The following is a 55,542-nucleotide window of genomic DNA, read 5'->3' as shown; positions in this document are numbered from 1 at the left end:
CCCGGTGCAGACTGCCACCGGACTCGTCCGCGAACAGCACCGGTGAGTCGGGGAACTTCCCGCGGACGTCGTCGAGGAACCAGCGCAGGACAAGGTCGAGCCCGTCCAGCATCGGCACCCAACGCGGCCGCGGCCCGGACGTGCGAGCCCCTTTGCCGAACCGGATATGGAGTTTCCCGAACGGTCCCCGCGTGAAGTGGAGGTCCGGGCGATCCAGAAGCGACGCCTCTTCCGAGCGCAGGCCGGCGTGATAGAGCGTTCGGAACATCGCATAGTCACGGGCGGCGGGCGCGTACTTGCGGGCCGTGGCAATCCGGGCCTTGAGGAATTCGAAGAACTCCGCGACCCGCTCTGGGGTCGGCGGAGGCAGCTGGGCCGGGGAGTCATCGCCGACATGCCGGGACGCGTTGAACTCATCGACCGGGCAGACCAGACGGACGCCGAAACCGGCTTCGATCTCGACGGCCTTGCGGACCTGCAGAAACCGGTGGAAGCCCTTGAAGATCTGCACGTACTCGCGGCGGGTCGAGGCGGCCCGCCCGGCAAGGGCCAGGTCACCGACGACACGGTCGATGTCTTCGGGAGTGACGTCCCAGGCGGGCCGGCCCAGCGCGGTGAGCGTCCGTTCCAGCAGTCCGATGTCGTTATCGACCGTCACTGGACTGAACCCGCGGGCCCGCCACGAGGCGACGAACGCCTCAACGCAGTCGGCCTGAAACTCCCACGGATCGGCGGTCACCGGCTCCAGCAGGACGGCACCACCCTGGACCACCCTCAACTGGGATGCCACCGGCACACCTTCCTCGCACCTGACCGATCAAGGCAGCACCTGGAGAATCCGGGCACCACCACGAAGACCAACGAGGACAGCAGAAGATGGATACGGGCCGGTGGCAGCGGCGATCCACGAAAAGGAACATGTGCCAGCCCCAGATGGCTGGACCAAGACGTTCACGGATCCCCGACTTTGCGCGGCCATCGTCGACCGTCTCACCTTCAACGGCACCATCATCGAGACCGGCACAGACTCCTACCGCCTCGCCAGTACCCGAGCACGAGCTGAGCAGCCCGCCAAGGCCGGCTGACCGCAGCCTACGTTCCTCGGCGGCCAGCCGTCCTGGCGGACGGCTGGCCGTCCCGCGTTCGCGGTGTCCTTGGAAAAGGTCTCAAGAATCGAGCACGGCGGCGACGCCCTCGATCTCGACGAGTTGGTCCTTGTAGCCGAGCACGGTGACGCCCATCAAGGTGCTGGGGACGTCATGGTCAGCGAACAAGTCCCGGACTACCTGCCAGGCAGCCACCAGGTCCTCCCGCCGGGCCGATGCGACGAGGACCCGGGTACTGATGACGTCCTGCAGTGACGCACCTGAGGCAGAGAGAGCGGCCTGCATGTTCTCCATGGCTTTCGCTGCCTGGCCTGCGTAATCCCCGATCGCTGCTGTGGAGCCGTCATCGTTCAGCGGACACGCCCCAGCGAGGAAGATCAGGCGTGACTCGGCGGGCGCAGTGGCCGCGTAGGCGTACTCGGCGACGTCGGACAGGGAGGCGGAGCGGATCAAAGTGATGGCACGAGCCACGGTTGTCGGGTCCTTTCCCATCGGATGTTGAGCGCGGACATCCTGCCAACGACCAGTTGGCTCCCGCCTTCCCTTTTTCTCGCCGCCCCACGGCAACGCCGTCATTTCTGCTCGACATTCCCGCACCGGATGATCACCGACTGACTCCGGAATCCATCAAGAAACGCTGTTCCTAGAGATCAACGTAGCCATGGTGACGCATCGTCTTCGAGGATCAGGCGCGCGGCTTGCGCGTATCGGATGGCGCTGGCGGTGCTGATGCCAAAGACGGCGGCAAGGTGCAGGGGGCGGGGCTGCGGTTGAGCGCTTCCTCCAGCCAGCGGTCCACGCGGAGCCGGTCGAGGGTGGCATTGTGGCCGCGGAACAGGTTGTCGATGTAGTAGCTGGTGACTGGCCGGGTGTTGTAGGCGGTGCGTCCGGAGACGAGCAGGTGGGATGTCGTCCAGATCGAGTCGCCGGCACTCAGTGATGCGTGGGCCGACCTGCGTCATAAGCCGTGCCGCCGTGAAGTTGCGCGCGCCGGTGGCGAACTTGCGGCAGGTCTCCAGCACGTCAGCCCACCCTGGAACAGATCACTGATCTCTCGTTCGGATGGCGGAACCCGGATCAGCAGCTGTGTCGTTCCTCGCTGCCGATTCATCTCGTCTAGCGGGCAGCGCACCGCGATGCCGGTCAGGCTGTAGAGCTCGACCGAGTGACGCAATTCCAGGTACTGGAAGAAAACGGACAGCGCATCGGCCTTGCCTCGCCGAGTGGTTGGCGCGAGATGCCGGATCACTTGCCCGAAGTACGCATCGGCGTCCTTGGGTTCCATCTCCCATCACGGTCGGCTGAACCAGTCCCGGATCTGCTGAAGATCGATGAGATCGTTACTGATCGTCGTGTCCGCGGTGCCAGCGGCGGCCCGCGCCAGGACGAACCCCGACAGCACACCGGTCTCGAACTCCGCCAACTCCTCGGGTCCGGCAGGGCTTCGCGCATCGCGGAGATCTCGTACAGCGGACAGTCCCACGAGCCCTCCAGGTGACTTCAGGAGGAAGTCACCAGGGGTGAACTTTCATCAGAACGAAAAGAGTTGATGCTGGCGGACGTGTCTGGTCCCCGAACCGCTGGCCAGCCGTTGGCGAACCGAGCCACGCTGGTTGCCTGCACGTGGGAAACTCCGGGCAACTGACTCAACGGATGAACGGGCTCTGTCGCTGATCACGTGACGGGGTCGCGTCCCGCTGCGTGGTGCAGGCCGTGAGGACCTGCGTCGGGTCTGGCATTGGAGCGCACCGCACGTCTCGATAACCGATCGACACCCTGATCTTGATCGCGTTAGCTGGGTGGCATGCCCGAACTGCGTACCGACCGTCTCCTGCTCCGCCGGTGGCGGGAGTCCGATCTCGAGCCGTGGGCGGCGATGAACGCCGATCCTGAAGTCCGAGAACACCTCGGGGGGTTGCTGACGCGGGAGCAAAGCGATGGCGTGGTGGCATTCATGCAGGCCGAGTTCGACAATCGAGGTTTTGGGTGGTGGGCGCTGGAAGCACGGGAGACCGGTGAGTTCATCGGCCGCGTCGGCTTGGACGAGGTGGACGAGGACATGCCGTTCGCGGGGGTGGATATCGGGTGGCGGTTGATGCGTTCGGCGTGGGGTCATGGCTACGCCACCGAGGCAGCCCTGGCCTGCCTGGCCTTCGGTTTCGAGGACCTCGGGCTGCCGGAGGTCGTTGCGTCGACGACCGTCAACAACGTTCGTTCCCAGGCAGTGATGCGCCGGATCGGCATGACCCGAGACGCGGCTGACGATTTCGAGGATACGAGCGTGCCCGAAGGGCCGCTTCGCCAGTGTGTGCTGTACCGCACCCCCGCAGAGATGCTCACGTCCTACACCACCCGGCGGGACGCCATCGCCTCGTCGTGAGGACGGCTCGGTCTGTTTGAAAGTGGATCTAGGGCGTGTTGTGAAAGTGCTGGTCACAGCCACTCGTTGATGGCTGCGACGAGGACGGTGGCCTCGTAGCGGACGGCGAGTTTGTCGTACCTCGTCGCCACGGCCCGGTGGCGCTTGAGGCGATTGATCCCGCACTCGACCGCGTGGCGCTCGCGGTAGTCGACCTTGTCGAACTTCGGTGGCCGACCGCCGCGGGAGCCGAGCTTCTTGCGGTTGCGGATCTGGTCCTTCTTCTCCGGAATGGTGCAGCGGATGCCGCGCCTGCTCAGGTAGGCGTGGTTCCTCCGGGAGCCGTACGCCTTGTCGGCACGCACCTTGTCCGGCCGCCTGCGCGGACGTCCGGGCCCCTTACGGGGCACCTGGATCCGCTCAAGCACCGGCTCGAACTGCGGTGAGTCCCCACGCTGCCCGGCCGTGATCACGATCGACATGGGCTTCTGCCCCTGCTCGACCGCGAGATGCACCTTGGTGGTCAGGCCGCCCCGGGAGCGTCCGAGGCCATGGTCGTCCGGTTCGGTCTCCATGCCGCCGGGCGGCTCCTTCTGGAGATCCCCCTTTTCGCCGCCCCAGCGGCGTGCTGGTGGGCCCGGCACACTGTCGAGTCGACGCTCACGTCCCAGGTGATCAGCTCCTTCGCATCCGCCTGGGCCTGCAGTTCGGTGAGGATGCGCTTCCAGGTGCCGTCCCGCTGCCAGTGCCGGAACAAGTCGTAGACCCGGTCCCACGGCCCGTACCGCTCCGCCACATCCCGCCAGGGCGTCCCGGCACGGGTCCGCCACCGTATGCCGTTGATCAACTGCCGCTTGGGCCATATCGGCGGACGGCCGGACTTCTTGCCCATCGGCAAGAGCGGCTCCAGCCGGGCCCACTGGTCGTCCGTCAGATCTCCACGTGCCACGACGCGTGATCATCCCACGATCATGATCCACTTTCACAACACGCCCTGGAAGACGAACGGCGGACGGGCGGATTCGACAACCGCACCGAAAAGTCTTCGACGGCCGCCGGCCGAGGCGTCCCGCCTGCTTGAATTGCGGCCCACCCAGCCGTCCGCCACCAGGAGATCCGTATGCGCCGAACGCTCGCCGTGCCCGCCTTCGCCATGGTCCTGCTGCTTGCCGGGTGTTCCGAGGAGTCGGAGCCGATCACCGGGGAGTGGGTCGCAGACGGGCCGCAGCCGCCGGGGTTCTCCGACTTCGCGGACCGGGCGATGATCCGCGTCGACAAGGACGGCGAGGCCCTGCTCGGTACCTCGCCGATGAGTCTGTGCGGGGACGCCAAGGTGACGGCCAAGGATGAAGACGGGGGCGGCGGGAAGGAGTACCGCATCGCGTTCAGTTCCGCGTGCATCACCGTCAACGTTCCGGTGAGCCTAGAGGTCGTGGTCGACGGGGACACCTTGGAGGCCACTCCTACAGGCCTGCAGGGCGGGAAGCCCTTCCGTTTCCGGCGCGCCGACTAGGCGTGCTGCGAAAGTCTCACCTGCCCCGCGGCGCCCGGCGGGCCCGCCCTTCGGGCGGACGACGCGACTTTCGCAACACGCTTTAGAGGCAAGCGTGGCGAGCCCTGCGGCGCCTCCGCACCGTCCGGGGCGTGCAGCACAGTGCGGCCGGGACCGCCGCCGCCCTGGTTCTGCACGCCCCAGCCCGAGGGCCGGCGCGACCAGAGGGCCTCGCGCACCGGGGACGGTGGCGCCAGGCGCTCGGTCGACGGCGTTGCAGGAAACGCGCCGTCCGACCGGCCGGACGTGCTCGGGGCGCGCGCACCCACCCCCGGTACCGCGGCCTGGACGTCGCCCTCCAACCGGTGAAGAAGCAGTGTTCCTACCTTGCGCTGTTCCCCAGTCGGCAGCCCAGCGTGCCGCGGCGGAGTCGCCTGTATCCAGAAGTGGGCCACGCTGCTCTCCTTCGCTGTCGGCCAGCAGCCCGTAGTCGTCCCGGAAGGCGTCCCTATCCCCGCAGCGGCGTCACCAGCCCCAGCTCGTACGCAATGATGACCAACTGCACCCGGTCCCGTGCGTCCAGCTTTGTCAGCAGCCTGCCCACATGGGCTTTCGCCGTGGCCATGCTGATATGCAACTGCGAGGCGATCTCCGCGTTGGACAGTCCACGGCCGACCAGGGTGAGCACCTCCCGTTCGCGGGCCGTGATGCCCTCCACCGGTCGCGGGGGCGGCGGGGTGGCAGCGGGGCGGGCCGCGAACTCCGCGATCAGGCGGCGTGTCACGCTCGGCGCGATGAGGGCGTCGCCCGCGGCGACGATCTCGACCGCGGTGAGGATCTGGTCCATGTCCATGTCCTTGACGAGGAAGCCGCTCGCCCCGGCACGGAGCGCGCCGTAGACGTACTCGTCATCGTCGAACGTGGTGAGGATGAGGACCTTCGGTGGCGTGCCGGAGCCGGCGGTGATCCGCCGGGTGGCCTCGATGCCGTCCATGCCGGGCATCCGGATGTCCATCATCACCACATCCGGCGCCAGCTGGTCCGCGAGCCGTACCGCCTCCTCGCCGTTCGCCGCCTCGCCCGCTACCTCCAGCCCGGGGTGGTCGGTGATCAGCACCCGCAGCCCGTGCCGGACCAGCGGCTGGTCGTCGGTGAGCAGCACCCGGATCATGTGACCGCCGCCGGCACAGGGAGCCGCGCCGCCACGCGGAAGCCGCCCTCGATGCGCGGTCCTGCGGTGAACTCGCCGTGCAGCAGTGCTGCCCGCTCCCGCATGCCCGTCAGTCCGTAGCCAGCCGCGCCGGGCAGACCGGACAGGCCGCGGCCCTCGTCGGTGATCTCGATGGACAGGTCGTCCTCCCCACAGTCGACGGATACCCGGCAGGCGTTGGCGTTTGAGTGGCGGACCACGTTGGTGATCGCCTCCTGGATGATGCGGTACGCGGACAGCTCGATCTCCGCCGGCAGCGGCCGCCGTTCCCCCCGCCACTCGATGTCCACCCGCACGCCCGCGTCCCGGATCCGCTCCACCAGCCCATCGAGATCGGCGAGCACCGGTGCCGGGCCGAGCGGTGCACCGTCGCCCGGATCCGCCTGCCGCAGCGCGCCGAGCATCCGCCGCAGGCCCGCCAGGGTGTCGCGGCTGGTGCCCTCAATGGCGGCGAGGGCGTTGCGGGCCTCCGACGGCTGGGTGTCGATGACGCGCCGACCCACCCCGGCCTGGATGGCGATGACGCCGATGCTGTGCGCCACCATGTCGTGCAGCTCCCGGGCAATCCGCAGCCGCTCCGCGGTGACGGCCTGCTCAGCGGCCCGGGCCCGCAACGCAGCCGTGTGCTGGCGGCGTTCGCGGACCGAGTAGCCAACCGTCCAGGCGGTGACCGTCATCAGCGCCAGGAAGGCCGAGGCGGCGAGGAACGACGAGGAGCCCTCACGGTAGTAGCTGGCGCCCCCGATCTGTACGCCGAGCGCCACCAGTGCGGCGACGGCCGCCGTCAGCCGCGGCCGGGTGGCGGCGATCCATCCGACGGTGAGATCGGTGAGCAATGCCTGCAGATACGCGATCTGCCACGCCTGCGTCTCCGCGATCGGCATGCTGCTGGTCAAGCCGTGCCCCGCGGCCATCGCCGAATACGCCCGCACGGTCGCCGCGAAGGAGGCGGTGAGCAGCAGCACCAGGGCGGGCAACGGCCGACGCAGCACCAGGGGCAGCAGCAGTACGGCGAGCATTGCAGCCAGCAGCAGGCGCATGCCGGTCAGTTCGCGGCCGGTGTTCAGCACGACGACGTACAGCAGGACGACGTATGCGATACCTGAGCACCAGGCCAGGGACTCGGCGAGGAGCGACTGCGGAGTCTCCTGCGGGGCCTTCATGGGCCGATCATAGGCATGCGGCCTGCACCTCGGCATTGGCCTACGGGCGTACTCCCGGGGGCTAGCCCGGACGCTCCGATTGCGGTCGGCGGTCCGATGCCCGAGGGGGGTCCACACCGGCACCGTGGACACCATGATCGAAGCAACCGAACTCACCAAGCGCTACGGCAAGACCACCGCCGTCGACCGGCTGTCCTTCACCGTGCGCCCGGGCGTGGTCACCGGGTTCCTGGGCCCGAACGGTGCCGGGAAGACCACCACGCTGCGGATGGTCCTCGGCTTGAACCAGCCCACTGGCGGCACCGTCACCGTCGACGGGCAGCCATTCGGCGACCGTCCCCGCGGCCTGCAACACCTCGGTGCCCTGCTCGACGCCCACGACGTGCACGGCGGCCGCACTGCCCGCGCCCATCTGACGGCGCTGGCGGTCGGCAACGGGCTGCCACGCCGGCGGGTCGCGGAGGTACTGGCAGAGGTAGGCATGGCAGACGCGGCCGGCCGTAGGATCGAGGGGTTCTCCCTGGGGATGAAACAGCGGCTCGGTATCGCCGCCGCCCTGCTCGGCGACCCACCCGTACTGCTCTTCGACGAGCCGCTCAACGGCCTCGACCCGGAGGGAGTGCGCTGGGTGCGGAGCCTCTTCAAGCAGCTGGCGAGCGAGGGCCGCACAGTGCTCGTCTCCAGCCATCTGATGCGGGAGATGGAGCAGACCGCCGAGGAGCTGATCGTCGTCGGCCGCGGCAGGCTGATCGCGGCGGAGAGCCTGCGGGACTTCGCGGGCCGCAGCACACAGCGGCGGGTGAGCGTCCGTACCCCCGACGCGGACGTCCTCCCAAGGCTGTTGGCGGACGAGGGCGCTGCGGTACGGGCGGAGCTCGACGGGTCGTACACGGTGACCGGTCTGCCCGCGGACCGCATCGGCGAGCTCGCCTTCGCGCACGGGGTGCGGCTGCACGAACTCAGCCCGCACTCGGCCTCCCTGGAGGAGGCATTCATGGAACTCACCGCTGACAGCGTCGAATACGCAGGAGCCGCCCGATGACCCCCGTCCTGGACAAGGCCCCCGTCCGCCACCCGGTCCGGTCGCCCGCCCTCTTCCGCCATCTCCTCGCCGCCGAGTGGATCAAGCTTTGGTCGCTGCGCTCCACGTACTGGGTGCTCGGCGTCGGCGCGCTGACCGTGATCGGCATCAATGTGAACTCCGCGGCGTCCAACGCGGACCGGCTGGCGCATCAGGCACAGCGGCCGCCGGAGCCGGCTGGGATTCCGCACCGCCCTGAGTTCTTGTTCGATCCGCTGCACACGGCGTTCGTCGATCCCGCCTGGCAGCTGTTCATGATCATCGCTGCGACGGTGGGGGCGATCGCGCTCTTCGGCGAGTACTCCAGTGGGCTGATCCGTACGACCTTCGCCGCCGTCCCCGACCGGCGAGCGGTGGTCGCCGCCAAGGTCACTGTGGTGTCGGTGGTCATGCTGGCGCTCGGCACGCTCGTCTCCGGCACCTCCTTCGGCGTCACCCAGATGCTGCTGCGGGAACACGGCGGCCTGTCGCTGGGTGACCCGGGCGCACTGCGCGCCGTCGCCGCGTCCGCTCTGGTGGCACCGCTGTGTGCGCTGGTCGGTATGTCGGTGGCCGCCGCCGTCCGACACGCCGCCGGCTCCATCGTCGCGGTCATCGCCCTGCTGTTGCTGGTACCGGCGCTCTTCGAGGGCGAGCGCTACCGCTGGGTCAAGGAGATCGGCAACGCCATGCCGCTCAGCGCCTGGGAGCGGCTGGTGACGAACCCGGAGCGGGCGCACGACCTGGGCAAGTACCCGCTGACAGTGACTGAGGCGTGGATCGTGTACGGCGCGTGGGCCACTGCGGCGGCGGCCATCGCGGTGCTCGTGGTGCGACGCCGGGACGTGTGAGTGAGGGCTCACCGCCCCGGGATTCGGCGCCCCCTGAACGATCCTCATCGGCGCGGTGCACTCGACGACCCCGGCGACCGTCGGCTCACGGCTCACGGCTCACGGCTCACGGGCTCGTTCGCGAACCACCGGAGCCGCACCGGAGCGGGCCATTCCGCGTGGCCGAGGTCCTGCAGCATCGCATCGAGCCGTGCCGTCTCTGCCTCGTACGGAGCGGCCCACCCGGGCACCGGAATCCGCGCGGGCCGCCGGCCGAGGCAGCCCTCCAGGACCCGGTTGCGCAGCCTCGGATCGAGGGATGGTCCCTCAGTGCTTCGAGGTCCAGCACCGCGGGATCGTCGGTAGGAGCGGGCGGACACGGTGGGGGTGGGTCGCGGAGGCCGGGGCGGCGGGAACGTCGGCGGGGTGACCTTACGGGCGGCCTGGCCCGCGCCATCCTGGTTACTCATGCCACTCACCTTCCGCCTGCTTCGCTTTCGTTCTCCACCGGTAGAGCACTCCCGGCGCGGACCGACGGCAACTCTAGGATCCGCTGGATCTCCGCATGCGTATAGCCTTCGAAGTTCATGGCACTTACGGCCCGGCTCCGTGCGTCGCAGGTGTCGTTGAGGTCGCCCAACACGCGCCCGGCGAGAGTGGTGCCCGTGTCGCGGCCGTCGTCATGGCAGGACCGATCAGTGCGCTGTCCGCGGCTGGGCATCGGACCGGTACCGGGGGAGCAGTTTCCGAACTTCTCTGTCGTTCGGCTGACGCATCCGGGTCGCGGAATCCGGAGTGTGCCAGTGACTGCTCCTCCACAGGGGCCAGGACTCTCCGGTCTCGATCTGACCAGCGCCGTCGACCACCTCCTGGACGAGCTGCCCGCCACATCCCGCCGGCCGATGAGCACCGTCGAACTCGAGTTAGGGACTGCGCACCGCTCCCCTCCTACTCCGTTCCAACCTCATCCGCAGTTGCGCGCTGTTCTCGGGCGGGTGACGTCTGGGGCAGTGAGGTCCTGGGATCACGGCTGCCGCCGTACGCTCCCCGTACGACATGAAGGACCCGGGGGAGGGGCAGCGGTGAAGCAGGAACGGGCTACGGCCATGGTCAGCGAAATGCTCCAGCGTCTGGCCGAGGGCGGCGGCTGGCCTTTGGACCTGGTCGACGCGGTGTATGTGTTCGGCTCCTACGCCCGCGGGGCTCTGGAGCCCGGCGACGTCGACGTGGCTGTGGACTTCCGCCAGGACGAACGGATGCAGCAGCGCACTGTCCCTACCTCGTCTCGGGGGGCCGGGATCCGCGCATCGACCTGCGCCAGGCACTAATCGGCCGACAGCGCGGCATGCAATTCCAGTTCGGCGCCACCGAGCGGCAGCAGCTGGAGAAGGACGATGTGGCCATGCTGCGCCTGTGGTGCCGCAGCGACACCTTGGCCCAGGCCCTGGCCGTGCCGCACGGCATCAAGGAGGACGCTGCGGCCGGCCGGGCCCAACGCGATGACATGACCGAGGAGTTCGAGGGCGTGGACCGGTACATCCCCCGCCCGGTCCGCGCCGAGTTGATTGCCTGGCGCGACGCCGGGCTGGTCACTTTCACCCGGCTCAACCTCCCCGAAACCCAGACCGTGTCCGCGGGCAAGACCATGGCCTGGGTCATCAACACCCGCTGGAAACCCGACAGCCGCTGTGCGCCACCCCGACCGCCTCTGCCGGTCCTGTACCTGCTGCTCAGTCCCGGCGGGCGCCCTGAACAATCCGGCCGATGACGGCCGCGGCCTGCTCCGGATGCCCCTTCAGCCACCTGCCGAGGTGTTCCCGGACGGCCTCACCGACGCAGGCACGCACTGCGGCGCCGCCCAGCACGCCGTTCGTGGAGCCGAGGAACTCGGGACGGTCCAGCTTCACCGACACGACCGCCGTCAGGCCGTCACCGATCCGGTCGACACCGAGATCGGGGTCCGCCGCTGTCAGCAGTCGCCGCTCCCGCGCGTACGCGTTGAACGCGGCCGCCACCCCGTCGCGGAAGCCCGCCGCGTGCGTGCCGCCCCCAGGGGTGGGACGGCTGTTGGCGAAGGTCCGGACCCGCTCCTCACGGGAGCCGCACCAACGGAGGGCCACCTCCACCGTCCCCGCTATCCGCGGGTCCTCCCGCTCGAAACCGATGACGTCCGGGTGAACGGGCGCGCCCGCCCTCGCGTCGAGGAAGGCGACGAAGTCCCGCGCCCCGCCCGGGTACTGGAACCGCTCCGACCGGAACCCGCCCGGGGGTCGTTCCTCGGTCAGTGAGATGTCCAGGTCCCCGTTCAGGAAAGCCAGTTCCCTGAAGCGTTCCGCCAGCACGTCGAACGAGAACTCCGCCGTTCCGAAGATGTCTGGGTCGGGTAGGAAGGCGATGGTGCTCCCGCCTCCGGTCGCCGGTCCCGCGGCGGTGGGCGGGGTGAGCGCGATGCCTCGGGCGTACTCCTGGACCCAGCGCACCCCCTCGCGCCGCACTTCGGCCGTCAGGCGGCTCGACAGCGCGTTGGTGACACAGGGCCCGATGCCGAAGAGACCCAACGACGCGGCGTTGCGGCCGCGGGGCTCCGCCCCTGCGTGCATGCGGGTCAGCAGGGCTTCGAGGCCGGGACCGCGGGTGTCCCCGGCCGCCTCGACGGGGACGCCCGGCCCGTCGTCGTCGACACGCACCCAGCCATCAGGCGTGAGGGTGACGTCGACGGAGCCGGCGCGGCCGGCCAGGACCTCGTTGACCGCCCGGCCGGAGACCTCGAACACCAGCTGGTGCAGGCCGCGTTCGCCGGTCGAGCCGACGTACATCCCAGGCCGCTTCCGAACGGCCTCCAACCCCTCCAGTACCTGGATGTGGGCAGCGTCGTACCTGATCGCGTCGTCACTCACGAAGTCCCCCTTCGATGGTGTCCAGCAGACCTCCCCAGCCTAGGCGGATCCCCGAAGAACACCAGGTCAGAGCCGGTTTGTCGAGGACGTGGGCGGGCGGGTGAGCGCCTGTCCGGAGGTGGTCGACCCAGGGATTGTGAGCCGCTGCCAAAGTGCGGCCGGGGGCCCGCCGAGGCCGCGTACGAGCCCGCTCCCGGCGGCCCCGAGGCCACCGATTCCGGTACGCGGCACGCCCCGCCCGGAATACCGCGTCTGGCTTCGTTCACTTCTAGCAGGATCAGGCACAAATTCCGTAAGAGAGCAGTGCCTGGGGTTCTTCTGATCGGCAGACTGGAGCCATGCGGGTCGGAAATGTTGCCGGGAGTCATGCTGTCCGGTTCGGTGTGACGGTTGGGGCGGTGGCCGTGGCGCCGCTTTTGTTGGTTGCTGGGGGTCCGGTGCGCTATCGCTTGCTGCGTCATCTCTATCGCGAGGATGGGCCAGGGCTCGTGGACAAAGAGCCCTGTTGGGTGAGTCCCTGGTACTTCGTGGTCAATAACGCGCTCGTCTTGGCGCTCTGTTGGCCGTCGAAGTATGTACTCCAGCGAGCGCCGTCCTGCCTGAGCAGGTCCGTCATCGGACGGCGGTAAGAAGTACCCGTTTGCGGAGGTAGGGGAAGCTTGGCACGGCCGAACACAGAGGCCCGGATACAGGAACGCGCACGCATCGCCAGGGAGATGCACGACATCGTCTCGCACCGGGTCAGCTTGATGGTCGTGCACGCCGTTGCCCTTGAAGCCGGAGCGGCCGGCGACAACCAAGTGGCCACCGACACAGGGAAGTTGATGGGTCAGATGGGCCGCCAAGCACTCAACGAACTGCGCCAGGTACTGGGCGTACTCAGGGAGAGCGACGGCAGCGACGAGGCCCCGTGACACCACAACCGACGCTCGACGAAGTGGCCGTGGTCGTGGAGGAGTCACGGGCAGCCGGTGCGCCAATCACCTTCGAGATCGCGGGCGACGCGGCGCGCGTGGCCCCCTCGGTGCAGGCCGCGGTGTACCGGCTGGTGCAGGAAGGCCTGACCCAATGCCCGTAAGCACGCGGCTCACGCCCCCGTACGCGTCACACTGCGGCACCTGCCCGGCATACTCAAGGTCGTCATCGACAACGATCCGCCCACCCAACCCGCTCCGGCACCTCTGCCCAGCGGCGGTCATGGGCTGACCGGACTGAGCGAGCGCGTGTCCATGCTGGGCGGCACCGTCGACTGGACAGCCCGCCAGGACGGCGGATTCCGCGTCACAGCGACCTTCCCCGTGCCTGACGAACCACAATGCTAGGCACTGAACGAACTGCAGATCCACGGGCGATGAGGTGGGCATGGGCATATGGGGCTCTCCCTCGAACCGTCGCCGCCCTGCGCACGCTCACATAACATCGCTTTGCCTGTCGGTCAGCCTGCGCCGGGAAGCGCGCGTGGCCGGCAGAGTTGAGATTGCGATCGCCCCAGCAACGGCGGCTGCACCGAGCAGTAGCAGCATTCCCGGGGATGGAGGCTGGGCTATGCCCGCGCCGAGCCCGCTGGATCGGCCCTGCAGGTCGATCAGCCAAGTCGATGCGAGCACCCCCAGGATGGTCCCTGTCAGGGCTGCTGCGGCCGCAATGAACCCTGTGCTTGTGACAATCACTGCCGCGATCTGACGAGGCGTCAGTCCGATGGCTTTGAGGGCGAGAAGGTCACGGCCATGTTCGCGAAGTCCCGCGGCGATGACCGTGAAGAGTTCAGCCAGGCCGATGAAGGCGAGCACTCCGACGAGTCCGATGATCACCCCGCGGGCGGCGGAGAGTTGGTCGGCGGGGTTGGTGTTCTTTCGGAGCTCGAGACCGCCGTGGGAGGACTCGGCCAGTGAGGTGCTCACTGTGTCGGGGTCAGCTGCACGCGCGAGGACCAGGTTGTAGAACTCGGGCCGCAGCGCGGGGTCCCCCTCGCGAAGTGTGGCGACGGTAGTAGAGATCACTCGACCGTTGTCCTGCGGCTCGATACTGCGGCCCACGATATGGAGGACTATCGGGCTTCCTCCGACGGTCATCCGGACCCAGTCGCCGACCTTCGCTCCCACGAGGTCAAGAAGTCCCTGGCCCGCCACTGCTTCGTCCGAGCCCTGGATGGTACGGCCCTCTGCGATCGTGAATGGGTAAGGGTGTTCAGAGGTGCCCAGCCCTCGGAGCGTGATCGTCCTCGTCTGGCCGGGGACCAGCGCCGCGACTTCGACGCCCGGGTAGACCGCAGTCACGCCCGGTTGATCGGACAGCAGCTTGCGCGCCGTCGCGTCGTCGATGCCCTCCGGCTTGGCGCGAAGTTCCGCGGCGAGTCCCACGTCTTCGGGTCGGCTTTCAAAGCGGTCCAGGGTCGACCAGGCCCCCAGGGCAATCGTGATCATCAGCAGCGGGAGCGCGAGCCGCCCCACGGCCGCTGCGGCGCGCGCCGGGCGGTGGAATGCCCCGCGCCAGCCGAGTACGAGTGCGGGCGGTGTCCTCAGCTGCAGAGCGAATCTGGCAGTTCTGGAGAGCCGCCGGCCGCTCTTGACGGCTCCCCGGGCAATGGGAATGGGTGACACGCGGCCGGCCCGCCATGCAGCCAGGCCGGTGGCCGCTGCGATCACGAGAACCGCTCCGAGTGCCGTGGCAAGGGGGGCCCAGGCATGCTGGGGCAGCTCGCGCCACAGCACCATCGCGTCCCCGATGCGGCCGGGAATCCGGGGGCCCAGTGTCTCCGTGACGACCGCCCCGATGGCAACGCCTATGACCGCGAAAGCTGCATGCTCGACGAGGAACGCGCGTACGACCTGACCGGGGGTGAAGCCGACGGCTTTCAGGATGGAGATGTCAGGCAGATGGCCGCGAACGCGGGTACTGATTGCTCCGGTTACCGCGATGGCGGCGGCCAGCAGCGCCCCCAGACCGAAGGAGCCAAGCATCAGCCCCAGGAGGCGGTTGTCGCCCTCGGTTTCGGCTCGCGCCTCTTCCCACGTGGAGACTCTGGCAACCTGGTCGGCACCGATCAAGGTGACCGCCTGCTGCGCGGCGAAGTCGGTGTCCTGGGGATCGGCCAGCCGAAGTCCGACCGTCTGTCCGACACGACGGGTGTCGGGTTCGACCCGGTGAAGTTGTGAGGGCAGCAGCCAGGCGATGCCCGGCCTCACCCCATGGACGAAGCGCGGTTCTGCCGTGTCCGCGAGCCCCACGACACGAAGAGTCGTGTATTCGCCGTCGCTGCCCCGAACTCGAAGAGCGTCGCCGGGCTTGGCCCACAGCGCATCGGCGACCGATCGCTCGAGCACGATGCCATTGGGGACGCTATTGTCCAGCCAGTGTCCGGAATCAACCAGTGGGCGAGCCGCGTGGGGAGGCTCGGTTTCGGCGCCGCGCAGCTCCAGTGACACGCTCGCACCCCGGATTTCGGCGGTGGCCGGGGCAGTCGGGAACGGCCCGGAGAAGGCTTTGACACCGTCAATGTCAGTCAGTTTCGATGTGCGTTCGTCGGCTCGGGTATGGATCCATACGTGTGCGCCGGAGGACTCGGTGAAGACGCGCTGCCACGGGTTGGCCGCATATTGCAGGAGCCCGCCCGCCAGCAGCAGGGAGGCGGTGATCCCTGCGATCGCCAGGACGATGAACAGTGCCTCGCCGCGGTTGGCCCGAAGGTCGGCGTGCGCCCAACGCACGATGGCCCGCATCGGTCAATCCTTGAGTCTCAGGATGTCGGCGACAGTGCTCGGCACGTGCTCAGGCCCGCCGAGGACCGCATCGTCGACGACTTGGCCGTCGAAGAAATAGATCACTCGGTCCGCCGTGCTGGCAGCCCTGGCGTCGTGCGTGACCAGCAGAATGGTTTGGCCACGCTGATGGAAGCGGGCCAGCAGTCGCAGGACATCGCGGCCGCCCTTGCTGTCCAGGCTGCCGGTCGGCTCGTCGGCGAGGAGCAGGCGCGGGTGGTTGACGAGGGCCCGGGCCAGCGCGACCCGCTGCTGCTCGCCCCCGGACAGCTCGGCGGGCATGCTGCGCCGCTTGCTCTCCAGGCTCAGCTCGGCGAGCAGTTCCTCGCAGCTCTCCCTCGCCTGCCGTGGACTCTTGCCGGCCAGCAGTGCCGGGAGTTCGATGTTGTCGGCCACGGTCATGTTGGAGATCAGGTTGAAGAACTGGAAGACGATTCCGATGCTGCGTCGGCGTAGCACTGCCCAGCGAGCCTCGCTCAGCGAGTCGACCTGGCGACCGTCCAGCCAGAGTTCCCCGCTGTCCGGGCGGTCCAAGCCACCCAGCAGATGCAGCAGCGTGGATTTCCCGGCGCCCGAGGGTCCGGTGACGGCAACGAATTCGCCGGGCTCCACCTGCAGATCGACGCCACGCACGGCTCTGGCCTCGGCGCCTTCCGCACGGTATGTCTTGACCAGGCCCTGCGCCCTGACCATTGGCTGCGGAGCACCGGCAGCAGAGGAGGCGTCCCGGCTCATTCAAGCTCCTCCTGACAGCGTTCCAGCCAGTCGAGGTCGGCCTGTAGGTGCAGCATGGCACCCTCGATCAGCAATTGCGAGATTCGCTTGTCACGGTCTTCCGAGGCTGCGAGCTTGGAGAGGTCACGCATGGCATTCAGGCAGTAACGACGCTGCTTGTTGATCAAACTGATCCGGTCGGCCGCGCCCGTCTCGTGGGCGAGCGCCAGCTTCATGAAGAAGTCGTCCCGCACCTTCGGCGCGGCCGGCTCCTCAAACCAGTCAGCCGCCACCTCGCGCCCGGCTTCGGTGAGCTCGTAGATGCGTTTGTTCGGCCGATTGGATTGGGCGACGTCTTCCCCTTTGATCAGACCTGCGTTCTCGAGGCGACCGAGAGTGACATAAATCTGACCGATGTTGGGCTGAGGGTAAGCTGCACCCATGAGCTTCTCAAGAGCCTGCTTGAGCTCATATCCATGAGCCGGCCCGTTGAACAAAAGCACCAGTAGGGCGAGACGCACTGCGCATCTTCCCCTCGCCGCAGATCACGGAGGCAATCGTGACTTCCTCCGGCTTTGCTTCCTTCTTCTGCCAGCCCTGGTTTCCGTAATGGCTAACAGGTATGCATAGAGCATACGCCGGGAGGGCGACGTACGCGCCACACGAAGGAGGCATCCATGCGGTGGGCGCGAGCCGCTGCTGGAGGGCTCATCGTCGGAGCCTTGCTCCTCGGGGGCTGCACTGGGGATGGCGGCAGCGCGCAACGGCCTTCTGAGACCGGCCCGATGACGTTCGTGACTGGCGGTGACCTGACGGATTACCTGCGCAACGTGCTGAGCGAGTGGAACCGCTCGCATCCCGCCGAAAAGGTAAAGGTCATCGAACTGCCCGAAGCTGCGGACGAGGTGCGCGCACAAATGGAAACCGGCCTGCGTTCGGGCAGCGGCCGTTTCGACGTGCTCAACATCGATGTCGCATGGACTTCGGAATTCGCCGCCTCTGGTTGGATCACCCCGCTGGATGCCGACCGGTTCCCGCTCGACGATTTTCTGGCTCCCCTCGTGGACACCGCCACCTTCCGGGGAGAGCTCTACGCAGTCCCCTACGTCACCAACGCGGGACTGCTCTACTACCGCAAGGACCTGATCAAGCGAGAGGGCCGGCAGCCACCACGCACCTGGCACGAACTCGAGAGCATGGCGAAATCGATCGCGCCGAAGTACGGCCTGGACGGCTATGCCGGCCAATACCTTCCCTATGAGGGGCTCACGGTCAATATCGCCGAGGTCATCCAGTCTGCCGGGGGCCAGATACTCAGCGACGAGGGAGCACGGGTCACCGTCGATTCCCCCGCCGCCCGCGAGGGGCTGGACTTCCTCGCCCGCGGCGTTCGCGACGGCTGGATACCCAGAGGCGCCCTTGCCTTCAAGGAAGAAGAATCGCGGCGCGCATTCCAGAATGGCGACCTGCTCTTCCTGCGCAACTGGCCATACGTGTATGACCTGGCCAACGAGAAGGGCTCCGAGATCGCCGGGAAGGTCGGCGCCGTCCCGCTCCCCGGCCCGAACGGCCAAGGTTCGAGCATCCTCGGAGGCTCCAACCTTGCTGTCAGCGCCAACTCGCGGCATCAGAAATCGGCAACCGAGCTGATCGCCTACCTCACCAGCGAGCACGTCCAGCGACAGGTGCTCACCCAAGGGTCACTGCCACCCGTACGGGCGGCCCTGTACTCAGATCCCGCCCTGGTGCGCAGGTTCCCCTACCTGCCGACGCTCAAGCAGAGCGTCCTGACAGCCAAACCTCGCCCCAAAAGCCCAAGCTACGAGCAGGTGAGCCTGGCTGTCCAGGCAGTCGCACACGACGCCCTCGCAGGTCGGCAGAGCTCGGATGAAGCTGTCATCCGACTGGCACGAGAGTTGCAGGCAATCGTTCACCGTGACTGAGCCCCCACAAGGGCGTCAGCCGGCACACGTCTTCCTGTCGCCAGCGGCCGTCAGCGCAGGCCGGTCGTGGTGTCCGACATTGCTGGACATAACATCTTGATCCTTTCCCTGAAGCCATTGACCCCCCCGTCACCCCTACTTAACATGTATGCATAACTTCAGTTCTCGGCGAAGGAGGTGCCTCCTCCACCGTCGAAGCCCACGACCGGAGAATCGATCCTCGGCGGAACATCAGGTCGATCGCACCATCACTCCAGTCCGACACGAGTCAGGACGGTCACTGGACATGTATGCAACCCAGGTTCAAAGTCGCCGCGCAGATGGGATGGTGGCGCCCGAGTCCCTGATGCAGAACGTGAGCGCTCCCCGGTTCCGCTGTGAAGTGACTTTCCAGACCGACGCCCATTCGGTCCCCGCTACCCGACGCGCGGCAAAAGCCATCCTCGCAGGGGGCACTCCGGACATGGAGGAGGACTGCCTGGACCGTGCACTGCTGATCATCACCGAGCTGGTGGCGAATACCGTCAAGCACGCCGCCCGGTTGTCCCCCCTCGCCGAGCTCACCCTGGTGACCGGGGACCACTCTCTGACGATCGCCGTCCACGACCGCGACCCGGGCCTCCCGCGTGTGCTGCCTCCCTCGCGCCCCGACGACATCGGCGGGCGGGGTCTACGGCTGGTCCACGACCTCGCTGCCGAGGTCGATGGCACCCTCGAAGTCCGCTACGACCCTGATCGACGGGGCAAGGCTGTGCGAGTCTCCCTGCCCATGTGACCCTTCTCCTGTCAGCCTCGGGCGTGTCCACTCCCCCCGAGCACCGCCCTTGCGCCACGGGTCCGTCACGGACTGACCTGGTGAAAGAGCGACGGTGAGACCGACTAACGAACGGTCTGGATGCGCGCGGTCGTGGTCGCCACAGCCACAGTCCTGCCATCGGGGTCGATGAGCTCACCGGCGAGAAAACACACATCCCGGCCGCGTTGCACTATTCGCCCCCGCCCCAGAAGCCGTCCGGGACGGGCGGGACGCAGGAACTGAACATGAAGATCGAGAGTCGGCGCGAACTGGTTTTCCGGAAGCGTCGCGACCAGCGCCGGACCCAACGTGTCGTCGAGCATCGCGGCCAAGAAGCCTCCCTGGATCACACCGACGGGGTTCGCGAACTGATCGCCCGCCTCAAAGGCCACCTCGATGGTCCCCTGCTCCGGATCGACCCCGACCAGTTCCCATCCCAGCAGCACCGCGGCGGGCGGTGGCGGAACCCGACCCTCCAACACATCCCAGAACATCCCGCGTCTTTGCGCATCCATCTCCATGAGCCACATTGAACAGGTCCCCTCTGACAGCCGGGGCCAACATGGAGTGTGACCGGCCGGTAAGTCCGGGCTCAGTGACCGACGTTGTGGTCGCCGGCCTCGATGAGTCCGCTCTCGTAGGCGAAGATCACGATCTGGATGCGGTCACGCAGACCGAGTTTGGTGAGGATGCTCGACACGTGTGACTTGACGGTGGCGGCTCCGATGCAGAGGTGCTCGGCGATCTCCGCGTTGCTCGCGCCCCGAGCGACCGCGACCCCGACCTCGCGCTCCCGGTCGGTGAGTCGCTTCAGGCGGCCCGCTACGGCGGTGGTGACGCTACGGCGCTCCGCGAACTGGTCAATGAAGCGCCGAGTGATCGATGGCGCCAATAGTGCCCCGCCCTCGGCCACGGTGCGCACAGCGGGGGCCAGTTGTTCAGGGGGGATGTCCTTGAGCACGAATGCGCTGGCACCGGCCCGCAGTGCCTTGTAGACGTACTCGTCCGGGTCGAAGGTGGTCAGGATCAGTACCCGGACGACCCAGTCGGCCTCCTGCAGGATCCGGGAGGTCGCCTCGATGCCGTCCATGCCAGGCATGCGGATGTCCATGAGGATCACATCCGGACGATGTCTACGTGCTGCCTCGACCGCCTCGAGCCCGGTCCCGGCCTCGGCCACGACCTCGATGTCGTCGTGGACCCGCAGAATCATGGCGAAGCCCCGGCGGACCAGCGCCTGGTCGTCGACGACGACGACGCTGAAGGTCATGCGGGATCGCCTCCGGTCGGCAGATGGGCGGCAAGCCGGAAGCCGCCGCCGGGACGCGGCCCCGCATCGAGGCTGCCACCGAGCAGGAGTGCTCTCTCCCGCATGCCGACGATCCCGTGGCCGGCCCCACCCCCGTCGGTGGCCGACACGGCCTGGACGGCGGCACCACGACCATCGTCGAGCACCTCAATGGTGATGCCGCCGCCTTCACTGCGCAGGTGCACCTCGGTGTGTGTCTGCGGCCCGCTGTGCTTGAGCACGTTGGTCAGTGCCTCCTGAACGATGCGGTACACCGACAGCTCCACGCGGGCCGGGAGAGGCGCCTGGATACCGTTGGTGAACGAGAGGTCGAGACCCGCCTCCCGGACCTCCTCTATGAGCCGGGGAATATCGTCGAGACCGGGCTGGGGTCCCAGCCCGTCCCGCTCCGCATCCGGCCGCAGCACTCCCAGCAGGTGCCGCAGCTCATCCAGCGCCTGGCGCCCCGCTTCCTCCACCGCGGCCATCGCTTCCAGGGAGCCCTGGGGATCGTCGGCGGCCACCATCCGGGCCGCGCCCGCCTGGACCGTCATCATGCTCACCCGGTGGGCGACCACGTCGTGCAGTTCACGTGCGATGTGGGTGCGCTCCTCGGCGACGATCCGGGCTGCCTCTGCAGCCTGCTCCTGGCGGAGCTGGGCGGCACGCTGCTGGCGAAGCCGCAGGCGCCGCCCTATGTACCAAGCCCCGAACATGATCAGGGCGCCGAAGCCGATGGCTCCCCAGGGGACAGGATCCATGAGGCCTTCGACCGTGACCATGGCGACGGCGGCGACGACGCCGAGTCGGCCCCACCGGGCGTCAGCGGCGTACCGCCCAGCGCCGTACAGCGCGATGATCGCGACTACCCCTGTGTTGGACTGGCTGGTTCCCAGCGTCAGAGCCCAGGCGGCCAACGCCACACCCAGGACCCCGACAGGCTCGCGTCGCCGCCAGTAGAGCGCACCACCGGCTACCGCGAAGAGCAGCAGGGCAGGGACCGGGACGTCGCTGATCGCGCGGACAGCGATCGCATCGCCCGGTGCTTCTTCCAGGAACACCATCGCCAGGAGTGTGGTGATCGCAAGGACGGCGTCAGCGGCCCTCGGCCAGCGGGCGAACGGGCCGCGGAACCGGCCTGGCACGCTGCCGCCCGGCGTCTCGGAAGGCGGCGCCGTGCGGTTCATCATCGCTCCAGGGGTGGCGTCCGGTGCCCTGGCGTCGGTCAGCAGGCTGCACCAGGCAAGCCATCGTAATTCCAGGTCGACGCGTAGTCACCCGCCCGCAGGCGGATCCCGCCCTCCCCCGCGAGGGGGAAGTGCGGCCTCGTTGCCCCTGCCACGCAGGGGAGCACCAAACCCCTCTGGCGGCGGGGGACATCCTCGGTGCCCGCCCCGGACGATGGAACCGCTCACGACTCCTGCCTCCGGCCTGCCAGAGACGGACGGACGGCAGCCATCTCACAGGAGCACAGACAATGGTGAACCGATTCATCCGCCGCATCGGCGGCGCGAGCGCGCGCCGACCGTGGGTCACGATCGCCGCATGGGCGGTTGCCCTCCTCCTCGTGCTCCCCCTCGCCGGCACGGTCGGCGGCTCGTTCGTGGACGACCTTGTCGCTCCGGGCAGCCAGAGCGAGGAGGCGATGGAACTGCTTGAAGAGCGCTTCCCCGAGGCCTCCGGCGGAAGCGCCATGGCGGTGTTCGCCGTCCCGAACGGGAAGCAACTCGAGCTCCACCGGCCTGCCATCGACGCGGCGGTCGCACGGATCGCCGAGGTGGAGCACGTCGCCACAGTGGCCGATCCTTTCACTGCCGACACGGTGTCGCCCGACGGACAGATCGGGTTCGCCCAGATCACATTCGACCTGCCTGCGATGGACGTGGACCCCGAGCAGATCAATGCCCTTACCGGCGCGATCAAGCCGGCCCGTGGGGACGGACTCGTCGTCGAGCTGGGCGGTGACGCCATCTTCATCAACGCCGAATCGGCGACATCGGGTGCGGAGGCGGCGGGCCTGCTCGCCGCGCTGGTCATCCTGGTGGTCGCGTTCGGCACGATCGTGACCGCACTGGTCCCGGTCGCGCTCGCCCTGGTAGCCGTCGCCGCGGGCATGGGCAGCATCATCCTGCTGGCCAATGCCATGGACGTCACCACCGCCGCGCCGACGATCGGTGCGATGATCGGCCTGGGCGTCGGCATCGACTACGCCCTGTTCATCATGGCCCGCTACCGCGTGAACCGCGCCGCAGGGCAGGCCAACCCCACCGCACTGTCGAACGCAATGGGATCGTCGGGCGCGGCCGTGCTGGTCGCCGGCGGCACCGTCATTGTGGCGATGGCCGCCCTCGTGCTGACCGGCCTGGGCTTCCTGATCTCGATCGGCCTCAGTACGTCCCTGCTCGTTCTGTTCGCCGTGGCGGCCGCCCTCACGCTGCTGCCCGCACTGCTGTCGCTCCTGGGTGACCGCATCGACAAGGGACGAGTCCTGGGCCGCAGACGCCCCGTGAAACAGGCGGAGGACACGGCATGGTGGCGTTTCGCCCACCGCGTGTCAGGCCGACCGTGGCCGTACTTGATAGTCGCCACTGGGGCGCTGCTCGCGCTTGCCGCCCCGGCGCTACGGATGGAGACGGGCTTCCCTGACGCGGGCAACGATTCGACAAGCACCACTCACCGTCGCGCCTACGACCTGCTGGCAGAAGGCTTCGGCCCGGGCTTCAACGCCCCGCTGCTGATCGTCGCCGACCTGCGCAGCCCCGGTGTGGACGCACAGGGCATCCCTGCACTGTCCAAGCGCATCGCCGCCGACCCCGGTATCGCAACGGTCGGCGAGCCCCGGACCTCCTCCGCCGGGGACACGCTGGTGATGCCCATCCTCCCCACTACCGCGCCCGCGGACGCCGAGACCTCCGAGACTCTCCGGCGCGTCCGCGACGTCGTCCCCGACAACGTCGCCGTGTCCGGCCTGACCGCCATGACGGACGACCTCACCAAGCAGCTCTCGGACACCCTGCCCGTCTTCATTGCCGCGATCCTGGCGGCGTCGTTCCTGCTGCTGATGGTGGTGTTCCGCTCCATCGCGGTGCCGCTGAAGGCCGCAGCGGTGAACCTGCTGTCGATCGGTGGTGCGTACGGCGTCGTGGTCGCCGTCTTCCAGTGGGGCTGGCTCAAGGACCTGTTCAACCTGGAGGGCACATTCCCGATCGTCTCGCCCCTGCCGGTGATCTTCTTCGCGGTCCTCTTCGGCCTGTCCATGGACTACGAGGTGTTCCTCCTCTCGCGCGTCCGCGAGGAGTACGACGCCACAGGTGACAACGCTGAGTCGGTGGCGCGCGGAATGGCAGCCACGGGCCGCGTGATCACCTCCGCAGCGCTGATCATGACTTCGGTGTTCCTCAGCTTCCTCGCAAACCCGTCGCCACTCGTCAAGATGACCGGTCTGGGCCTGGCAACCGCGATCGTGCTCGACGCGACGATCGTCCGGATGGTGATCGTGCCCGCGGCGATGGCGCTGATGGGGCGCGCGAACTGGTGGCTGCCCCGTTGGCTCGACCGTCGCCTGCCCCGTATCAGTACGGAGGGCGCTGCGGTCCCGGATCAGCCAGAGCCGGTACCCGCTCAGGCGTCCGGGAATGGCTGATCTGCGCACCCGGAGCGCACGGCGTCCCTGCCGCGGACCATGTGGCGCCGAAGGCCAACCTCAACGCCGGGAATTCCAGCGGAGCTTGGTGCTGTTCACGTCTCTATTACCGCGCGACGAAAGAGGAGATCCACGGTCCAGCAACTGCCCGGCGCGGTATCGGCCTCATGGCCAGAGCTGTTGCGGTGTGTAAGCAATCTCCGTCGAGTACTTGCTCGGTGGCGCCACTTCATCCTCGTTTCCTGTTCAGGGCAACCCTATTGGGTCCCTGTCCGGAAACATCGGGGCACCTCAGTCGCGCAGTGCGAGGGTCGTTGGATCGACCCTCATGCGGGTGAGCAACTCAGCAGGGGGCAGATCGCGCACGAAGGTCAGCGTGTAGATAGGGAAGTCGCCGTCCCGGAACATGTCCAGGCCGCGGCCGGCGTTTGATTTCGTCATGCGGCGGATGCTGCCACGCCCCGCTGACACCAGCCCCACCCGCGCCCACTTGCCAGATCAACTGCATCGGATGTCTCTTTCCCAAAGTCCCGGCCTCGACGCTGGGCGTCGGCGTCAGGACCGGGGCGAGGATTCGAGCGTCCGCATTCGTCGGGCGTCGGGCGTCGGCGGAAGCGTGCGGCCGGCTGGGTGCACGTCGCCTTCCTACGCTGTCTCAGAACGCCATGACGGGGGCCAAGGCGCTGGTTGACGACATCACCTCGCTCCTCGTCACCCTGCCCTGGATCTTGACCTGATCCGCGGCCTGTGCCGCCCGGACGAGTCGATCGAATTCCGTCCTTGTCCGACAGTCTTTTGAGTAAGGTGGCGGCGATCGAGGAGGGGAGATCACGGATGTCCGAGCTAGTGACAGCTGCTGCTGTCATCGCTCCGTTCATCAGCACCGCCGCCGCATCCTTCTCAGGCGCCGTGGTCGAGTCGGCCCAGACGAGGATTGCGGACGGCGTAGTGGATCGTGGCCAGAGGTTTCTGGCCCGGCTGTTGAACCGGGGAGCCGGCGACCCGCCGCAGACGCCGCAGGATACGGATGTGCTCGCGGTCATCGAGCGTCTCGAGGGCGAGGACCGGCAGATTCTGGCAGCTGCCGTCGGGAAATGGCTGGAAGAGGAAGGCGACTTGAGCGCCGAGGCCCTCAGTCGGCACATCGAGCGGGCGTACGAGACGTACCACTCGGGTGACACGTTCCATGTGACGTCCCACGGCGAGGGCGCGGCCGCGATCGGCAAGGTCCACACGGCGAACTTCACTTACAACCCCCGCCCGGAGCGGGAGGCCCGCAGTTGACCGACGACCGCCGTGGTGACGATGTGCAGGTCGCGTCCCATGGCGAGGGCGCACCCGCCATCGGCAAGGTCGGCAAGCTTTTTCTCAGCGTGTTCGTGGGCGATCCTGCCGAGTTCATCGGCAACGTCAAACGCTGGAGCGGCTGGAACTGGCCACCGTTCTTCCTGGTGATCACGTTGGGCGCGGTCGCTCTGATCATCGCTCCGGGCGGGCCGACGGATCAGTTCCTTTGGGTGTACTTCGCCATCGGTGCCGCAGTGGTCGTGGCCTTTTGCCGGGTGATCGGTGTGGGCAGCCGCGACTCGTCCGCCGTGTGGCGCGCCCTGATGACAGGGGGGTCGCTGCTGCTGGCGGTCCTCGGGATCGTCGGAATGGATCACTTGGCGGATCACGGCGAGGTCGATGTCACGGGCCGCACGCGCATCTCGCCTGCCACGGGGACGAATGGATCAGGGCTGCGCGTCGTGGTGAACGCGCCCCCGGAGCGCGCCCAGTTGCGCCTGGTGCTGACGGTCGCGGACGCCGTACCGGGAGCACAGTCGTGCACTCCTGACACCGAGATGGCGGTCCAGCTCCCCAATAACGCGAACACCCTCGTTGCCGACGTCACGAGTGGACAGCCGGTCGAGTTCCCGCTGGGAGGCCTGCGGGACAGGATTGTCGTCGACGTCGACCTGCTGACCGAGGACGGGTGTCGCATGAGTGTGTCCGTGGCCGAAGCGGCACTCCATGACTGAAAGGGCCGGCCATGTCTCGAATTCCGTTACCCCAAAGGCGCATCCGGCCGCTTTCCCCGCGTCTCACGCGAGGGGGCGCCGTCTCGCTGGTTGCCCTCGTGGGACTGCTCTCGTGTTCCGCGGAGCCGGAACCCGAGTTCCTCGGCAGGGAGAGAGTCACCGTCGCGATGCACAACGACCTGCCCGGTCTGTCCCACGTTGACGACCACGGCCATTCCGGACTGGACTACCTGCTGTTCAAGCACGTCAGAGAAGAGCTGGACGTCGAGTTCAGTGACCCGGTCCCGGTGTCGTCCCGGGACCGCGTCGCGCAACTGGTCTCGAAGCGCGCCGACATGACGATCGCTTCCTTCTCCATTACGCCGGAGCGCATGCTCGAGATCGATTTCGTCGGTCCCTACCTGAAGACGTGGCAGGGCTTCCTTGTGGGACCGGACGGCGCTGACGTGCAGACGATGGACGATCTGCGCGGCAAGCGCGTCTGCACATGGGACGGGACCACGTCCCAGAAGACCGTGGACGACAGCAGGGTCACGTCGGAGTGGGAGCCAGTGGTCAAGGATGACGCCTCCGACTGCATCGAAGCTCTCCTCGGCGGTCAGGTTGCCGCTGTGTCCACGGACCAGACCATCCTCTACGGCTTCGCCCAGCACCATGCCAAGGACGGCTTGCGCGTCGTGCCGGACCTGAAGGTGGGAGCGCCGCAGTACTACGGGATAGGGATACCGAAGGGGCACCGCGCGGACTGCCTCGAGCTCGCCTCGTGGCTGAAGACATACGTGGGCAGCAGCACTTGGAGCAAGGACATCGACACCTCTTTGCCTCTCCTCGCGGAAGGCGACCCGGAACGGATCAACGAGCACAAACCGAGCACCGATGCCATCGATGCCCGTTCCTGCCGTGACAAGGCGAGTCCCTGACGGCTCTGGGCGCCCGGGGCTGTGGTCCGGCGGGCGGCCCGGGGCGTCGTGTCAGGATGCGGAGCCGTCCTCATGCGAGCCGGCCGGGCGGCGGCCACCACGGCTGGAGGGTTCCCGCCGCGGCGAGTCCGGCCCGGACATCATCGGGGCGCGGCGCAAACAGCGCCCGCTCCACGCCCCACTTCGTCGCGTCGGCTGGTGCGGCCTCGTGCTGCGGCGGCGCATCGGGCAGACGGCGCCCGGTGCGGGCGCGGATGATCGCGTCCCGGTGCCGGGTGAGCGGCACGCCCTGGTAGGAGACGCCGTCGACCGCGGACGTGCGTCTGCGGCGCATCGAACTCGACGTCGGCGGGCTCGGGGACGTCGCGGGCACCCAGCTGGGTGCTGGCCCAGAGAGTCACGCTCACTCGGTAGAACCAGGACCCGGTCGAGCCCTGCCATCGGTGATGGAGCCGTCCGGTGTGCTCCTGGTCGTCGTAGAGGCGGATACGGATCGGCGGCGTCGGGGATTGGCCGACGGCGGCTCCCCGTCGGCCAGGCCCTCGACTTGGTCCATGACCGCTACGCCGCCTCATCCGCAATGCCCGGCTCGCCGGCGGCGCTTCCAGCCGCTTGAGCGCCATGCGGCAACGACCTGCTCGCCGGTCGGCACGCTGCTCCACCACGGATGGGTGATGACCGCGGCCGACAGCCGCACCAGTCGGCGGCGCAGCCGCGCGTACTGGCCGATCTGCTCCGTGGTCCAGCCGGGCGAGGCGGGGAAGGCGGTGATCCGGTCGCCCAGCGGGTTGTACGTCTTCGTGGTCGAACTCCACACCGGTGGCTTCGACTGACCACGGGAGCCGGCGGCCCATGGCCGGGTCTGTCAAACGAACGGATCTGTCTCACTTTCGGTGGTAACGATGGGTGAGGTCAGCCCAGGAGGATGCGGTGGCGGAGGAGTTGGAAGCCCGCACGCCCGTACATTTGCCGCTTGATCAGCTTGGTCTTGTTGTTCACGCCCTCGGTGCCTCCGTTATGAAACGGGAGCGTAAGGGCGGCGACGACCCCGTCGTGGTCCCGTTCGAGGCCGCGGACGAAGGCATGCAGATGAGGCAGCTCGGCCGCGCGGACTTCGGTGGCCCAGCCGCTGATGGCGGCGGCGTTGCCCGACTTGGGCACCAGGAACGATGCGAAGGTGCGGACATGGTCAGCGAGCCGGGTCATCTCCTGGCAGGCTGCGGTGAGACGACGCAGGAGGTTCTGCTGCTCGGCCTTGAGTCCTTCGGGCCTGCTCAGAAGCATTCGGGCGAGGCGGCGGGGCGAGATGTGGCTGCGCTCGGCGTCCGCGCGGCCCTGGTTGATGTACTTGTGCAGGAGGTTGAGGCAGCCTGTGAACCCGAGGGATTTGATTTCATCGAAGAGGTGTTGGACGGGGACGGCAGGGTCTTCGGCCCGGCGCCTGCGCAGGTGTTCCCGGTAGGGATCGACAAGACTGGTGCGGTACTTGGGGACACGGAGCATGCGTTCGGGCCGGTCGGCCCGGGCGTAGCGCTTGACGGTATTGAGGGCCAGTTGCAGACGCCGGGCGCATTCGAGCAGACCCACACCCTTGTCGAGAAGGGCGTGGACCTGCTGCCAGCGTTCCAGGGTGGTCCGTGCGCGGGGCCCGTCGTACAGGGGCGTGTCCAGCACCGAGGCCCAGCAACTGCTGTGGGCCTTCACCTCGCTGAGGGCGGCTTCGCACAGGTTGTGCCAAATATGCCAGCGGTCGGCGACCTGAATGGCATCGGGCAGAGCGCGGCGGATGGCTTCGGCGTAGGTGGTCGAGCCGTCGCGGCACACGATCTCGGCGCCCGGATGGGTGCGCAGCCACGCTTCCAGGGTGTCGGCCGTGCGATCGGGCAACACGTCGATCCGCTCATGGGTCTCGGCGTCGACCAGCACGGTCGCGTAGCGGTGACGCCGGCGCAGTGCGAAGTCATCGACACCGATCACACGGGGCACCCGCGATCTGGGCAGCGGAATGCGCAGGAGGGTGCGCAGAGCGGTGTGACGCGACAGGCGCATGGACAGCGCCGTCAGCAGACGCGCACTCGCCCGGCCCGCTAACTCCTTCACCACGGACCTGACTTGCCTGGTCAGACGGGCGGTGCGGCGCTGGTATCGCTCCAGCACCCCGGGTACCTGCTCGCGGAAAGTGTGGCGGCAGCCGCGCGTGGGACACACCAGGCGCCGCACACTCACGCGCACCACCACTCGCCGCCCGTCCACCGATACGTCGGCCACCGTCCGCCAGTGATAGCCGTGCACACGGCCGGACGGTGCCCCGCAGCCCGGGCACGGCACCGGTGCCTGTGGTGTCCGTGCCCGCACCAGAATCCGCTCACCTTCATCGACCATGTCCTCGATGACCAGCGGAGCCAGACCCGAAAACACCATGCCCACAAGCTCGTTGACGTCACGCATGCCATGCCAACGACCGCCAGCACGCTAAGTCACCACCGAAAGTGAGACAGATCCGAACGATTTACAGTCCCGGTCCTGGGCCGGGTTGCAACTGGGGGTTTCCCAGGCCCGCATCCCGGGCCAGGGCTGCTGCCTCCGCGCGGGTTCGAGCACGCAGCTTCGTCAGCACATCACTGACGCGATTGCGGATTGTCTTCTCGGACAGGGACAGTCGGCGCGCGATGGATGCGTTGTCCAGGCCGCGGGAAAGCAGGTCGAGGATCTCTCGTTCTCGGTTGGTGAGGTGGGGGAAGGGCATCCTGGCAGGGCTGGTGGGCGGGGTGGCGAAGTGGGAGAGGACGCGCCGGGCGATCCGTGGGCCGAAGACCGCTTCGCCACGGGCGACACCTAGCAGGGCGCGGTGGACGTCCGTGCCGTCTGCTTCCTTCAGTAAGTAGCCGCGAGCGCCGGCGCGGAGTGCGGCGAAGACCGAGTCGTCGTCTTCGTCCATGGTCAGGATAACGACAGCGACTTGCGGGTGGGCAGTGGTGATCTGGGCGGTGGCTTCCAGACCACTGACGCCGGGCATGCGCAGGTCCATCAGGACAATCGTTGGTAGCAGCCGGGCGGTTGTGGCGATGGCCTCGGCGCCGTCGGCGGCTTCGCCAATGACTGTTACATCGGGAAGGTCGGTCAGGACGGTGGTCATCCCGGCCCGGAAGACAGGATGATCGTCGACGAGGAGGACGGTGATCGGCCCCTTCACTGCGGATCACCTGCCGGAAGAATGGCGCGCACCAGGGTGCCGCCTCCTGGGTCTGCGGTGATCTCCAAGCGACCCCCGATCTCTGCGGCGCGTTCGCTCATGCTGCGGAATCCGACGCCCGCTTTGTGTCGCGGCGCGATGCCGCAGCCGTTGTCTCGGATCGCGAGCGCGAGGTCCCTGCCATCCAGGTGAGCCGTGAGGTCGAGGCGGCTGGCAGCGCTGTGTTTCACCGCGTTGGCAACTGCCTCGGCAGCTATCGCGTACGCAGCGACTTCGACGGCTGCTGGAAGGCCGCGGCAGGCAGCGTCAATATCGCAGTGGCATGAGGGTGTGTCGTATCCGGCAAGGAGTTCGCGCAGGGCGCCCGGCAGGCCGAGTTGGTCGAGAACGGCGGGCCGCAGCCCCTGGACCACGGTGCGCAGGTCACCGACTGTGGAGCGGAGCCGGTCCCGGAGCGTTGTGATGGAGGCTGCGAGGTCGGGATCGTGGGCACGCCGGGCGAGGGCGTCCAGCTGGTGGGCGGTTCCGGCTAAGGATGGGCCGATGCCGTCGTGGAGGTCGGCGCGCAGGCGCCGGCGTTCCTCCTCGCGCACCGACAGGATACGGGCCCGGCTGCGTGCGACGTCCTCCACTAGGGCAGCGGCGTAGGCAAGGGTTCCGGCGCGGTCGGCGACCTCCTCGACTGCGCCCTGCTCCTGGACGGTCCACGGCTCGCCGGAGCGCCGCCGACCGATACGGAGTTCGCCGACCTCGCGGCCGAGCGCCAAGCATCGAACGGTCCGCCAGCCCGCGCCCGGTACGGGAGTGCCGGAGGCCGCCCCTACCGCGGGGCTGTCGAAGGCCGTGTACGGCAGTGCCAGCGCTTGGCGCAGGGCGTCGACGAGGCGCTGCATGGCTTCTGCCGGTTCGGATGCCGGGGCGATATGACGACCGACGCGGGCGACGACGGCGTACGGGTCGTGACGGTGGCCGAACAGCAACCGGTCCACGGCTGCTTGGACAGCGCCGCGACCGTTTGCCGCGAGCAGCGCGGTGACGGCGATGGTGGCGGTGCCGACGAGTGAGCCGGGTGCGAGCAGGCCTGCCCCGGCGACGACTGCAGCGTATACACCCAGGACGATACCGCTGAGAACAGTGAAAACGATGGCGCGACCGAGGACAGCCTCCACGTCGAACAATCGGTGCCGCAGCATGGCGATCGCGATGCCGACGGGCGGGCCAAGCAGCCCCAGCATCATCAGCAGATCACCGATCAGGGGTGGTTTCTGGAGGTCAGTCAACGTCGTCCCGAGGAATGAGAGGGCCATCACCAGTCCGCCCAGCATCAGCCATTGCAGTTGGGCGCGTTCCGTGCTGGTGGCGGAGCGGGTGCGCAGGAAGAGGAACACGGCGGCGACGCAAGTGCCGCCAAGCATGGTGGTGACGGCACACCAGAACATCACCGTGTGCAGCCACTCCCAGCCCGCGAGGCCGAGGGGGTTGGGGACACCGGGGACGGGATCGGTGCCGCTGGGGCGCAGCATGGTGGCGAGCGTGCCGACAGCCGCGATGGCCGTGATAACCCACGCGCACGCCCGACGGGGCCGGGTACCCAGGCGGCCATGCGGGAAGAGTAGCGGTACCAGCGGGGTCGCGAACCAGTAGCCGGCAAACCCCCAGCAGCCAATCCAGGCGCCCACCTGCCAGCCAGGCAGCGGGGCGGAGGCGACGAGACTGCTGTAGCCCGCGTAATAGGCGAGCAGGTGGTAGGGGCCGATCATGGCGGGCAGAAGCATCAGCCAGCACACCGCATTGCGCGGCCGGGTCCGGGCGGCGACGGCGCCCACCAGCGGCCATGCCGTGCCGAGCACGAGGTCACTCCAATACAGGGGCGTAACCGTGATGCGTCCGGCCAGCCAGTCATGCACAGGCACAGTCGCGGCACAGCCCGCGGCACCAGTGCCCGCAATGGCGTAGGCAGTGCGCCGCAGTACCCGATCCCCCCGGTCCATAGGGACATGCTCCCGCAGTCCAGGCCGTAGTGCAGCGATCCGGGACGAAATTCCCGGCCGACTGGGACGGGCGTCCCTGGTACCCGGGACACGGCCGAGCTGACAGTAGGGCACGCAAACAGCTCGCGGAGACCAGGAGTTGATGGCAATGACCACAATCGATCCGACGGCAACCGGCAGCACAGCGCATCAGGACGGCGGCGTAAGGCCGAAGTGGCCCTTGTACGGGGTGGGGGCGGGCCTGCTGGGAGCCATCGCCACGCTCTTTGCCGACGTCCGCAGCGGCACACAACAGCGGGAGTTCGTCGACGCGACGATCACCGACGAAGTGTCGCGCGGCATCGCGCACCTCGGTCTCGTTACGGGATTCGCGACAGTTGTCCTGTTGCTCGTACTGGCCGCGGCATGGCGGCGCCAGGTCGAGCCACGGGTACCCGGCAGCACCGCCGCGTACGTGGTCAGCGGCGCGCTGACGGCCTCCGCCGCCGGCCTGACATACGGGTACGGCTGGAAGGGCGCCATGGCGATCTATCTGCCGACCGGGATGGACAAGAAATCGTTCGGCGAGGACGGCCTGTTCGTCTACTACATGCTCAACGACTTCGGCGGCTTCATCGGCTGGCTTGGAGTCGTGGTCGCGGCGGGTGCGGTGGCTTGGATGGCGCTACGCGAGCGGACGGTCTCGCGCTGGATCGGCTGGGTCAGTCTGGTGCCGGTGCTGGCGGTCGTCCTGTTCGCCGGTATTACCGGGCTTCCCGGGTTCCAGGGAGTCGTGGGACCGGTGTGGATGCTGGTCGCCTTCCTGGGACTGGCGCTGGGCCGCAGCGCAATCGTCAGGTGACACGTCAGCGACGGGCGGCTCGCTGTCGGCGAGCCGCCCTCAAGTACTAGGGCTGTGGTGAACCGCCCCGGGTTCGGTGGAGATCTCAGTTGGTGGCTGTGAGCTGGGGTTTCGTGGTTGCTCGGTAGTAGTTGGCTTCGTATTCGACGGGCGGGATGTGCCCTATCTCACCGTGGAGTCGGCGGTGGTTGTACCAGTCGACCCACTCGGCGGTGGCGAGCTCGACGTGTGAGAGCGTCTTCCACGGCCGCTGGGGCTTGATGACTTCTGTCTTGAACAGGCCGATCGTCGACTCCATGAGCGCGTTGTCGTACGCGTCGCCGACCGAGCCGATGGAGGCCGCGATCTGGGCCGCGTCCAGGTGTTCGGCCAGCCGGAATGACGTGTATTGAGAACCCGCGTCGGAGTGATGAATCAGCTGGCCAGGCGCCGGTGGGCGGCCCTCGCGATCGCGCTGCCACAGACCCATGTCCAGGGCGTCCAGGACGAGTTGGGTCTCTTTCGACAGCGAGGCGGACCAGCCGACGATGCGACGGGAGAAGGTGTCCACGACGAAGGCGACATAGACGACGCCGGCCCAGGCGGCCACGTGGGTGAAGTCGGCGACCCAGGTCCGGTTCGGGGCCGGGGCGACGAAGTCGCGGTCGACGCGGTCCGGGGCCCTGGCGGCGGTCGGGTCCGGGAGGGTGGTGATGACCTTCTTGCCGCGGACCGCGCCGGCGATGCCGATCTCACGCATGAGGCGCTCGATCGTGCAGCGGGCCACAGCATGGCCCTGCCGGTTCAGCTCGCGCCAGACCTTTCTCGCGCCATAGACGCGGTAGTTGGACGTGTAGACCTCCTGGATCAGCTCCTTGAGTTCCTCGTCCCGCACGGCTCGCGGCGAGGGAGTCGCTTGTCGTTTCTTGCAGGCGTAGTAGGTGGAGGGGGCGATCTTGCAGCCGTGCTGGGTCAACGTGCGGCAGATCGGCTCGACGCCGCCGAAGCGGTCCCGGTGCTCGTCGATGAACGTTACGAGCGAGGCAGTGGCCGGTCGAGCTCGGCCGCGAAGAAACTCGCCGCGGCCTTCAAGATCTCATTCGCGCGCTTGAGTTCGGCGATCTCCTTCTTCATCGCCTTGATCTGCGCGGACTCCTCGCTCGTCGCCCCCGGCAGGGTCCCGGAGTCGATCTGGTCCTGGCGGACCCACTTGCGCAGTGTCTCGCGTGAGCCGATGCCCAGCTTGGCCATCACCGCGTTGATCGCGGCTGACTCTGTCGGATAGTCACCGCGGACCTCGGCGACCATGCGCACCGCGCGCTTGCGCAGCTCAGGGGGATAGGAGGAGGGACGTGCCATGACTCTGATCCTTACACGGAATCGAGTCTCCATTCGAACCGGGGCGGTTCAATGTACCGGAAGCGGTTCAGCCCTATCTCTGGCTGGCCTGGCCTGTTGCTGCCCTGGCAGCAGTCGCTGCCGCAGCGGTAGAGGCCCGAAGGCAGCAGGAGCCAATGCCGATCGCCAGCGGCGACGGCGACGGAGCACGGCTCCGGCGAGGGGCTGAGGAACTGGCCCACACAATGCACCGGCAGTGGGCCACCGAGGCAGACACACGGATGCTGCACCGACCACAGCCCCTGCACTTGCGCTGGTCCACCACCAGCCGCCCGGTCTCCGCCCACCCGGCCGCGGTACTGGGCGAGGACGTCGTGGGCGGACGCCCGTCACGGCTGCGGCTTCGCGGCGGAGTCGACGAGATCGTGACCGCCTTCAATCAGCTTCCCAAGCGGCGGCTGGTCCTGCTCGGCGACCCTGGAGCGGGCAAGACCGTACTAGCCATCCTGCTGACCCTTGGCCTGCTGGAGCAGCGCAGCGCGCACGGAGGCCCAGTGCCGGTACTGCTATCGCTCTCTTCATGGGATCCCCGTGACGAACACCTGGACACCTGGATGGTCCGCCGCGTGGTGGAGGATTACCCTGCCCTCTCCAACGCCGAGGCATTCGGCCCCAGGGCTGCCCATCGACTGGTCACAGATAGCCACATCCTGCCGATCCTGGACGGCCTGGACGAGATGCCCGCTGGGCTGCACCCGGCGGCGATTGATGCCTTGGACCGGGTTCCGGCCGGCAGACCCCTGATCGTCACCTGCCGCAGCGCCGAGTACGAAGCCGCTGTTACCTCCCACGGTGGCGTGCTGGCCACCGCAGCGGTGATAGAACTGGAACCGGTGGGCGTGCAGGAGGCGATAGCTTTTCTGTCCGTCGGCGGAGTGGCCGACGATGCGCGTTGGGTACCGGTGCTTGCGTATCTGCGGGCGCATCCCACAGCTCCGCTTGCCACGGCGCTGTCGTCTCCCTTGATGGTGGCGCAGGCACGGGCAATCTACAGCGATCCGGCGACCGACCCCGCTGAACTCCTTACCCGCGAACGCTTCGCTGGCCGGGCTGCCATTGAAGATCACCTGCTGAACGCCTTCGTCCCTGCCGTCTACCGTCATCGCCCGCTGCCGCCAGCAACGGGCCGTCCCCACAGGCGCGTACCGCAGTACTCTCCGGAACTAGCTCACAAGTGGTTGGCCTTCATAGCCCGAGACCACAACAGTCGCCCTACCCGCGATCTGGTCTGGTGGCAACTGCACAGTGCCCTCGCCCCGGGCACGAGACGTGTCATCGGGGTATTGCTCGAGATCCTGACCGGGTTCGTTGCTGGCCTCGGCGTGGCGATCGGGGTCGGGCTTGAGGTCGGAGTCGTAGCCGGGCTGGCGGGCGGGTTCAGCGCCGGTCTGGTAGCTGTGCCGCCGTCTCACCCGGGGCATGTCAACCTTCGGATACGAGGCCGATCACGGCTCTTCGGCAGGAAACTGCTTCTCGGACTAGCAGTTGGGATTACAACGGGATCAGGAGCTCTCCTCACCTTCGGCTCAGCGGCCTGGCTGGGAGCCGGATTCCCCGCGAGCCTCGAGATGGTGCTGAAGGTCGGGTTCGGAGCGGGCCTGGGAGTCGGGATCGGCTTCGGAATCATGGCATGGGTGAACACTCCAACCGATACGATCCGTTCACCGAGCCCTGGCTATGCCCTTCGGAGCGACAGGGTACTCAGCACTTTCCGTATTGCCGTGGAAACTCTCGGGGCCGGGCTTGTGGCCGGGCTCGTGACTGGGCCGCCGGGGTTCGGGCTTCCCGTCGGACTCGCTTGGGGGATTGCAGCCGGTCTCGGCGGCGGGTTCGCCGTCGGGCTGGCCGGCAGGTTCGTGGGGAGGTTTCAGACGGGCCTTGCAGCCAGTGCCTGGGGGTGGTTCCTACTCACCCGCTCGTGGCTGGCACTGCGGGGGCGACTGCCGTGGCGGCTGATGAGATTTCTGGACGATGCTCACCGGCGAGGAGTGCTGCGGCAGGCAGGCGCGACCTACCAATTCCGCCACGCACGTCTACAGGACAGCCTGGCCGCGGCGAGCCGGCCTCCAGCGCCGCCCCACCAATGAGCGTTGTTCAACCTGAATTCGCTGGTCATGGGGCTGGCGTGGGCGAGGGCTGGGGTCCTCGTGCCGGTCGTGGGCGTGATCGGTAGCAGGTGATCATCCGGCGCATTGCCGGTTCGCCGGAATTGCGGTGCCGGATCCGGAGTGCCTCGTAGGCTCCGAGGAGAGCCGGGTGGGAGGGGCTGCTGGTGGCGGATGTGCTGGTCTGGGTGATGCAGCGGAGGGGTCTTGCTGGCCGATCGCGCCGAACGGCTGCGCAAGGAGCTCGCCGAGATCGATGCCGAGGTGGCCCGGCTGGAAGCCGCCGAGGTGGTGATCGGGCAGTTCATCGAGGCCGAGCGGAGCGGGCAGGCCGACGACCCGGCCGCGGCTGAGGAGTTGGAGCAGGTGACAACGACTCCGGGTGCGGGCGGGATGCTGCTGGTCCCGCACCGCGAGCAGGGCGTGGAAGGGAGCGCGCTACCCGCCGACTACCAGGCGATCATGAAGATGGTGACCGAGGCATCGGAACCGGTCCCGGCCAAGGACGTCAGCGTCCAGCTCGGCAGGGGCACCCAGCCCGGGCAGGTGGAACCGGTACGCGACAAGCTCAGGCGCCTGGCGGACCGGGGCTGGCTGCACCGCACCCCCGCCGGCCGCTTCACCGCCCTGCCGCAGTCGTCCGCCTGACCGGCGGCGGCCTGATTTCGGCGTAACGCGCAGGCCCCCGACGGGAGTTGGGTGTCCATGCGAAGGAACAACCGCCCCGCCGAGCTGAAGGGCTTGTCTACCAGTGCCGCCTGCCGCTGTCGAGCGCCACCCTCGACCTGGTCTCCGGCCTGGTCCGCGGCCACCTGAAGAAGATCCGCTGGCGCAAGCTCCCGCCCGGCCGCATCGCCCTGATCGTCCTGGCCGTCCTCCGCCACGGCCAGCGGCTTTCCGACATGGCCGGCGGCCACGGCATCTCCGCTTCCACCGTGCGCCGCTGGCTGCTCGAAGTGACCGGCCTGCTCGCCGCGCGGGCCCCGCGCCTGGACCGCGCCCTGAAGAAAATCGCCCGGAAGGGTGGCGTCGTTGTGTTGCTCGACGGCACTCTCGTCCGTACTCGCCGACGCACCGGGGATGCCAACCGGCCGAACTTCAGCGGGAAGCACAAGACCCACGGCCTGCTGTTCCTCGCCCTGACCGACGAGAAGGGCAACTTGGTGTGGATCTCGGCGGCGAAGCCGGGGCGCTCCTCGGAGATCACCATTGCCCGCCACAACAAGATCACCATCCACCTGCGGGAGGCCGGCCTCGGGGCGCTGGCGGACCTCGGCTTCGTCGGCCTGGACGACGACCCCGACGACCCGGTGATCGTCACCGGCCGCAAGGCGACCCGCGGCCATCCCCTCACCGCCGCCCAGAAGGAGGCCAACCGGCTGGTCAGCCGCGAGCGAGCGGTGAACGAGCACGGCTTCGCAGACCTTAAGAACTGGCGGATCCTCACCAAGGTCCGCATGAACGCCCGCCACGCGACCACGCTCCTGCGGGCCCTCCTCGTGCTGACCAACGCCCAGATCCAGCGTTGACGGATGATCACCTGCTACCGATCACGCCCACGAACGGCACGAGGACCCCAGCCCTCGCCCACGCCAGCCCCAGGACCAGCGAATTCAGGTTGAACAACGCTCAATGAACCTGCGCCCGCTCGAGTCCCGTCCGCTCGCCTCGGCCCGCCCGTTCGTGTCCGCCCGTCCGGGCGAGGACCTCTCGGCGCGTCCGTAACGGCACGGCGCACCCTCCCCAGCGCCCGCCCGGGCCCCTCTATCCATCCAGTTCGGGCGGGCGCTGCCGTGTCCGGACCCTCCTTCCGAAACCCCGCCTCGAGCCAAGGAGTTCGTCCTCCCCATGGAAACTCTGTGACCGCCCCGGGGCACCGCCGATGAGGATCACGTTCGACACCGACCGCGACAGCTACGCGCAGGCCGCGCACCAGCTCCGCTCGGCCTACAAGGCAGCCGGCCGGCTGCCGCCCGACGGCGACCCTCGTACGCCGGCAAGTTCGTGCTCGAGCCGCTGCCGCCGGTTTGTCGCGAGCCGGGCCCCGAAGCATGACGGTGCAGCGGGCTGCCCTGCACCTCCTGCCGCAGGGGCCGCGGGACCGCTTGTGCCCAGTACGTCCCACCACAGCGACCGCCCGTGACCTGTCTGGAGCCCCACCGTTGCCCCCGCTGACCCTCAACGCCCGCCCTGCCACCGCAGATCCCTCGCTGACCCCCGGCGCCGTACTGGCCAGCCCGCATGTCACCCGCCTCCTCACGGGCACCCTGCTCGGCCGGCTGCCCAACGCCATGGCGCCGGTCGCACTCGCCCTCGCGGGCACCCAGAGCGGCGGGTCGCTGTCCTTCGCCGGTGCGCTCAGCGCGCTGTACGTGCTGGCCTCGGCACTCTCCCAGCCGGTCAAAGGCCGCCTCATGGACCGCTTGGGACAGATTCGGGTCTCCGGTCCGGCTGTGCTCATCAACGCCACGAGCCTGCTCGTCCTGTCCGCCGTCGCCGTCGCGGACCAGGCCGCCCTGGCCACCGCCCTCGTCGTGGTGGCAGGACTGTGTACCTCACCCCTGGAAGCTTCCCTGATGATTCAGCGTGTTCAAGCTTCAGGGGGCAGTTGAGCACGTGGCATATGGTGCGAGTACCGGATCCGGGGCGGTGGGGGACGCTGCCAGAGGAAGGGCTCTTGGGGGTACGGGACCTGCCGGAGGCGGTGGCCCGGATCGGTCTGCGGCCGTCCGTCAGCCGCGAACGGGGGAGGGGACGATGAACTGGGGCATGGGGTCGGGCGCAGTGGCGGGTCACAGGGGAACGGCATCGATGAAGACGCTCCGCTCCATAAGTTCCGGGACCCCTTCGGCCGACGGAGGGGCATCCGGCGAGGCAGGGTACCGCTCTGTCTCGCGGACGACGAGACGGAACGGACCCGTGCCCAAAGGCAGCGGGAGAGAGTGCAGCGGAGAGCCGAGCCCACCGGAGACAGCCAGGCCCGGTACGCGGGTCCATGCCCTCACGCCCTCCGCAGGCTCACCGCAGAGCGTGAGATCGACCTCGGAGGCGTTCGCGCCAGTCGGCACCGCGCAGGTCTCCACCGACGCGTGCACCCGGTTGGGCAGGGGACCGAGCGGGCCCGTCCCCTCGAGCAGGACGCGCAGCTCCCCCGAACCCCGCTCGACCGTCAGCGCGCGGTCCGGCAGCGGCTGCACCATCTCGGTGAGGACGACGGGCGAGAGCTCCAGGCCCAGATCAGGCAGGCTCTCGGGCTGGTATCGGCCGAGGGCGAGTTGCGCGAAGGGACGGTAGGAGGAGGCGGCTGCCGCGGAGAGGTCGATGTCGGCGTACCAGCGGCCGTCGTTGAACCACACCTCGTACGGCACGGCGATCACCTCCCGCCCCAACTCCGGCAGGGACACCGAGCGAGGACGAGGACCGGAGAAGCCCGACAGCGCGGACGCCTTCAGGGCGACGACCGGAGCCGGAGTCGCCCAGATCGGGTCGCGGTTCAGTCGCGACACGAAGGGGTGCGCCGCCTCGGGCACGTCCCCGGGAGGGTCGCCCGGCCACACCACCACGGCCAGCTGCTCCCCCTCACCTGTCGTGTACCAGGGACGAGCCAGCTCGACGCGCAGCCGACCGCCCGAACGGGTGCGGTGCAAGGACTCCCACCCCGTCGGCACTGCGAGCCCTTCCCAGCGGAAGGACGGTGTCGTGGACAGTACCGCCGGCGGCGCGGGGCGGGCCGAACTCCGCACGGTCACGGGGCCGAGCGGCTTCTCGGCGAGGAACGCCTCGGGGTCCGCATCGTCGAAGAACTGCCGGAACCGGCTCACCGCCGTCGCCGTGTAGGTGATCGTGCGACGACGTGTGTCGCCGAACTCCTGCCGCAGTGGAGGGAGGTGGGTCGCGTCGCGCTCCAGGTGAGCCGGAGGGAGAGCGGCGGACGCCGGGCGGGCGAACGACGTCGGGTTCCCGACGCCGTCGTCGTGCCATTCGTCCCAGCCGGCGACGAGATCGAGCTGGATCGTACTGGCCGGATCGACGCTGAGGAGAGGGTTGAGAGGGTCGACCGGTCGCAGGGTGGCGAAGGTCTCCCCGCGCTCGCGAACGGCGACGAGCTGTCCGTCCGGGTCCTTCCTGGGGCGGCGCACGGCATGGACGAGGGTGACGACCACCGGTGGGGTGACCATTGGGTGGCGCCCGCCGAGGGCCGGGTCGCCCCCGTCCTGATCGGGTGGTGCCCACTCTCTGATCACGAAGTGGTTCGCGTAGGAGGAGTCGAGGTTCGAGGAGATCTCGACTGTGACCTGCTCGGCCGGTGCCAGCCGGAAGACCACGCGGTCGTCCGGGCCCCACAGGCCCGCCGGCTCCCAGCCGATGGCCGGACCGGGTCGCTCGCCCAGCACGAGGAGTTTAGCCGTGAGATCGGGCCACTGCCCGCCCCACGGCCGTCGGTCGGCCAGTGGCTGGGTGTCGCCGGGACTCCTCAAGAGACAGAAGGTCACGCCGTCCGCCGTCGGGTCGGGCAAGAACGCGTCGTCCGAGGGGACCACAACCCGCCGCACGAGCTCCCAGGTCCGCGCGTCGGCGCCGTCGAGGACGCCGTGCTGTTCCGCCAGCTCGCGGGAGGTGGGCGGCGGGAGCAGGACCCTGCTGTCGTTGTCCTCGTAGTGTGGATGCCGTTCGGCGAACTGGGCGGCGGTGAGGCCGCGGTCGCTTCGGATGACGAGTTGCGTGGGTGTGCCACCGGGGCCCAGCTTCACCTGGGGTGTCAACGGGCCTGTAGTGAGGGCCAGTTGCGGCGGGGGCAGTGGTTCGTGCCGGCGGTACGGGACGAGGAGGCTCGCGCAGGTGTCGGCGACGGGCTCGTTCAGGCGCAGGCCGCCCCCCGTCACATCGGCGATCCGGGCTCGGAGCTGGTAGGCCCTGCCGAAGCGCAGTTCGGGGAGGATCCCGTCCCGCAGGAACGTCCAGCGGATCTCGTAGGGCAGGCGGATCAAGGGGTTGGCCGCGGCGCCGTTGGCGTTCGCGGCCAGCAGGGACGGGCGCGGGAGGACATGGCTCCAGCCGTCCCAGCAGGCGACGACCTCATCGCCCAGCAACGCTCCGCCCTTTGTGTCGCGCCGCATCGCGTGCGGCTTGATCTGGCCCTCTTCCGCCCGGTTCGGCACACCGATGGCCTCTCCTCCAACGAAGTAGGTGGCCAGCCGCCGGGCGAGCGACATCCAGCCGCCGCTGCTGCACTGGACGTCGATGCGATAGCCGAGGACGAGGTCGTCGGCGGTCAGCTCGGCGTCCGCCATCCCGTCCAGGGTAGCCATCGCCTCGGCAGCCCGGTGGCGGGCGGTCAGGTCGTGCTCGCGGCCGTGCCGCAGGAGCATGGGCCCGGTCGAACGCAGCGCCGGGAGCGTGACGGGTTCGTCTTCGTCCGCCGACAGGCCGCGAGCGGTGTCGCGCAGTCTTCCCACGGCGCTGTCGACATCGAAGTTGGCCGTTTCCCACCGGGCCTCTTCCACGCCCCTTGCCGTCTCCACCTGCACCGTTGCGCCGAGGTCGACCATGCCGCTCCGGATGCGCTCGGTGGAGGCGGGCAGGAAGTCGGTGCCGTCGAGCTCGTAGCGCGTCCAAGGCGATTCGACAAGGTCGCTGCCCCTCCAGAGCACCTGGACGGATCCTTGCGGGTCGAGTTCGGCCGCGGGCAGACGGACATCGAAGATGAGGCCCAGGGAGCGGAGGACCGCCGGGTGCTCCCGGAGGAACGACACCGCGCGGTGGAAGTCCGGGACACCGCTCCTGTTGGGAGCTGGCTGTGGCGGGCGGTCGTGGTGGGGGTGGTGGGCGCGCCGGGGTCGTCGTCGAGCCACGTCTCGCGGAGCTTCTTCCGGATGGCACTCTGCGCCGTGGCCGCCTTGGAGCCGTGGAGGGCGACCTTCTTCGCCGCTTCGGTGTACGTTTCCGTGACGAGCTTCGCCTGCGCGGCGGTGTGTTCGACGTGCCGGTAGTCGTAGGAATCCGGTGCGTGGTACGGCGTGACCTTCATGTCCGTCTCGGTGCCGAAGAACGACTCCCACACCTCGGGGTCGGCTTCATGGTGCAGTTCGCCGCTCACCGGGCGGGGAGTGGGACGGGCCTCGCTGCGCAACGTCACCTCGATGTCGGCGCCGGCGAGTTGGTCCGGCCATCTGCGCATGACGGAATCGGCCACCAGCCCGGCCGTCCGGAGCCGCGGCACGATGAGTGCGCGCAGGACGGCGCTGTCGCCGGAGACCCTGCCGCCCGGCACCGCTACCCAGAGCAGTGTGCCTTCCGACTCACTCATGGTGTGAACGCCTTCCTGTAGTCGATCCAGGCCGTGAGACCGGAGTCGTCCAGTGCCGGGGCGCCCTCCTTCCCGGCCAGGACCCATTCGCCGCTGTCGATCTCCACGGAGTCGGAGTACAGGATCAGATCGATCTCGATCACGAGAGTCGCGCGGCCGGTCATCTGGTTGCGGTCGGGGTTGTAGGTGAGCGTCACGCGGAGCTCGATCGACACCGACACCAGGCCGAGAACCTCGACGCTGCCGCCGATCCTGATGAAGCCCGTCAGGCTCACCAGGGTCCCGTTCTGACCCCGCTCCATGGCGTAGCGGACACCACCGAGGGCGTGCACTTCGCCGGTGGCCACGATGAAGTCGACGGCGAACGCCGCGCCGAACTCCAGTGACGCCTCCAAGCGCTGCAGTCCGTCCTTGTCGATTCTGACGTCGATGTAGCCGCCGCCACCGAACAGTAGGACGCTGAGGTTGAACGGGTTCTCGCGAGTGGCGAATCCGAGGGTCACGGACACCGGCGTGCCGTCGAAGGGGACGTTGACCCCCGCGCGGAAGGCGATGTTGCGTAGGAGGAAGCCGCCGGTCGCCACCTCGGTAACGGCGACCGCGTACTGGGCGGTGGCGCCCTTGTCGGACACGGTGACGATCGGAGCGGAGTCGCCGAGCGCCACCTTCTCTTGGAGGTCCTTCAGCAGTTTCAGGAGACCCATGAACTCGGCCGAGACGCCGTTCACCTCGAGCCGGGGTTCACGGCCGGTCTCTTGGATGAAGGTCAACGAGCGGAACGCCAGGTGCAGCAACGGCTCACCCGACGGTGGCAGCCGGAGCGAGAAGTCGTTGACCGTGCAGCTGGTCCTGGTGCCGGTTGGCGAGGTCGTGATCTCGAGGCAAAGTTCCGTCACGGGAGCACGGACGTTCTCGGGCGCTTTGTCACTGACGTGGAACGGCGGATGGTCGCGCAGCTTGACGTGCTGCCACTTCATGGTCACCGCGGGAGGCTGTCCGCTCGTTAGGTCCGTGACAATGATGGGCGGTTCCTTGAAGTCAGTGGGGTCGATCAGGTCGCGAATATCGAATCCGAGGATCGTGGCACCCTCGCCGAACAGCTGGGTCGGGTCCAGCGGTCCTCCGGGCTGGGTGGGCAGACAGGCGCTGGCGATCGGCCCGAACGTCCGGGAGATGCCGTCGGCCTCGATCACCGGCGAGATGAGCCCCCCAGACCGGTCGGCGGCCGTGGTGAAGTCCGCGTCGATAGTCCCCGCCGCCGTCTTGAGCGCCACGTCCACCGCGCTGCCCCGCTCGAGGTAGTCCTCGGTGAACTCCAGGCTCACGGGCGGGCTGTCACCGAGGAGTGTTCGCAGCGCGGGGAAGCCGACGAGGATGTCGGACAGCTCCGGACAGAATCCGCCTGTGCTCTGGTGCACGCCGGCGATGTTGAGCCGGTACACCTCGTGGACGTCTGCCGGTTTGCGCTCCGGACCGCCCACGAGGGCGATCGCCGTGCCCGGCAGCCCCACCAGACCCGCGGCCTGCGCGTCGTATTCCTCCTTCAGTTCCGCGGCGACGCCCGGGTCGGTGAGCGAATTGAAGGCGGCCAGAAGGGTGGTCTCGGGTTGATCGTGGTCCGCGACGAACATCATCGGCAGTTCGAAGTGCACATCGCCGTTCTCACCCGCGCAGCGCACCGGGCACCGCACGATCTGCCCGTCCCGTGCATGGCGCGGCCAGAAGTACAGCGGCAGGTCGAAGGTGTCGGTCCCCGCGGCCTTCACTGCCTCCATCTGCTGCGTGACCACGGCCATGGCCTCCCACAGAAGGAGGTACTCGCGGGCCGCCGAGCCCGGTGCCGCCAGGTCCTCCATCACGGGACCGGCGCCCGGGTAGCCCATCTCGCCGTGCACCTCGTCGTGGAACTGCCTGGCCTCGCGTGACAGCTGCGCAAGAACGTCCTGGAGCCGGGGCAGTTCATGGGTGGGCACCGGATAGGGCGTTAGCGGGGTGTCCTTGAGGTCGGTGTACACACACTTGGTGATCTCCACCTCCGAGAAGGGGAAGGCGCGTGCGAGTCGCTCGTCGTCCGGGGCGACGGCGCGAACGGGCTCGGTGCAGGTGAGGATTCTCCGCTTGCGCAGGGCGGCGATCGGCTTGCCGGACTCCGGGTGGAAGCGACGCTCCGTCACCTCGACGTACTCCGCCCGGTGACCGAGGGGATACAGCACCCCCTTCTGTACGGTCCGGACCTTCAGGTCGCGTCCGAGGGTCGCGTCGTGGTCCCAGGAGAAGTTCTTCCAGGAGCCTCTGACCGCCAGGGATCCGCCCAGCGAGCTGAGTTCCAGCCGGTCGGTGGGAGCGGTGTCGGGCTGTGCACGGATCGTCAGCCGACCGTCCCTGGTGAGCGGTAGCTCCGGGAAGGGATCGACGTCCCCGGCGTCGAGGACGCGCACCACCATGCCGGCTTCTGGGCCCCTCTCACTGGACTGCAGCCGTGCCCTCCAGAGACCGACCTCGCCGGACCTGGAGGCAACGGGGAGCGCCGGATGGTCGCTGGCGATGTGCCCCGTCCCCGACCGGCTCTCCGGCGCGACGATCAACCGCCAGGGCATCTCGATTGCCGTGCGGTCCGCGCGCTGCTGCTCAGCCGACAGCACCTGGCCCGCGTTCAGCGCGGAGAGGAGCCCCTCGATGGTGAGGGGGATCCGGGGCGGTGGGGAGGGAGGGGCGGTGGTGGGCAGTGTGAAGGCGACCTGGCTCGGTCCGGCCAGTCGTGCCGGCCACACGTCGAAGCCGGAGGTCGTTGCCGGGTCGAGAGACGACGCGAGAGGGCCGTCGGCCGCTGCCGTCTCCTCGACGGTGTGCTGGGGAGGGAAGGTGAGCGTGATCTTCGGCGACTGCCCGGGCAGCGGCTCCAGCGCGGGCGGGCCCCCAAGACCCGGCTCCTCCACGAGTGTGAAGCCTGTCCATCGGACCCCCAGGCACAGCAGATCGGAGCCGCGCACCATCAGATACGGGGCGTCGGACGGTACGGCGTTCCACCGGGAAGGTGGCGGCTGGACTGTGGGTTCGACGATCTCCAGCTGGTGCCAGTCCGCCCCGTCCCAGTGCCAGTGCCGCAACGAGCCGTCCTTGAGCCGGGCGCACACATCGAGAAGACGAGGCCCACGTGAAGCCGCCGTGGGGTCGGAAGCCAGGCCGTCCCCGAGAACCTTCGGCCCCAGCCACATCCTGTTCCCGGCGTCCCACCGCCAGTGCTGAAGCACGTTCTGCGTGGTCCGCGCGAACAGGTCGATCTCGTCCGGTCCCCGCGACAGGACCACCGGGTCCGAGGCCAGGGCCACTTCCAGGCCCGGGGGCGGCTCGGGGCCGAACCATTGGCGGCGGCGGCCGTTCCAGCCCCAGTGGCGCAGCTCCCCACCAGCCTCCCGCGCGAACACGTCCAGCCGGTCCGCGGCCCAGGACACAGCAGCCGGTTTCGAGGCCAGGTCACCGCCCAGATCCTCGGCGTGGGACCACCCAGACCCGGAGGAGCCCCATCCGCGATCGCTCCACTGCAGGTGGTGCAGATGGTTGTCATCCCCTCTGGCGAACACATCCAGCCAACCCGGTCCGCGCGACAGAGCCGCCGGGTCGGATGTGTACCGGCCGATGTTCTCTGGAGGGTTCCACAGTGGTGAGTGCGGGTTTGCCCGCCAGTGTCTCAGCGGTCCGTCCACGCTGAGGGACAGGACGTGCAACCGGTCGCTCGTCGTCGGCTCCGGGGCCGTCAGCGCGGCCACGGGCGAGAATGACAACCACTGCGCGGCGGTCAGCGAGTAGTGCTCGGGAGTCCCCGTCGAGGTGCCCGTCCGCCACCACTGGAGTGATCGGTCCGCGCCCCGGCCGAAGACGTCATACCGGAAGCGGGAGGACACGACGGCCGAGGGGCCTGAGATCAGGGAACCTTTCGGGATCTCGCCCCGCAACCACTGGAGTCCTCCCCCGGAGGGCTGACAGAACCAGCGCTCGAGTGTGTCGTCCGGGGCCCGGACGAAGAGATCCAGGTGTTCGGGATCCGTCGCCACCATCGCGGGAGCGGAGGCGATCCATTCCTCACTCATGCCGGTGCCCGTCCTTCGGTTCCGCCGCTTCAGGGCGCCGGGTTGAGGCAGATGGGCTGCGTCGTGCCAGCCATGGTCGACTGCGTCAGGACGATGGTCCGGTAGAGGTACCCCTCGCGCGCGATGCCCAGCGCGTAGTTCTCGTAGCGCCCGAAAATGACGGCAATGAACTGGCCGTTGGCGTCGAACTGGTACGTGTTGACGCCGTCGAAGATCCAGGCATACGGCAGCAGCACCTCGCTCAGGCAGTCCCTCAGTTCCAGGGTCACCACCCACGTGGTGAGGACCTCCTCCCGTACGCCTGTCAGTGGCTCCGAGCCCAAAATCGACGGACCTTCGAAGACGCCCGTGCGGGTGGCCGGGCCGGAACCCTGCCCCTTCGCGGCGAGGAAGCGGCGCCACACCGGGTCGGCCGGTGTCGCCGGACTGCCCGGAGTCCCCATCTGCATGAGTACCGTGCGGATCACCGCGGTGAGTTTGGTCGCCAGGTCGTACTCATCGGTGACCGGGAATATCTCGTCCGGCAGGTGCGCCTCGACCACCTCCAGCGGGAGTTGGTCCTCTCCCAGGGTCAGTGGCGAGCCGTTGAGCGTCTTCTTCAGTTCATCCAGGCTTCGGATCGGCACATGGCCGCGCAACTGCCCGGCGATGTCATGGATCAGCGCGGTCTCCGGATGGGACCGGATCAGGATTTCCGTAAAGGATTCCTTTCCCGGGGCGCTCTGCGTGGGATTCGACATGGTGTCCGGCTCCTGGTGGTGAATGCTTACTTGATCAGTACCGTGTTGTGTGATTGGAAGAGTCCGTACCATTCGGTGTAGATCCCGCGGTCGCAGAGGTACGGGTTGGTGATCAGCACCCCTGAGTTGTCGGTGCGGCGGGCCATGTTCGCCGCCTGCTTGTGCGACCAGTGACCTTCGGCGTGGTAGCGGTAGAAGTGAAAGTCCCGGAAACCGTTGGGAAAGGCACCGGTGACCAGTGCCAGGATCACCCGGTTGCCCCCCGGAGGCTGGCAGTCGACGCCAAACAACCGCAGGCCGTCTTTGAACAGGCCCTGAGCCACCTGTTGGCCCGTCACGGTCGCTGGGATCTCATAGTCGTGTTTACGTCCGGGCTTCGCCATCGTGTCGGTGCGGTAGTTGACGCCGTAGTTGTAGCAGTTGTTGTACGGCTGGACCGCGGGGTGGTTCCAGAACTCCGGGTTGAACGGCGCGCTGTCCCAAGGGCACGGGGCCGTTCTGCGCCCCAGCGTCATCACCTGCTCGTCCACCTCGGCAGCCAGCTCGTCGTCCTGGTGCGCCTTGGCGGCGGCGAAGCTCTGTGCGTCGCCGAACGTTTTCCCCACGATCCGTTGGATCTCCCCGCGGACCATCTCCCGGAGTTCGTGTGAGAATCCTGCCTCCACCGCTTCGTACGCCCCTTCAGGCGGCGGCTCCGGCGGCATGGTCTCCAGAAGCCGGTCAGCCAACTCCGCGCTGATGTAAGGATCCTGCGCGCCGCCGCCAGCGAGTTCGAAAGCCGGAGGCAAGCCCGCGCAACCGATGTCATCGGTGAAATGCACCTGCACGCCACGGAATCCCAGTCCGGTGAATCCGCTGCCGATATCGGCGAGGGCGGCGCGATGGCGCACGAAGAACTCGACACAATCCCTTGTCCGGTCCGGATCCCGGATTTCCCACGAGGGGTTGTTAAGGCCCGAGAAGATGTCGACCGTGATGCAAAGACCCATGTGCGCTCACCTTTTCGCCCTGGGGAGGTCCGCGTGGCTCTGGGTGTCGTGCGTGGTCCCGGCTCAGGGCGCGGCACGCCGAAGGGACGGCGTGCGACGAGACGGGACGAGGAGCCGGAGGCCGTGTCAGGTGAGGGTCAATGCCGGGTTGCGTGGCCTGCCCGCGTGCGCTCTCGTCCTCACCCTCAATGCTCTCGCGTTCAGCCGTGACCGCAACCGCGGCGCCGGCGAGCGCTGCGGCCCTGCCCTCACGGCCGGGCGAGGAGCGTGTCCAGCGGACCGAGGTCGAGGTTCAGGGCCTCCATGGTCAAGTCGTAGCGCACGCACAGCTCGTCCATCCGGTCGTGGAGGATCGTCAGTGTCGCACCGATGCGCTCTTCCTGTTCCTCCTGCAGGTCCCCTTCGTCCACACGGTGCAGGGCCTGCCGCTCCATGAGCTGCCGCAGCAGCTCCACCAGGGTGATCACGAGCTTCATCAGATCGCGCCACGGTATCGGGATCGGTCTCCAACCGCCGGTACGTCCTTGTGGCCGCCGCGGCTGGGCGGCGGGAGGTCGTCCGGGCGCGCCGGAAGCAGGCGGAAGGCGAGGGATGCCTCCTCGGCGCTCTCCTCCCGTCGGCGAGCTCGGGCCGACGGGCCGCCGTGTCCTCGGGCCGGTCCTGGGTCATGGCCGCGACTCGTCTGGACCCGCAAGAGTTCGACATCGGCGATGGAGAGCGTCAGGTCCCCCGTCAGCACCACCCCGCCGCTCAGCAGCTGGTCGAGCAGATCGACGAGGGTGATCTCCCGGAGGCCGGGCGGCGCGGACTCCGTCCGTCCGCCCGGCCGGTGGACGCGTCGTCACGCTCACTGGCCGTGCGCCCCCTCGGCGACGCGCACGTCCAGACCCTCGAGGGCCGCGGCCAACTGGGCGCCGAACTCCTCCGCGCGCTCACGCTCTCGCCCTGCTGAACAGAAACACTTGACAGGGAAGCAGGGCTGCGAGCCCTGTGGTCCACCGTTCTTTCGCATCCGGCCCAACGCCGTGTGGCGCTCGCCCTCGACACAGGCACCAAGGGGCTTCTGTATGTCGCGGGCCCCGTACTGGTCGCGATCCTGGTCAGCCCGGACGGCGCCCGAGCACCGCCCTGATCACCACCGCCGTGGCAGGACTCACCGGTGCCGCCGTGGTGCTCACATGCCCCGCCTCCCTCAGGTGGAAGGCGACCCGCTCCGCCAGAGGCAACTGCAGCCCCCTGCGCCATCGCGGGCTGCGCGTACTCTTCCTCACGCTCGGCAGCGCGGGCTTTTCGGTCGGCGCGCTGACCGTGTGGTCCGTCGCCATGGCCGAGCACCACAACGCAGACTTGCTGTCGGGGCTCGTACCGGCGGCCTTTTCCACCGGCTCCATCCTCGGCGGACTCCTCTACAGCCGCCGGACCTGGCGCGGCGCGCTCACCACCCAACTCCTGGTCAGCACAGCCGGATTCGCCATCGGCTGAACTCGCCGACGCTCTCAGCGCAGTAGTGAGCCGGGTCCGTAAACCCGATGGAACCGTTCCCTCGATCTCAATCTATGACAAGTATGAGAAGACGTGGAACGCCGCCATTCTGATCCTCTACCAATGGACCATCGACGGCGAACACCGGCCCATCTCGGAGAATGTCATCCGCAGGTCCCTGAACGACACGCTTAAAGCCTCTGGGCTCGTCAATAAAAGCGGAGAGTCGCTGCACTTCCAGCCTCACGACTTTCGAAGGGTCTTCATCACCGACGCTGTCCTCAACGGCCTGCCCCCTCACATCGCCCAGGTCATCGCAGGTCACGACAGCATTAACACCACGATGGGCTATGCCGCGATCTACCCCGCCGACGCCATCGAAGCGCACCGCGCCTTCATCGCCCGACGCCGCCAGACCAGACCAACTGAGGAATACCGTGCAGTCACCCCAGAAGAATGGGATGAATTCCTCAGCCACTTCGAACGCAGGAAGCTCGCGCTCGGAGATTGCGGCCGGGCATACGGAACGGATTGCATCCATGAACACGCCTGCGTCCGGTGCCCTGTTCTCATCGTCGGCCCCACTGAAAGCCCCGACTCGAACAAATCAGAAACAACCTCAACGATCGAATCGCTGAAGCCGAACGCGAGGGATGGATCGGTGATGTGGAGCAACTCGGCGTCAGCCTCGCTGTCACAGAAGAAAAGATTGCGCAAATCGAGGGGCAACAGCGACGCAACGAAACGCCCACATTCCTGGGCATCCCCGCATTCGATCAGATCTCGGGCCGAACCAGTTGAGCCGCGAGGCCCTGGACCGGCCCAGTTCTTAGTCCGGAGAATGCTGCAACTACGAACGGCCAAAAGCCCGGCCGGCGGACAGTCTCCGCCAGCCGGGCTAATCCCATGGCGTGGCTCCCGCAGACGTCCTGTTAGCCCATTCTGCGGCATCGGCCACTCCCACGAGGGGGACGAACAGCAGGTTGCGTCTTACAGAGCCGTCTGTTTCAGGGTGCGGCCGAGGAGGGGGAGCAGGCGGTCCCAATGGCGCTGAAGTGCGGCGGGGTGGAAGGCGTCGGTGTCGGACATGGTGAAGCCGTGGACGGTGCCGGGGTAGATCTCGGACGTGTAGCCGACACCCGCGGCATCCAGGACCTGGTTGAGCTCGCCGAGAGCCTCGGGCGTCATGTCGGTTTCGGCGTGGCCGAGGTAGACCTCGGCGGTGAGGCGGTGCAGGCTGTCGGGCCCGTCGGCGCCCACGGGGCCGTGGAATCCAGCGACGGCGGCCACCTGGCCGGGGTGGGCCGCGGCTGTGCGCATCGCCAGGAGGCCGCCTATGCAGTAGCCGGTCACCGCGACCGGTCCGGCGCCGACCTCGGGCTGGGTGGTGAGGAACCTGAGGTAGGCGTCAGCGTCGCTGAGGACACGTTCGGCGGTGTGCGCCTCGATCAAGGGCATCAGCTGGGCGAAGACCGCGGGCCGGACCTCTTCTCCGATGTGCTCGGGAAGCTCGATCACCGGTGCCGGGCCGTGCCGGTAGAAGAGGTTGGGAACGAGCACGTAGTACCCGTGCCCGGCCAGTTCGTGGGCCATCTCCCGCAGCACGGGCCGGATGCCGAAGCCGTCCGCGTACATCAGCACCCCTGGGTGCCGCTCGCCACGGTCGGGGAAGGCGGCGAAAGCGTCGGCCTGGCCGTCTGCGGTGGGAATCTGCAACGTCTTGGTGAGCATGAATTTTCCTGTCGTGGTTGATGTGTCGAGCCTGTGATCAACACGACAGGAGGTGGAGCCCGCGCAGCAGCGCAAGATCCTCGATCGAACAGCGGGCCCGCACCGGCCCGTACGGCGCTCAGAAGAGCACCGGGTCACCAATCCGTGTGTGGCTCAACGCCGTCCCGGTAGTCATGGCCGCACAGAGTAGCCCACCGGCCAAAAAGCCGACGGTACTTCGAAACACTCCGTAGTTCGGAGAATGGCGGATGCTCGCCGAGCGGGCCTCAGCGACGCCCTGTACGTGGTGCCTCCGTTCCACCGAGACTCCGGCGACCGTAACGCGGCAGCGCTGGCCACCTTCACTGCGCAGCTGGGACGGCACGGCAACGCGGTACGCCGCGGCCTGATCCTCGGCGAGATCAAGAGCGTCACGCCCACGCCGTACGGTGTCCGCTACGGCCTCGCCCACCAGCGGACCGGCCTGTTCGCGAGCACCGCTCTGGACGAGCGGGTGCACCGCTCCTACCGGCCTGCCTTCTCCCAGGCCGCCGCCGAGCACGGCGCGCGCCGCGTCGGCCTGTTCCTGGTCGAGCGCAGTCCCCAGGGCAATCTGACCGTCGTCGACATGGCCGCGATGCTGCTGAACCGCCTGTACATCCCGGCCGACTCGAGCCACGAGGTCGTCATGGGCGACGCCTTGGCCGATCATGGCCGCGCGTTCATCAAGCCGGTCCGCTACGACGGGACCGACGCCGTCTTCCCCGACTTCGTCCTTTCCGACACCCCCCACACCTACGTCGAGGTATACGGGATCAGGGGCCGCGAGTCCTACGACCAGCGCAAACGTGTGAAGCAGGCGATCTACCAGCGGCGAGGGGCAGGGCTGATCGAGTGGGACGTCACCGAGCCGCTCCCGGATCTTTCCCTGCCCGGTCCGGGCGGGGGCGCGTGACTCACCCAGCAATGACATGGACTTTCCTGACGCCCTCGGGGTCCGATCTGGGTCTTCCAGTCGAGTAGCCGCCCCATCGAGGCCGCTCAGAAGCTGTGTCACATCATCTTTCCGCAGGTCATGGCGTTGCAAAGCGGGTAGTGATCGAGTTTCCCGTTCGGTTGGGCGTCGTTGGACGGGCAGCCGAACGGCAACGGGTGAGGGCTTCAGGCGGCTGCCGCGAGGGTGGCCGCCTCGGGGCAGCGGTGCTGTCGGACAGCCGGCGGGACATGAGGGTGATGAACGCCCACTGGATCTGGATATGGGCTTCGGCGTGGGACATCAGGCGTTCGTAGTCCCTCGCGTTGCGTCGGGCCCGCATCGTCCACGAGTTCGAGCGTTCCACCACCCACCTCTTCGGCAGCACGACGCAGCCGTCGGCGTTCTTGGGGCGGGGGACGACTTTGATGGTGATGCCGAAGGTGTTCTGGGCCCAGGTGATGAACTCGTCTCCGCCGTAGGCATTGTCGGCCCAGACCAGGACGATTTCGGGATGTTCTGCCTGCAGGCGAGTGAGCAGGATGCGGGCGGCGGCGCGTTCCTGGACATCGGCGGGGCTGACGAGCAGATCGAGCAGGAGGCCGTTCTGGTCAACGACCAAGCGCCGATTTCGCCCGTTTATGCCTTTCCCGTATCGGGCATGGCGTCGGGCGGCCGGATACGCCGCGCTCCACTTGCGCATGCGACACCGGCTGCCGTGGCGGCTGGGCCGCTTCCTCCACGCCTGCTACCAAGCCGGAATCCTGCGCATCGCCGGATCCGCCTACTAATTCCGCCACCGCGAACTCCAAGACCACCTCGTCACCAACCCGAGCCCACCAAACAGCACCTGAGCCGACCGCACCGGTCGAAGGCGGAGCCAGCCCCTCGTGTGCCACGTGTTGGACCGAACGTCTACATCCCGGCCGGGGGGGCTGCCCCTATCTCTTTCGTCAAGCCCGGCGAGGATGGGCGTCATGATGCACGGGGATCAGGGGCGGGACCGAATGGGACGCACGGCGGTGCACTATGCCGTGGCCGATGGCGATGTTGCTGGGTTGCGGATGCTGTTGGCGGGAGGGGCGGATCCGGACGCCGTGGATGAGGCAGGGTGGACGCCGTTGCATTTCGCCGCGCAGGCCCAGGCCCCGTTGGCCGCCGAGGCGCTGCTGGCGGCGGGCGCGTCGGTGGACGTGGCCGATCGGCATGGCAATACCGCCTTGTCGAAGGCAGTGTTCAATTCCCGGGGCGAGGGCGCGACGATTCGCGTGCTGCTGGAGGCCGGAGCCGATCCTGACCGGGGGAACGTGCACGGAGTGAGCCCGCGTGGCCTGGCCGACAAGATCGCCAACTACGACGTCGCGGTCCACATGTCTCACGGCGAGGAAACTGCCCGGTAGATGTCGGCTGGCCCTTCCGGCCCAGGTCAAGCTGCGGAGGCTGGTCGCGGTTCGTGGAAAGTGCCGTCTCTGAGCATGGCGCACCGGGTGGTTGGGATCACGTCTGCTGATTCCAGGAGACGACAGCGCGACGGCCTGGGCCGGGCCTACGTCCTCGTCGATGACGAGGAGCCGGGATCCTTCGTAGCCGGCGCCTGTCTCGCGCAGGAGGCCGGCGTCGGTGGCGAAGTCCGTGAAGAACCCCAACTGCAAGCTGACTGGGGGAGTCTGTCTCGTGCGCCGGAGCATCGGCCGGGGCAGGGCTGTACACATCCGGGTGGCACCGCGCCCACACACGCATAACGTGTCTGCAGGGGTGATGGGTTGCCCGAACCCTGACACCTGCACAGACAGGTGATCTAGAGTCCCCACCCAACACCCCCGCGCACACCAGGGAGACCTCACATGACCGTCCAGGAGAACACCACCCTCAAGGCCGCGTACGCCGGCAAGGTTGCCGCCGACCTCGCCGAGAACACCGCCGAGCAGGACCGCATTCGTGCGGAGATCGAAACTCTGCAGGCCCAACTCGCCACGCTGGAGACCGATCACGCCTTGCTGGAGAGTATGAGCGCCGCCCTGGGCGAGACCACCGGCGCGGTGCCCGCACCCCGCCGCGCCGCGAAGAAGACCGCTGCAGTTGCGAAGAAGGCTGCAGTGAAGAAGACCGCCGACGCAGTAGCGCCGAAGAAGGCTGGCGCGAAGAAGGATGCGGCCAACAAGACGACGATGGTGGCCGCGAAGAAGACCGCGGCCACCATGGGCGGGGCGAAGGCGGCCAATACCGGTGCGGACAAGGGTCCGGCGCTGACCGAACTGATTCACGCCCACCTCAGCAGTCAGAGCGAGCCGCGCACTGCACGCGAGATCGCGAAGGCCCTCGCCGACGCGAACCCCGGCCGGAACGTCAACGACAGCCTCGTGCGCACCACCACCGAGCGTCTGGTGGCCCGCAGCCGCGTCGACCGGATCAAGCAGGGATCGACCGTCTACTACACGGCTAAAGCTGATGCGGCACCCGCCGCGTCGGAGCCTGCCGCGACGGCCACCGCGGCAGCCTCCTGACCGCGCCTTGTTCAACTCACGTACCAGCGACAGGGCCCGGAA

The 55,542-nt window shown here is 68.1% G+C and carries 55 protein-coding genes and 2 pseudogenes (1 of these 57 only partly in view); 27 read left to right on the top strand and 30 right to left on the bottom strand.

What is annotated here, in order from left to right; translation table 11 throughout:
• A protein-coding gene (locus SLUN_RS01780; RefSeq protein ID WP_108146857.1) for a tyrosine-type recombinase/integrase crosses the window boundary here: on the bottom strand, positions 1 to 790 show its 5' portion. It extends 275 nt beyond the left edge of the window; the window shows 790 of its 1,065 coding nt (coding positions 1-790); the start codon lies at positions 788 to 790; its stop codon lies off the left edge, out of view.
• A 145-nt stretch (positions 791 to 935) separates the two neighbouring features.
• On the opposite strand from SLUN_RS01780, the pseudogene SLUN_RS01775 reads away from it, so the two are divergent.
• Positions 936 to 1,085 (top strand): annotated as a pseudogene (locus tag SLUN_RS01775) (ATP-binding protein); the annotation flags it as partial.
• An 81-nt stretch (positions 1,086 to 1,166) separates the two neighbouring features.
• Here SLUN_RS01775 and SLUN_RS01770 read toward each other — a convergent pair.
• The 3 genes from SLUN_RS01770 to SLUN_RS39235 all read right to left on the bottom strand — a co-directional run bounded on the left by SLUN_RS01770 (position 1,167) and on the right by SLUN_RS39235 (position 2,589).
• A complete protein-coding gene (locus SLUN_RS01770; RefSeq protein WP_108154447.1) occupies positions 1,167 to 1,577 on the bottom strand; it encodes a RidA family protein in 411 nt (136 codons plus the stop codon).
• Between the two features lie 487 nt (positions 1,578 to 2,064).
• On the bottom strand, positions 2,065 to 2,391 hold the full coding sequence (locus SLUN_RS39240; protein WP_159100145.1) for a hypothetical protein: 327 nt from the start codon (positions 2,389 to 2,391) through the stop codon (positions 2,065 to 2,067).
• A gap of 6 nt (positions 2,392 to 2,397) precedes the next feature.
• The gene (locus SLUN_RS39235) at positions 2,398 to 2,589 is read right to left on the bottom strand and encodes a hypothetical protein (RefSeq protein ID WP_159100144.1); all 192 of its coding nucleotides are present in this window, start codon (positions 2,587 to 2,589) and stop codon (positions 2,398 to 2,400) included.
• A 321-nt stretch (positions 2,590 to 2,910) separates the two neighbouring features.
• Here SLUN_RS39235 and SLUN_RS01760 point away from each other — a divergent pair, with 321 nt between their 5' ends.
• Positions 2,911 to 3,486 (top strand): GNAT family N-acetyltransferase, encoded by a 576-nt coding sequence (locus SLUN_RS01760; RefSeq protein WP_108146856.1) that lies wholly within the window; start codon positions 2,911 to 2,913, stop codon positions 3,484 to 3,486.
• A 53-nt stretch (positions 3,487 to 3,539) separates the two neighbouring features.
• On the opposite strand, the gene SLUN_RS01755 is transcribed toward SLUN_RS01760, so the two are convergent.
• Positions 3,540 to 4,357 (bottom strand): IS5 family transposase gene (locus SLUN_RS01755; RefSeq protein WP_371413896.1). Its coding sequence is split into 2 segments (ribosomal slippage): positions 3,540 to 4,057 and positions 4,057 to 4,357, totalling 819 coding nucleotides; the frame shifts between segments, so codons are not numbered across the junction.
• 228 nt (positions 4,358 to 4,585) lie between these two features.
• On the opposite strand from SLUN_RS01755, the gene SLUN_RS01750 reads away from it, so the two are divergent.
• On the top strand, positions 4,586 to 4,978 hold the full coding sequence (locus SLUN_RS01750; protein WP_108146855.1) for a hypothetical protein: 393 nt from the start codon (positions 4,586 to 4,588) through the stop codon (positions 4,976 to 4,978).
• A 487-nt stretch (positions 4,979 to 5,465) separates the two neighbouring features.
• Here SLUN_RS01750 and SLUN_RS01745 read toward each other — a convergent pair whose 3' ends face one another.
• Positions 5,466 to 6,128: a response regulator gene (locus SLUN_RS01745; protein ID WP_108146854.1), complete on the bottom strand. Its 663-nt coding sequence runs from the start codon at positions 6,126 to 6,128 to the stop codon at positions 5,466 to 5,468.
• Positions 6,125 to 7,330, bottom strand: a complete 1,206-nt coding sequence (locus SLUN_RS01740) for a sensor histidine kinase (RefSeq protein ID WP_108146853.1) — start codon at positions 7,328 to 7,330, stop codon at positions 6,125 to 6,127. The genes SLUN_RS01745 and SLUN_RS01740 overlap by 4 nt, the downstream gene beginning before the upstream one ends.
• 133 nt (positions 7,331 to 7,463) lie before the next feature.
• On the opposite strand from SLUN_RS01740, the gene SLUN_RS01735 reads away from it, so the two are divergent.
• Positions 7,464 to 8,372, top strand: a complete 909-nt coding sequence (locus SLUN_RS01735; RefSeq protein WP_108146852.1) for an ATP-binding cassette domain-containing protein — start codon at positions 7,464 to 7,466, stop codon at positions 8,370 to 8,372.
• On the top strand, positions 8,369 to 9,241 hold the full coding sequence (locus SLUN_RS01730; RefSeq protein WP_108146851.1) for an ABC transporter permease: 873 nt from the start codon (positions 8,369 to 8,371) through the stop codon (positions 9,239 to 9,241). Before SLUN_RS01735 ends, SLUN_RS01730 begins: the two co-directional genes overlap by 4 nt.
• 101 nt (positions 9,242 to 9,342) lie before the next feature.
• Here SLUN_RS01730 and SLUN_RS01725 read toward each other — a convergent pair.
• Positions 9,343 to 9,537, bottom strand: a pseudogene (locus tag SLUN_RS01725) (MDMPI N domain containing protein); the annotation flags it as partial.
• 765 nt (positions 9,538 to 10,302) lie between these two features.
• Between SLUN_RS01725 and SLUN_RS40705 the strand changes: the two are divergent.
• Together SLUN_RS40705 and SLUN_RS40700 are read left to right on the top strand one after the other, a co-directional pair.
• Complete coding sequence (locus SLUN_RS40705; protein ID WP_257153624.1) at positions 10,303 to 10,548, top strand: nucleotidyltransferase family protein; 246 nt, start codon at positions 10,303 to 10,305, stop codon at positions 10,546 to 10,548.
• A 17-nt stretch (positions 10,549 to 10,565) separates the two neighbouring features.
• Positions 10,566 to 10,988, top strand: coding sequence for a hypothetical protein (locus SLUN_RS40700; protein ID WP_254710141.1), 423 nt, complete (start codon positions 10,566 to 10,568; stop codon positions 10,986 to 10,988).
• Here the strand turns inward: SLUN_RS40700 and SLUN_RS01715 are convergent.
• Positions 10,951 to 12,117 (bottom strand): DNA topoisomerase subunit B, encoded by a 1,167-nt coding sequence (locus SLUN_RS01715; RefSeq protein WP_108146850.1) that lies wholly within the window; start codon positions 12,115 to 12,117, stop codon positions 10,951 to 10,953. The two genes, SLUN_RS40700 and SLUN_RS01715, sit on opposite strands and share 38 nt — an antisense overlap.
• Before the next feature lie 659 nt (positions 12,118 to 12,776).
• On the opposite strand from SLUN_RS01715, the gene SLUN_RS01710 reads away from it, so the two are divergent.
• Both SLUN_RS01710 and SLUN_RS39230 read left to right on the top strand, forming a co-directional pair.
• Positions 12,777 to 13,031 carry a histidine kinase gene (locus tag SLUN_RS01710; RefSeq protein WP_254710140.1) on the top strand — a complete coding sequence of 85 codons (255 nt, stop codon included), beginning with the start codon at positions 12,777 to 12,779 and terminating at the stop codon, positions 13,029 to 13,031.
• Positions 13,028 to 13,195, top strand: coding sequence for a hypothetical protein (locus SLUN_RS39230; RefSeq protein ID WP_159100143.1), 168 nt, complete (start codon positions 13,028 to 13,030; stop codon positions 13,193 to 13,195). Before SLUN_RS01710 ends, SLUN_RS39230 begins: the two co-directional genes overlap by 4 nt.
• Before the next feature lie 331 nt (positions 13,196 to 13,526).
• Here SLUN_RS39230 and SLUN_RS01705 read toward each other — a convergent pair whose 3' ends face one another.
• The 3 genes from SLUN_RS01705 to SLUN_RS01695 are packed head-to-tail and all read right to left on the bottom strand — an operon-like array spanning position 13,527 to position 17,110.
• On the bottom strand, positions 13,527 to 15,836 hold the full coding sequence (locus SLUN_RS01705; RefSeq protein WP_108146848.1) for an FtsX-like permease family protein: 2,310 nt from the start codon (positions 15,834 to 15,836) through the stop codon (positions 13,527 to 13,529).
• A gap of 3 nt (positions 15,837 to 15,839) precedes the next feature.
• Positions 15,840 to 16,610, bottom strand: coding sequence for an ABC transporter ATP-binding protein (locus tag SLUN_RS01700; protein ID WP_108146847.1), 771 nt, complete (start codon positions 16,608 to 16,610; stop codon positions 15,840 to 15,842).
• Complete coding sequence (locus SLUN_RS01695) at positions 16,607 to 17,110, bottom strand: PadR family transcriptional regulator (protein WP_108146846.1); 504 nt, start codon at positions 17,108 to 17,110, stop codon at positions 16,607 to 16,609. Before SLUN_RS01695 ends, SLUN_RS01700 begins: the two co-directional genes overlap by 4 nt.
• A gap of 156 nt (positions 17,111 to 17,266) precedes the next feature.
• Here SLUN_RS01695 and SLUN_RS01690 point away from each other — a divergent pair, with 156 nt between their 5' ends.
• Complete coding sequence (locus tag SLUN_RS01690) at positions 17,267 to 18,532, top strand: ABC transporter substrate-binding protein (protein WP_108146845.1); 1,266 nt, start codon at positions 17,267 to 17,269, stop codon at positions 18,530 to 18,532.
• Positions 18,533 to 18,680: 148 nt separating this feature from the next.
• Positions 18,681 to 19,307 (top strand): ATP-binding protein, encoded by a 627-nt coding sequence (locus tag SLUN_RS39225; RefSeq protein WP_108146844.1) that lies wholly within the window; start codon positions 18,681 to 18,683, stop codon positions 19,305 to 19,307.
• Between the two features lie 104 nt (positions 19,308 to 19,411).
• Here SLUN_RS39225 and SLUN_RS01680 read toward each other — a convergent pair whose 3' ends face one another.
• The 3 genes from SLUN_RS01680 to SLUN_RS01670 form a co-directional block, all read right to left on the bottom strand.
• Complete coding sequence (locus SLUN_RS01680) at positions 19,412 to 19,849, bottom strand: PaaI family thioesterase (protein ID WP_108154446.1); 438 nt, start codon at positions 19,847 to 19,849, stop codon at positions 19,412 to 19,414.
• 71 nt (positions 19,850 to 19,920) lie between these two features.
• On the bottom strand, positions 19,921 to 20,598 hold the full coding sequence (locus tag SLUN_RS01675; RefSeq protein WP_108146843.1) for a response regulator transcription factor: 678 nt from the start codon (positions 20,596 to 20,598) through the stop codon (positions 19,921 to 19,923).
• Entirely contained in the window at positions 20,595 to 21,806 is a 1,212-nt protein-coding gene (locus SLUN_RS01670) for a sensor histidine kinase (RefSeq protein WP_108146842.1), read from the bottom strand. The genes SLUN_RS01675 and SLUN_RS01670 overlap by 4 nt, the downstream gene beginning before the upstream one ends.
• 287 nt (positions 21,807 to 22,093) lie before the next feature.
• Here SLUN_RS01670 and SLUN_RS01665 point away from each other — a divergent pair, with 287 nt between their 5' ends.
• Positions 22,094 to 24,259: an MMPL family transporter gene (locus SLUN_RS01665; protein ID WP_217502335.1), complete on the top strand. Its 2,166-nt coding sequence runs from the start codon at positions 22,094 to 22,096 to the stop codon at positions 24,257 to 24,259.
• 291 nt (positions 24,260 to 24,550) lie between these two features.
• Here SLUN_RS01665 and SLUN_RS39220 read toward each other — a convergent pair whose 3' ends face one another.
• A complete protein-coding gene (locus SLUN_RS39220; RefSeq protein WP_159100141.1) occupies positions 24,551 to 24,700 on the bottom strand; it encodes a hypothetical protein in 150 nt (49 codons plus the stop codon).
• 363 nt (positions 24,701 to 25,063) lie between these two features.
• Here SLUN_RS39220 and SLUN_RS01660 point away from each other — a divergent pair, with 363 nt between their 5' ends.
• The 3 genes from SLUN_RS01660 to SLUN_RS01650 all read left to right on the top strand — a co-directional run bounded on the left by SLUN_RS01660 (position 25,064) and on the right by SLUN_RS01650 (position 27,200).
• Complete coding sequence (locus SLUN_RS01660; protein ID WP_159100140.1) at positions 25,064 to 25,543, top strand: hypothetical protein; 480 nt, start codon at positions 25,064 to 25,066, stop codon at positions 25,541 to 25,543.
• Positions 25,540 to 26,280, top strand: coding sequence for a hypothetical protein (locus SLUN_RS01655; protein ID WP_108146840.1), 741 nt, complete (start codon positions 25,540 to 25,542; stop codon positions 26,278 to 26,280). Before SLUN_RS01660 ends, SLUN_RS01655 begins: the two co-directional genes overlap by 4 nt.
• 98 nt (positions 26,281 to 26,378) lie before the next feature.
• A complete protein-coding gene (locus SLUN_RS01650; RefSeq protein ID WP_257153623.1) occupies positions 26,379 to 27,200 on the top strand; it encodes a transporter substrate-binding domain-containing protein in 822 nt (273 codons plus the stop codon).
• A gap of 70 nt (positions 27,201 to 27,270) precedes the next feature.
• Here SLUN_RS01650 and SLUN_RS01645 read toward each other — a convergent pair whose 3' ends face one another.
• The 5 genes from SLUN_RS01645 to SLUN_RS01630 form a co-directional block, all read right to left on the bottom strand.
• Positions 27,271 to 27,534, bottom strand: coding sequence for a hypothetical protein (locus SLUN_RS01645; protein WP_108146838.1), 264 nt, complete (start codon positions 27,532 to 27,534; stop codon positions 27,271 to 27,273).
• Positions 27,535 to 27,771: 237 nt separating this feature from the next.
• The gene (locus tag SLUN_RS39215; RefSeq protein ID WP_159100139.1) at positions 27,772 to 28,017 is read right to left on the bottom strand and encodes a DUF8825 domain-containing protein; all 246 of its coding nucleotides are present in this window, start codon (positions 28,015 to 28,017) and stop codon (positions 27,772 to 27,774) included.
• 95 nt (positions 28,018 to 28,112) lie between these two features.
• A complete protein-coding gene (locus SLUN_RS01640) occupies positions 28,113 to 29,648 on the bottom strand; it encodes an ISL3 family transposase (protein WP_108146837.1) in 1,536 nt (511 codons plus the stop codon).
• Between the two features lie 61 nt (positions 29,649 to 29,709).
• Positions 29,710 to 30,393 (bottom strand): response regulator, encoded by a 684-nt coding sequence (locus SLUN_RS01635; RefSeq protein ID WP_257153622.1) that lies wholly within the window; start codon positions 30,391 to 30,393, stop codon positions 29,710 to 29,712.
• Positions 30,390 to 32,300 (bottom strand): sensor histidine kinase, encoded by a 1,911-nt coding sequence (locus SLUN_RS01630; RefSeq protein WP_257153621.1) that lies wholly within the window; start codon positions 32,298 to 32,300, stop codon positions 30,390 to 30,392. Before SLUN_RS01630 ends, SLUN_RS01635 begins: the two co-directional genes overlap by 4 nt.
• Positions 32,301 to 32,532: 232 nt before the next feature.
• Here SLUN_RS01630 and SLUN_RS01625 point away from each other — a divergent pair, with 232 nt between their 5' ends.
• Positions 32,533 to 33,225 carry a hypothetical protein gene (locus tag SLUN_RS01625; RefSeq protein WP_108146835.1) on the top strand — a complete coding sequence of 231 codons (693 nt, stop codon included), beginning with the start codon at positions 32,533 to 32,535 and terminating at the stop codon, positions 33,223 to 33,225.
• 85 nt (positions 33,226 to 33,310) lie between these two features.
• Here the strand turns inward: SLUN_RS01625 and SLUN_RS01620 are convergent.
• Positions 33,311 to 34,563 (bottom strand): IS3 family transposase gene (locus SLUN_RS01620; RefSeq protein WP_254710415.1). Its coding sequence is split into 2 segments (ribosomal slippage): positions 33,311 to 34,281 and positions 34,281 to 34,563, totalling 1,254 coding nucleotides; the frame shifts between segments, so codons are not numbered across the junction.
• Between the two features lie 155 nt (positions 34,564 to 34,718).
• Here SLUN_RS01620 and SLUN_RS01615 point away from each other — a divergent pair.
• The 4 genes from SLUN_RS01615 to SLUN_RS01600 all read left to right on the top strand — a co-directional run bounded on the left by SLUN_RS01615 (position 34,719) and on the right by SLUN_RS01600 (position 39,319).
• Complete coding sequence (locus tag SLUN_RS01615) at positions 34,719 to 36,689, top strand: NACHT domain-containing protein (protein WP_108146834.1); 1,971 nt, start codon at positions 34,719 to 34,721, stop codon at positions 36,687 to 36,689.
• A gap of 225 nt (positions 36,690 to 36,914) precedes the next feature.
• Complete coding sequence (locus tag SLUN_RS01610) at positions 36,915 to 37,355, top strand: hypothetical protein (protein ID WP_108146833.1); 441 nt, start codon at positions 36,915 to 36,917, stop codon at positions 37,353 to 37,355.
• A 47-nt stretch (positions 37,356 to 37,402) separates the two neighbouring features.
• Positions 37,403 to 38,236: a transposase family protein gene (locus SLUN_RS01605; protein WP_108146832.1), complete on the top strand. Its 834-nt coding sequence runs from the start codon at positions 37,403 to 37,405 to the stop codon at positions 38,234 to 38,236.
• Positions 38,237 to 38,869: 633 nt separating this feature from the next.
• On the top strand, positions 38,870 to 39,319 hold the full coding sequence (locus SLUN_RS01600) for an MFS transporter (protein ID WP_108146831.1): 450 nt from the start codon (positions 38,870 to 38,872) through the stop codon (positions 39,317 to 39,319).
• A 180-nt stretch (positions 39,320 to 39,499) separates the two neighbouring features.
• On the opposite strand, the gene SLUN_RS01595 is transcribed toward SLUN_RS01600, so the two are convergent.
• Complete coding sequence (locus SLUN_RS01595; RefSeq protein ID WP_159100138.1) at positions 39,500 to 42,559, bottom strand: hypothetical protein; 3,060 nt, start codon at positions 42,557 to 42,559, stop codon at positions 39,500 to 39,502.
• Positions 42,560 to 42,724: 165 nt separating this feature from the next.
• Here SLUN_RS01595 and SLUN_RS01585 point away from each other — a divergent pair, with 165 nt between their 5' ends.
• Complete coding sequence (locus tag SLUN_RS01585) at positions 42,725 to 43,021, top strand: hypothetical protein (RefSeq protein ID WP_108146828.1); 297 nt, start codon at positions 42,725 to 42,727, stop codon at positions 43,019 to 43,021.
• Here the strand turns inward: SLUN_RS01585 and SLUN_RS01580 are convergent.
• The 5 genes from SLUN_RS01580 to SLUN_RS42250 form a co-directional block, all read right to left on the bottom strand.
• A complete protein-coding gene (locus SLUN_RS01580) occupies positions 43,011 to 47,102 on the bottom strand; it encodes a DUF8189 domain-containing protein (RefSeq protein ID WP_108146827.1) in 4,092 nt (1,363 codons plus the stop codon). The two genes, SLUN_RS01585 and SLUN_RS01580, sit on opposite strands and share 11 nt — an antisense overlap.
• 29 nt (positions 47,103 to 47,131) lie before the next feature.
• Positions 47,132 to 47,842, bottom strand: a complete 711-nt coding sequence (locus SLUN_RS01575; protein WP_108146826.1) for a hypothetical protein — start codon at positions 47,840 to 47,842, stop codon at positions 47,132 to 47,134.
• A gap of 26 nt (positions 47,843 to 47,868) precedes the next feature.
• The gene (locus tag SLUN_RS01570; protein WP_108146825.1) at positions 47,869 to 48,831 is read right to left on the bottom strand and encodes a hypothetical protein; all 963 of its coding nucleotides are present in this window, start codon (positions 48,829 to 48,831) and stop codon (positions 47,869 to 47,871) included.
• A gap of 248 nt (positions 48,832 to 49,079) precedes the next feature.
• Complete coding sequence (locus SLUN_RS42255) at positions 49,080 to 49,307, bottom strand: gas vesicle protein K (protein WP_170146537.1); 228 nt, start codon at positions 49,305 to 49,307, stop codon at positions 49,080 to 49,082.
• Positions 49,307 to 49,570, bottom strand: a complete 264-nt coding sequence (locus SLUN_RS42250) for a hypothetical protein (RefSeq protein WP_371413895.1) — start codon at positions 49,568 to 49,570, stop codon at positions 49,307 to 49,309. The genes SLUN_RS42255 and SLUN_RS42250 overlap by 1 nt, the downstream gene beginning before the upstream one ends.
• On the opposite strand from SLUN_RS42250, the gene SLUN_RS42245 reads away from it, so the two are divergent.
• From SLUN_RS42245 to SLUN_RS01555, 3 genes are all read left to right on the top strand, one after another.
• Positions 49,499 to 49,783 carry a hypothetical protein gene (locus SLUN_RS42245; RefSeq protein ID WP_159100137.1) on the top strand — a complete coding sequence of 95 codons (285 nt, stop codon included), beginning with the start codon at positions 49,499 to 49,501 and terminating at the stop codon, positions 49,781 to 49,783. The genes SLUN_RS42250 and SLUN_RS42245 overlap by 72 nt on opposite strands.
• A 191-nt stretch (positions 49,784 to 49,974) precedes the next feature.
• Positions 49,975 to 50,313: a hypothetical protein gene (locus SLUN_RS01560; RefSeq protein WP_108146824.1), complete on the top strand. Its 339-nt coding sequence runs from the start codon at positions 49,975 to 49,977 to the stop codon at positions 50,311 to 50,313.
• Positions 50,314 to 50,338: 25 nt separating this feature from the next.
• Positions 50,339 to 51,367 (top strand): site-specific integrase, encoded by a 1,029-nt coding sequence (locus tag SLUN_RS01555; protein ID WP_257153620.1) that lies wholly within the window; start codon positions 50,339 to 50,341, stop codon positions 51,365 to 51,367.
• Here the strand turns inward: SLUN_RS01555 and SLUN_RS01550 are convergent.
• On the bottom strand, positions 51,304 to 52,044 hold the full coding sequence (locus SLUN_RS01550) for a dienelactone hydrolase family protein (RefSeq protein ID WP_108146823.1): 741 nt from the start codon (positions 52,042 to 52,044) through the stop codon (positions 51,304 to 51,306). The genes SLUN_RS01555 and SLUN_RS01550 overlap by 64 nt on opposite strands.
• Before the next feature lie 241 nt (positions 52,045 to 52,285).
• Between SLUN_RS01550 and SLUN_RS01545 the strand changes: the two genes are divergently transcribed.
• Positions 52,286 to 52,978: a DUF1173 family protein gene (locus tag SLUN_RS01545; RefSeq protein ID WP_108146822.1), complete on the top strand. Its 693-nt coding sequence runs from the start codon at positions 52,286 to 52,288 to the stop codon at positions 52,976 to 52,978.
• A 118-nt stretch (positions 52,979 to 53,096) separates the two neighbouring features.
• Here SLUN_RS01545 and SLUN_RS01540 read toward each other — a convergent pair whose 3' ends face one another.
• Complete coding sequence (locus tag SLUN_RS01540) at positions 53,097 to 53,699, bottom strand: transposase (RefSeq protein ID WP_108146821.1); 603 nt, start codon at positions 53,697 to 53,699, stop codon at positions 53,097 to 53,099.
• 304 nt (positions 53,700 to 54,003) lie between these two features.
• On the opposite strand from SLUN_RS01540, the gene SLUN_RS01535 reads away from it, so the two are divergent.
• Complete coding sequence (locus SLUN_RS01535) at positions 54,004 to 54,396, top strand: ankyrin repeat domain-containing protein (RefSeq protein ID WP_217503634.1); 393 nt, start codon at positions 54,004 to 54,006, stop codon at positions 54,394 to 54,396.
• Positions 54,397 to 54,840: 444 nt separating this feature from the next.
• Entirely contained in the window at positions 54,841 to 55,500 is a 660-nt protein-coding gene (locus SLUN_RS01530; protein ID WP_108146819.1) for a hypothetical protein, read from the top strand.
• Positions 55,501 to 55,542 lie beyond the last annotated feature (42 nt).

The sequence above is a fragment of the Streptomyces lunaelactis genome, from assembly GCF_003054555.1.
GTDB classification, from domain to species: Bacteria; Actinomycetota; Actinomycetes; order Streptomycetales; family Streptomycetaceae; genus Streptomyces; species Streptomyces lunaelactis.
The sequence above is the reverse complement of the archived record's forward strand: the minus strand, read 5'-3'. Positions and strand labels throughout refer to the sequence as shown.

Excerpts from the sequence above, each read along its gene's own strand:
- SLUN_RS01670 (WP_108146842.1), bottom strand. The coding sequence starts at position 21,806 with ATGATGAACCGCACGGCGCCGCCTTCCGAGACGCCGGGCGGCAGCGTG.
- SLUN_RS42245 (WP_159100137.1), top strand. The coding sequence starts at position 49,499 with ATGGCCGCGACTCGTCTGGACCCGCAAGAGTTCGACATCGGCGATGGA.
- SLUN_RS01625 (WP_108146835.1), top strand. The coding sequence starts at position 32,533 with ATGACCACAATCGATCCGACGGCAACCGGCAGCACAGCGCATCAGGAC.
- SLUN_RS39240 (WP_159100145.1), bottom strand. The coding sequence starts at position 2,391 with ATGGAACCCAAGGACGCCGATGCGTACTTCGGGCAAGTGATCCGGCAT.
- SLUN_RS01735 (WP_108146852.1), top strand. The coding sequence starts at position 7,464 with ATGATCGAAGCAACCGAACTCACCAAGCGCTACGGCAAGACCACCGCC.
- SLUN_RS01615 (WP_108146834.1), top strand. The coding sequence starts at position 34,719 with ATGCCGATCGCCAGCGGCGACGGCGACGGAGCACGGCTCCGGCGAGGG.
- SLUN_RS40700 (WP_254710141.1), top strand. The coding sequence starts at position 10,566 with ATGCAATTCCAGTTCGGCGCCACCGAGCGGCAGCAGCTGGAGAAGGAC.
- SLUN_RS01580 (WP_108146827.1), bottom strand. The coding sequence starts at position 47,102 with ATGAGTGAGGAATGGATCGCCTCCGCTCCCGCGATGGTGGCGACGGAT.
- SLUN_RS01530 (WP_108146819.1), top strand. The coding sequence starts at position 54,841 with ATGACCGTCCAGGAGAACACCACCCTCAAGGCCGCGTACGCCGGCAAG.
- SLUN_RS01550 (WP_108146823.1), bottom strand. The coding sequence starts at position 52,044 with ATGCTCACCAAGACGTTGCAGATTCCCACCGCAGACGGCCAGGCCGAC.
- SLUN_RS01570 (WP_108146825.1), bottom strand. The coding sequence starts at position 48,831 with ATGGGTCTTTGCATCACGGTCGACATCTTCTCGGGCCTTAACAACCCC.
- SLUN_RS01760 (WP_108146856.1), top strand. The coding sequence starts at position 2,911 with ATGCCCGAACTGCGTACCGACCGTCTCCTGCTCCGCCGGTGGCGGGAG.
- SLUN_RS01675 (WP_108146843.1), bottom strand. The coding sequence starts at position 20,598 with ATGACCTTCAGCGTCGTCGTCGTCGACGACCAGGCGCTGGTCCGCCGG.
- SLUN_RS01730 (WP_108146851.1), top strand. The coding sequence starts at position 8,369 with ATGACCCCCGTCCTGGACAAGGCCCCCGTCCGCCACCCGGTCCGGTCG.
- SLUN_RS01645 (WP_108146838.1), bottom strand. The coding sequence starts at position 27,534 with ATGCGCCGCAGACGCACGTCCGCGGTCGACGGCGTCTCCTACCAGGGC.
- SLUN_RS39225 (WP_108146844.1), top strand. The coding sequence starts at position 18,681 with ATGCATAACTTCAGTTCTCGGCGAAGGAGGTGCCTCCTCCACCGTCGA.
- SLUN_RS01700 (WP_108146847.1), bottom strand. The coding sequence starts at position 16,610 with ATGAGCCGGGACGCCTCCTCTGCTGCCGGTGCTCCGCAGCCAATGGTC.
- SLUN_RS01745 (WP_108146854.1), bottom strand. The coding sequence starts at position 6,128 with ATGATCCGGGTGCTGCTCACCGACGACCAGCCGCTGGTCCGGCACGGG.
- SLUN_RS01680 (WP_108154446.1), bottom strand. The coding sequence starts at position 19,849 with ATGGAGATGGATGCGCAAAGACGCGGGATGTTCTGGGATGTGTTGGAG.
- SLUN_RS42255 (WP_170146537.1), bottom strand. The coding sequence starts at position 49,307 with ATGAAGCTCGTGATCACCCTGGTGGAGCTGCTGCGGCAGCTCATGGAG.
- SLUN_RS01740 (WP_108146853.1), bottom strand. The coding sequence starts at position 7,330 with ATGAAGGCCCCGCAGGAGACTCCGCAGTCGCTCCTCGCCGAGTCCCTG.
- SLUN_RS39220 (WP_159100141.1), bottom strand. The coding sequence starts at position 24,700 with ATGACGAAATCAAACGCCGGCCGCGGCCTGGACATGTTCCGGGACGGC.
- SLUN_RS01690 (WP_108146845.1), top strand. The coding sequence starts at position 17,267 with ATGCGGTGGGCGCGAGCCGCTGCTGGAGGGCTCATCGTCGGAGCCTTG.
- SLUN_RS01535 (WP_217503634.1), top strand. The coding sequence starts at position 54,004 with ATGGGACGCACGGCGGTGCACTATGCCGTGGCCGATGGCGATGTTGCT.
- SLUN_RS01545 (WP_108146822.1), top strand. The coding sequence starts at position 52,286 with ATGGCGGATGCTCGCCGAGCGGGCCTCAGCGACGCCCTGTACGTGGTG.
- SLUN_RS01665 (WP_217502335.1), top strand. The coding sequence starts at position 22,094 with ATGGTGAACCGATTCATCCGCCGCATCGGCGGCGCGAGCGCGCGCCGA.
- SLUN_RS01540 (WP_108146821.1), bottom strand. The coding sequence starts at position 53,699 with ATGCGCAAGTGGAGCGCGGCGTATCCGGCCGCCCGACGCCATGCCCGA.
- SLUN_RS01640 (WP_108146837.1), bottom strand. The coding sequence starts at position 29,648 with ATGCGTGACGTCAACGAGCTTGTGGGCATGGTGTTTTCGGGTCTGGCT.
- SLUN_RS01705 (WP_108146848.1), bottom strand. The coding sequence starts at position 15,836 with ATGCGGGCCATCGTGCGTTGGGCGCACGCCGACCTTCGGGCCAACCGC.
- SLUN_RS01575 (WP_108146826.1), bottom strand. The coding sequence starts at position 47,842 with ATGTCGAATCCCACGCAGAGCGCCCCGGGAAAGGAATCCTTTACGGAA.
- SLUN_RS01750 (WP_108146855.1), top strand. The coding sequence starts at position 4,586 with ATGCGCCGAACGCTCGCCGTGCCCGCCTTCGCCATGGTCCTGCTGCTT.